The 55,489-nt window shown below is 68.8% G+C and carries 60 protein-coding genes and 4 tRNA genes (2 of these 64 cut by a window edge); 20 read left to right on the top strand and 44 right to left on the bottom strand.

The features are described from left to right. The 7 genes from crtI to BJ972_RS02185 all read left to right on the top strand — a co-directional run. Positions 1-811, top strand: the 3' portion of a protein-coding gene (gene crtI, locus BJ972_RS02215; protein ID WP_129175012.1) for a phytoene desaturase family protein. The gene continues 764 nt to the left of window position 1, outside the view; only the last 811 of its 1,575 coding nucleotides appear in the window; its start codon lies off the left edge, out of view; it ends in the stop codon at positions 809-811. Next, positions 808-1,146, top strand: coding sequence for a lycopene cyclase domain-containing protein (locus BJ972_RS02210; protein ID WP_218850980.1), 339 nt, complete (start codon positions 808-810; stop codon positions 1,144-1,146). The genes crtI and BJ972_RS02210 overlap by 4 nt, the downstream gene beginning before the upstream one ends. Next, positions 1,143-1,454, top strand: coding sequence for a lycopene cyclase domain-containing protein (locus tag BJ972_RS02205; RefSeq protein ID WP_129175010.1), 312 nt, complete (start codon positions 1,143-1,145; stop codon positions 1,452-1,454). Before BJ972_RS02210 ends, BJ972_RS02205 begins: the two co-directional genes overlap by 4 nt. Further along, a complete protein-coding gene (locus tag BJ972_RS02200) occupies positions 1,447-2,322 on the top strand; it encodes a prenyltransferase (protein ID WP_129175008.1) in 876 nt (291 codons plus the stop codon). The genes BJ972_RS02205 and BJ972_RS02200 overlap by 8 nt, the downstream gene beginning before the upstream one ends. Beyond that, positions 2,319-2,699 (top strand): RNA-binding S4 domain-containing protein, encoded by a 381-nt coding sequence (locus BJ972_RS02195; RefSeq protein ID WP_129175006.1) that lies wholly within the window; start codon positions 2,319-2,321, stop codon positions 2,697-2,699. The genes BJ972_RS02200 and BJ972_RS02195 overlap by 4 nt, the downstream gene beginning before the upstream one ends. 37 nt (positions 2,700-2,736) lie before the next feature. After that, on the top strand, positions 2,737-3,021 hold the full coding sequence (locus tag BJ972_RS02190; RefSeq protein ID WP_129175004.1) for a GNAT family N-acetyltransferase: 285 nt from the start codon (positions 2,737-2,739) through the stop codon (positions 3,019-3,021). Positions 3,022-3,128: 107 nt separating this feature from the next. Then, complete coding sequence (locus BJ972_RS02185) at positions 3,129-6,842, top strand: choice-of-anchor I family protein (protein WP_129175002.1); 3,714 nt, start codon at positions 3,129-3,131, stop codon at positions 6,840-6,842. A 51-nt stretch (positions 6,843-6,893) separates the two neighbouring features. Here BJ972_RS02185 and BJ972_RS02180 read toward each other — a convergent pair whose 3' ends face one another. After that, entirely contained in the window at positions 6,894-7,688 is a 795-nt protein-coding gene (locus BJ972_RS02180; protein WP_129175000.1) for an aggregation-promoting factor C-terminal-like domain-containing protein, read from the bottom strand. 147 nt (positions 7,689-7,835) lie between these two features. Here BJ972_RS02180 and BJ972_RS02175 point away from each other — a divergent pair, with 147 nt between their 5' ends. Then, a complete protein-coding gene (locus BJ972_RS02175) occupies positions 7,836-8,216 on the top strand; it encodes a YchJ family protein (protein WP_129174998.1) in 381 nt (126 codons plus the stop codon). A gap of 139 nt (positions 8,217-8,355) precedes the next feature. Next, positions 8,356-9,012, top strand: coding sequence for a GTP pyrophosphokinase (locus BJ972_RS02170; protein WP_129175345.1), 657 nt, complete (start codon positions 8,356-8,358; stop codon positions 9,010-9,012). A gap of 5 nt (positions 9,013-9,017) precedes the next feature. On the opposite strand, the gene BJ972_RS02165 is transcribed toward BJ972_RS02170, so the two are convergent. The 20 genes from BJ972_RS02165 to BJ972_RS02070 all read right to left on the bottom strand — a co-directional run bounded on the left by BJ972_RS02165 (position 9,018) and on the right by BJ972_RS02070 (position 26,367). Beyond that, positions 9,018-9,809: a ferritin-like domain-containing protein gene (locus tag BJ972_RS02165; RefSeq protein WP_129174996.1), complete on the bottom strand. Its 792-nt coding sequence runs from the start codon at positions 9,807-9,809 to the stop codon at positions 9,018-9,020. Between the two features lie 31 nt (positions 9,810-9,840). Further along, entirely contained in the window at positions 9,841-10,623 is a 783-nt protein-coding gene (locus tag BJ972_RS02160; protein WP_129174994.1) for a hypothetical protein, read from the bottom strand. 4 nt (positions 10,624-10,627) lie between these two features. Then, entirely contained in the window at positions 10,628-10,999 is a 372-nt protein-coding gene (locus BJ972_RS02155; RefSeq protein ID WP_129174992.1) for an iron chaperone, read from the bottom strand. Between the two features lie 37 nt (positions 11,000-11,036). Further along, the gene (locus BJ972_RS02150) at positions 11,037-12,071 is read right to left on the bottom strand and encodes a YihY/virulence factor BrkB family protein (protein ID WP_129174990.1); all 1,035 of its coding nucleotides are present in this window, start codon (positions 12,069-12,071) and stop codon (positions 11,037-11,039) included. A gap of 44 nt (positions 12,072-12,115) precedes the next feature. Next, positions 12,116-12,874, bottom strand: a complete 759-nt coding sequence (locus BJ972_RS02145) for a lysophospholipid acyltransferase family protein (protein WP_129174988.1) — start codon at positions 12,872-12,874, stop codon at positions 12,116-12,118. Positions 12,875-12,937: 63 nt separating this feature from the next. Beyond that, positions 12,938-13,429, bottom strand: coding sequence for a nitroreductase family deazaflavin-dependent oxidoreductase (locus BJ972_RS02140; RefSeq protein ID WP_129174985.1), 492 nt, complete (start codon positions 13,427-13,429; stop codon positions 12,938-12,940). Positions 13,430-13,446: 17 nt separating this feature from the next. Then, positions 13,447-14,139 (bottom strand): DsbA family protein, encoded by a 693-nt coding sequence (locus BJ972_RS02135; protein WP_129174984.1) that lies wholly within the window; start codon positions 14,137-14,139, stop codon positions 13,447-13,449. 3 nt (positions 14,140-14,142) lie between these two features. Then, positions 14,143-14,556, bottom strand: coding sequence for a transcription antitermination factor NusB (gene nusB, locus BJ972_RS02130; protein WP_129174982.1), 414 nt, complete (start codon positions 14,554-14,556; stop codon positions 14,143-14,145). Continuing rightward, complete coding sequence (efp, locus tag BJ972_RS02125) at positions 14,556-15,119, bottom strand: elongation factor P (protein WP_129174980.1); 564 nt, start codon at positions 15,117-15,119, stop codon at positions 14,556-14,558. The genes nusB and efp overlap by 1 nt, the downstream gene beginning before the upstream one ends. Positions 15,120-15,171: 52 nt before the next feature. Then, positions 15,172-15,615: a type II 3-dehydroquinate dehydratase gene (gene aroQ, locus BJ972_RS02120; RefSeq protein ID WP_129174978.1), complete on the bottom strand. Its 444-nt coding sequence runs from the start codon at positions 15,613-15,615 to the stop codon at positions 15,172-15,174. A gap of 23 nt (positions 15,616-15,638) precedes the next feature. Further along, a complete protein-coding gene (gene aroB, locus BJ972_RS02115) occupies positions 15,639-16,712 on the bottom strand; it encodes a 3-dehydroquinate synthase (protein ID WP_129174976.1) in 1,074 nt (357 codons plus the stop codon). Continuing rightward, complete coding sequence (locus tag BJ972_RS02110; RefSeq protein WP_179419910.1) at positions 16,709-17,230, bottom strand: shikimate kinase; 522 nt, start codon at positions 17,228-17,230, stop codon at positions 16,709-16,711. Before BJ972_RS02110 ends, aroB begins: the two co-directional genes overlap by 4 nt. After that, positions 17,217-18,422 (bottom strand): chorismate synthase, encoded by a 1,206-nt coding sequence (gene aroC / locus BJ972_RS02105; RefSeq protein ID WP_129174974.1) that lies wholly within the window; start codon positions 18,420-18,422, stop codon positions 17,217-17,219. The genes BJ972_RS02110 and aroC overlap by 14 nt, the downstream gene beginning before the upstream one ends. A 52-nt stretch (positions 18,423-18,474) precedes the next feature. Continuing rightward, entirely contained in the window at positions 18,475-19,311 is an 837-nt protein-coding gene (locus BJ972_RS02100) for a shikimate dehydrogenase (protein ID WP_129174972.1), read from the bottom strand. Next, positions 19,304-20,653, bottom strand: a complete 1,350-nt coding sequence (mltG, locus tag BJ972_RS02095; RefSeq protein ID WP_241830810.1) for an endolytic transglycosylase MltG — start codon at positions 20,651-20,653, stop codon at positions 19,304-19,306. The genes BJ972_RS02100 and mltG overlap by 8 nt, the downstream gene beginning before the upstream one ends. A gap of 3 nt (positions 20,654-20,656) precedes the next feature. Further along, positions 20,657-21,127 (bottom strand): Holliday junction resolvase RuvX, encoded by a 471-nt coding sequence (gene ruvX / locus BJ972_RS02090; protein WP_129174970.1) that lies wholly within the window; start codon positions 21,125-21,127, stop codon positions 20,657-20,659. Beyond that, a complete protein-coding gene (alaS, locus tag BJ972_RS02085) occupies positions 21,127-23,784 on the bottom strand; it encodes an alanine--tRNA ligase (protein ID WP_129174968.1) in 2,658 nt (885 codons plus the stop codon). Before alaS ends, ruvX begins: the two co-directional genes overlap by 1 nt. 40 nt (positions 23,785-23,824) lie before the next feature. Next, on the bottom strand, positions 23,825-24,007 hold the full coding sequence (locus tag BJ972_RS02080; RefSeq protein WP_129174966.1) for a hypothetical protein: 183 nt from the start codon (positions 24,005-24,007) through the stop codon (positions 23,825-23,827). Between the two features lie 114 nt (positions 24,008-24,121). After that, entirely contained in the window at positions 24,122-24,751 is a 630-nt protein-coding gene (gene rpsD, locus BJ972_RS02075) for a 30S ribosomal protein S4 (protein ID WP_129174964.1), read from the bottom strand. A 206-nt stretch (positions 24,752-24,957) separates the two neighbouring features. Continuing rightward, positions 24,958-26,367 (bottom strand): replication-associated recombination protein A, encoded by a 1,410-nt coding sequence (locus BJ972_RS02070; RefSeq protein ID WP_129174962.1) that lies wholly within the window; start codon positions 26,365-26,367, stop codon positions 24,958-24,960. 94 nt (positions 26,368-26,461) lie between these two features. Between BJ972_RS02070 and BJ972_RS02065 the strand changes: the two genes are divergently transcribed. From BJ972_RS02065 to BJ972_RS02055, 3 genes are all read left to right on the top strand, one after another. Next, the gene (locus BJ972_RS02065; RefSeq protein ID WP_129174960.1) at positions 26,462-27,244 is read left to right on the top strand and encodes a peptidylprolyl isomerase; all 783 of its coding nucleotides are present in this window, start codon (positions 26,462-26,464) and stop codon (positions 27,242-27,244) included. Between the two features lie 76 nt (positions 27,245-27,320). Next, complete coding sequence (locus tag BJ972_RS02060) at positions 27,321-28,553, top strand: DUF349 domain-containing protein (protein ID WP_129174958.1); 1,233 nt, start codon at positions 27,321-27,323, stop codon at positions 28,551-28,553. Positions 28,554-28,631: 78 nt separating this feature from the next. Then, positions 28,632-29,210, top strand: a complete 579-nt coding sequence (locus tag BJ972_RS02055; protein WP_129174956.1) for a hypothetical protein — start codon at positions 28,632-28,634, stop codon at positions 29,208-29,210. Here the strand turns inward: BJ972_RS02055 and BJ972_RS02050 are convergent. The 15 genes from BJ972_RS02050 to BJ972_RS01980 form a co-directional block, all read right to left on the bottom strand. Further along, complete coding sequence (locus BJ972_RS02050; RefSeq protein ID WP_129174954.1) at positions 29,189-31,435, bottom strand: RelA/SpoT family protein; 2,247 nt, start codon at positions 31,433-31,435, stop codon at positions 29,189-29,191. The two genes, BJ972_RS02055 and BJ972_RS02050, sit on opposite strands and share 22 nt — an antisense overlap. 19 nt (positions 31,436-31,454) lie before the next feature. Further along, positions 31,455-31,808, bottom strand: a complete 354-nt coding sequence (locus BJ972_RS02045; RefSeq protein ID WP_129174952.1) for a rhodanese-like domain-containing protein — start codon at positions 31,806-31,808, stop codon at positions 31,455-31,457. Further along, complete coding sequence (gene secF / locus BJ972_RS02040; RefSeq protein ID WP_129174950.1) at positions 31,805-32,818, bottom strand: protein translocase subunit SecF; 1,014 nt, start codon at positions 32,816-32,818, stop codon at positions 31,805-31,807. The genes BJ972_RS02045 and secF overlap by 4 nt, the downstream gene beginning before the upstream one ends. Further along, positions 32,818-34,572 carry a protein translocase subunit SecD gene (gene secD, locus BJ972_RS02035; protein ID WP_241830809.1) on the bottom strand — a complete coding sequence of 585 codons (1,755 nt, stop codon included), beginning with the start codon at positions 34,570-34,572 and terminating at the stop codon, positions 32,818-32,820. The genes secF and secD overlap by 1 nt, the downstream gene beginning before the upstream one ends. Before the next feature lie 71 nt (positions 34,573-34,643). Next, a complete protein-coding gene (yajC, locus tag BJ972_RS02030; RefSeq protein ID WP_129174948.1) occupies positions 34,644-35,033 on the bottom strand; it encodes a preprotein translocase subunit YajC in 390 nt (129 codons plus the stop codon). 76 nt (positions 35,034-35,109) lie between these two features. Continuing rightward, on the bottom strand, positions 35,110-36,153 hold the full coding sequence (gene ruvB / locus BJ972_RS02025; protein WP_129174946.1) for a Holliday junction branch migration DNA helicase RuvB: 1,044 nt from the start codon (positions 36,151-36,153) through the stop codon (positions 35,110-35,112). After that, positions 36,150-36,767 (bottom strand): Holliday junction branch migration protein RuvA, encoded by a 618-nt coding sequence (gene ruvA / locus BJ972_RS17065; RefSeq protein WP_129174944.1) that lies wholly within the window; start codon positions 36,765-36,767, stop codon positions 36,150-36,152. Before ruvA ends, ruvB begins: the two co-directional genes overlap by 4 nt. Beyond that, on the bottom strand, positions 36,764-37,348 hold the full coding sequence (gene ruvC / locus BJ972_RS02015) for a crossover junction endodeoxyribonuclease RuvC (RefSeq protein ID WP_179419964.1): 585 nt from the start codon (positions 37,346-37,348) through the stop codon (positions 36,764-36,766). The genes ruvA and ruvC overlap by 4 nt, the downstream gene beginning before the upstream one ends. Before the next feature lie 22 nt (positions 37,349-37,370). Further along, positions 37,371-38,129, bottom strand: a complete 759-nt coding sequence (locus BJ972_RS02010) for a YebC/PmpR family DNA-binding transcriptional regulator (RefSeq protein WP_129174940.1) — start codon at positions 38,127-38,129, stop codon at positions 37,371-37,373. 59 nt (positions 38,130-38,188) lie between these two features. Next, entirely contained in the window at positions 38,189-38,710 is a 522-nt protein-coding gene (locus tag BJ972_RS02005; protein WP_164989933.1) for a DUF1697 domain-containing protein, read from the bottom strand. After that, entirely contained in the window at positions 38,707-39,342 is a 636-nt protein-coding gene (gene pdxT / locus BJ972_RS02000) for a pyridoxal 5'-phosphate synthase glutaminase subunit PdxT (RefSeq protein WP_129174938.1), read from the bottom strand. Before pdxT ends, BJ972_RS02005 begins: the two co-directional genes overlap by 4 nt. Next, positions 39,339-40,241 carry a pyridoxal 5'-phosphate synthase lyase subunit PdxS gene (pdxS, locus tag BJ972_RS01995; protein ID WP_129174936.1) on the bottom strand — a complete coding sequence of 301 codons (903 nt, stop codon included), beginning with the start codon at positions 40,239-40,241 and terminating at the stop codon, positions 39,339-39,341. Before pdxS ends, pdxT begins: the two co-directional genes overlap by 4 nt. 94 nt (positions 40,242-40,335) lie before the next feature. Further along, positions 40,336-40,842: an HIT family protein gene (locus BJ972_RS01990; protein WP_129175336.1), complete on the bottom strand. Its 507-nt coding sequence runs from the start codon at positions 40,840-40,842 to the stop codon at positions 40,336-40,338. 53 nt (positions 40,843-40,895) lie between these two features. Further along, positions 40,896-42,866 carry a threonine--tRNA ligase gene (gene thrS, locus BJ972_RS01985; protein ID WP_129174934.1) on the bottom strand — a complete coding sequence of 657 codons (1,971 nt, stop codon included), beginning with the start codon at positions 42,864-42,866 and terminating at the stop codon, positions 40,896-40,898. 80 nt (positions 42,867-42,946) lie between these two features. Then, positions 42,947-43,771 carry a helix-turn-helix transcriptional regulator gene (locus tag BJ972_RS01980; protein ID WP_241830808.1) on the bottom strand — a complete coding sequence of 275 codons (825 nt, stop codon included), beginning with the start codon at positions 43,769-43,771 and terminating at the stop codon, positions 42,947-42,949. A 101-nt stretch (positions 43,772-43,872) separates the two neighbouring features. On the opposite strand from BJ972_RS01980, the gene hxlB reads away from it, so the two are divergent. Together hxlB and hxlA are read left to right on the top strand one after the other, a co-directional pair. Next, positions 43,873-44,436: a 6-phospho-3-hexuloisomerase gene (gene hxlB / locus BJ972_RS01975; RefSeq protein ID WP_129174932.1), complete on the top strand. Its 564-nt coding sequence runs from the start codon at positions 43,873-43,875 to the stop codon at positions 44,434-44,436. A 23-nt stretch (positions 44,437-44,459) separates the two neighbouring features. After that, complete coding sequence (hxlA, locus tag BJ972_RS01970; RefSeq protein WP_129174930.1) at positions 44,460-45,083, top strand: 3-hexulose-6-phosphate synthase; 624 nt, start codon at positions 44,460-44,462, stop codon at positions 45,081-45,083. Between the two features lie 176 nt (positions 45,084-45,259). Here hxlA and BJ972_RS01965 read toward each other — a convergent pair. From BJ972_RS01965 to BJ972_RS01955, 3 genes are all read right to left on the bottom strand, one after another. Further along, positions 45,260-45,334 (bottom strand) — tRNA-Val (locus BJ972_RS01965). Between the two features lie 23 nt (positions 45,335-45,357). Further along, positions 45,358-45,431: transfer RNA gene (locus tag BJ972_RS01960), tRNA-Cys, on the bottom strand. Between the two features lie 66 nt (positions 45,432-45,497). Then, positions 45,498-45,569 (bottom strand) — tRNA-Gly (locus tag BJ972_RS01955). A 183-nt stretch (positions 45,570-45,752) separates the two neighbouring features. On the opposite strand from BJ972_RS01955, the gene BJ972_RS01950 reads away from it, so the two are divergent. Continuing rightward, a tRNA-Val gene (locus BJ972_RS01950) sits at positions 45,753-45,825 on the top strand. 55 nt (positions 45,826-45,880) lie between these two features. Here BJ972_RS01950 and BJ972_RS01945 read toward each other — a convergent pair. The 4 genes from BJ972_RS01945 to zapE form a co-directional block, all read right to left on the bottom strand. Continuing rightward, positions 45,881-47,101 carry an alpha/beta hydrolase family protein gene (locus BJ972_RS01945; RefSeq protein ID WP_129174928.1) on the bottom strand — a complete coding sequence of 407 codons (1,221 nt, stop codon included), beginning with the start codon at positions 47,099-47,101 and terminating at the stop codon, positions 45,881-45,883. A gap of 47 nt (positions 47,102-47,148) precedes the next feature. Then, complete coding sequence (locus tag BJ972_RS01940; protein ID WP_241830807.1) at positions 47,149-47,646, bottom strand: type II toxin-antitoxin system PemK/MazF family toxin; 498 nt, start codon at positions 47,644-47,646, stop codon at positions 47,149-47,151. 44 nt (positions 47,647-47,690) lie between these two features. Continuing rightward, positions 47,691-48,911: an ammonium transporter gene (locus BJ972_RS01935; protein ID WP_129174926.1), complete on the bottom strand. Its 1,221-nt coding sequence runs from the start codon at positions 48,909-48,911 to the stop codon at positions 47,691-47,693. A 243-nt stretch (positions 48,912-49,154) separates the two neighbouring features. After that, complete coding sequence (zapE, locus tag BJ972_RS01930) at positions 49,155-50,204, bottom strand: cell division protein ZapE (RefSeq protein WP_129174924.1); 1,050 nt, start codon at positions 50,202-50,204, stop codon at positions 49,155-49,157. 130 nt (positions 50,205-50,334) lie between these two features. Here zapE and BJ972_RS01925 point away from each other — a divergent pair, with 130 nt between their 5' ends. Continuing rightward, entirely contained in the window at positions 50,335-51,234 is a 900-nt protein-coding gene (locus BJ972_RS01925) for a sulfurtransferase (RefSeq protein ID WP_129174922.1), read from the top strand. A 37-nt stretch (positions 51,235-51,271) separates the two neighbouring features. Further along, positions 51,272-51,715 carry a SufE family protein gene (locus BJ972_RS01920; protein ID WP_129174920.1) on the top strand — a complete coding sequence of 148 codons (444 nt, stop codon included), beginning with the start codon at positions 51,272-51,274 and terminating at the stop codon, positions 51,713-51,715. Here the strand turns inward: BJ972_RS01920 and BJ972_RS01915 are convergent. Continuing rightward, positions 51,690-52,862 (bottom strand): alpha/beta hydrolase family protein, encoded by a 1,173-nt coding sequence (locus BJ972_RS01915; RefSeq protein ID WP_129174918.1) that lies wholly within the window; start codon positions 52,860-52,862, stop codon positions 51,690-51,692. The genes BJ972_RS01920 and BJ972_RS01915 overlap by 26 nt on opposite strands. A 90-nt stretch (positions 52,863-52,952) precedes the next feature. On the opposite strand from BJ972_RS01915, the gene BJ972_RS01910 reads away from it, so the two are divergent. The 3 genes from BJ972_RS01910 to BJ972_RS01900 form a co-directional block, all read left to right on the top strand. After that, positions 52,953-53,546, top strand: a complete 594-nt coding sequence (locus BJ972_RS01910) for a DUF3000 domain-containing protein (RefSeq protein ID WP_129174916.1) — start codon at positions 52,953-52,955, stop codon at positions 53,544-53,546. Continuing rightward, positions 53,539-54,732, top strand: coding sequence for an HRDC domain-containing protein (locus tag BJ972_RS01905; RefSeq protein WP_129174914.1), 1,194 nt, complete (start codon positions 53,539-53,541; stop codon positions 54,730-54,732). Before BJ972_RS01910 ends, BJ972_RS01905 begins: the two co-directional genes overlap by 8 nt. A 76-nt stretch (positions 54,733-54,808) precedes the next feature. Further along, positions 54,809-55,489: the 5' portion of a thiolase family protein gene (locus BJ972_RS01900; protein WP_129174912.1), read on the top strand. 522 nt of this gene lie beyond the right edge of the window; only the first 681 of its 1,203 coding nucleotides appear in the window; its start codon is at positions 54,809-54,811; the stop codon falls past the right edge of the window.

Here is a 55,489-nt window from a genome sequence, read left to right as displayed (position 1 = left end):
CACCGAACGCACGAGTCGGCGCACGCGTGCCGCCGGCGTCGACTACGTGCAGGACGGAGTCGCCCACCGCATCGACGCGACCCGCGTGGTGTCGGCCGCCGACCTGCACCACACCGAGACCGAGCTCGTGCCGGCGGACCGGCAGACCTACCCCGAATCGTGGTGGCAGAAGCGCGACCCGGGGCCGGGAGCCGTGCTCGCGATGCTCGGAGTCCGCGGCGAGGTCGCGGGGCTCCTCCACCACTCGCTCTTCTTCACCGCCGACTGGCGCGGCGACTTCGAGAAGCTCTTCGGCGACGACCCCACGGTTCCGGAGCCGACCTCGTTCTACGCCTGCATGCCGAGCGCGACCGACGACTCGGTCGCGCCCGCAGGCGACACGAACCTCTTCCTCCTCATCCCCGTGCCCGCCGACACCGGCATCGGTTCGGGCGGCATCGACGGCGCGGGTTCGACGGAGGTCGAGAGCATCGTCGATCGCGCCATCGCCCGGCTCGCGGATGTCGCGGGCGACCCCGATCTCGCCGACCGGATCGTCACCCGGCGTACCGTGGGCCCGGCCGACTTCGAGTCCGACCTCAACTCGTGGCGAGGCGGAGCACTCGGTCCGGCGCACACGCTCCGCCAGAGCGCGTTCTTCCGCGGTCGCAATTCGTCGAAGGTCATCGAGGGCCTCCACTACGCCGGCGGCACGACGATCCCCGGCATCGGGCTGCCGATGTGTCTCATCAGCGCCGAGATCCTCGCGAAGGGCATCCGGGGCGACCGCAGCACGAGTCCGCTGCCCGAGCCGGTACGGTCGGAGGCATGATCGGCTTCGTCTATCTGGGGTGCCTCCTCGTCTCCATCGCCTCGATGGGCCTCATCGACTACCGCTATCGCCTCGTCTTCCGCGCCTCACCGGCACGCGCGGCGATCGTCATCGCGGTCGGAGTCGCATTCTTCGTGGCGTGGGATCTCACGGGCATCGCGACGGGCGTGTTCTACCGGGGTGAGACGTCGTTCATGACGGGAGTCCTCGTCGCGCCCGAGCTTCCGCTCGAAGAGATCGTGTTCCTGACCTTCCTCTGCTATCTGACGCTCATCCTCGCTAACGGCGTACGCGTCATCCTCGATCGGCGCGTCGCGAAGGCGGATGCCGCATGACGTATGCCCTCGTGAGCCTGCCGTTCCTCGCCGTCGCCCTCGTCGTGCTCCTCATCGCCCTCCTCCGTCGCCCGCAGGCGCGCGGCCGTCGGCTCGCCGCCGCGGGGGTCGCCTTCGCCGTGCTCGTCGTCCTCACCGCCGTCTTCGACAACATCATGATCGCGGCCGGTCTCTTCGAGTACTCGAGCGCGCACCGCAGCGGTCTCAGCGTCGGCCTCGCCCCGATCGAGGACTTCCTCTACCCCCTCGCCGGAGTGCTGCTCCTGCCCGCCCTGTGGACGCTGCTCGAGAGGCCGACCCGTGACTGACACCTTCCGCCATGTACTGATCGCGTCCCGGCCGCTCAGCTGGATCAACACCGCGTACCCGTTCGCCGCCGCCTACATCCTCACGACGGGCCGCATCGATGCGCTGCTCGTCGTCGGCACGCTCTTCTTCCTCATCCCGTACAACCTCCTCATGTACGGCATCAACGACGTCTTCGACTACGAGTCCGACCTCCGGAACCCGCGGAAGGGCGGGGCTGAGGGCGCGCTCCTCGCTCCGCGGTACCACCGCATCACCGTCATCGCCGGAATCGTCACCGCAACCCCCCTCGTCGTCGCGATGCTCGTGCTCGGTGGCACGGGGCACCCGGCATCCTGGGTCGTACTCGCCGTGAGCCTCTTCGCCGTCGTCGCGTACTCGATGCCGCCGCTCCGCTTCAAGGAGCGCCCGGTGCTCGACTCGATCACCTCGAGCACCCACTTCGTGACGCCCGCGCTCTACGGGCTCACCGTCGCGGGCGCGGAGTTCACGCTCCCTCTCGTCGCGATCGTCGTCGCGTTCTTCTTCTGGGGTCTCGCGAGCCACGCGTTCGGCGCCGTGCAGGACGTCATCCCCGATCGCGAGGCCGACATCGCCTCGATCGCGACCGTGTTCGGCGCTCGCGCCACGGTGCGCATCGCGATCGTGCTGTGGGCGCTCGCGGGTCTCGGCATGCTCGCGACCGAGTGGCCCGGCCCGCTCGGCGCGATCCTCGCCCTCCCCTACATCGTCGTCGTCTGGCCGTACCGCTCGGTCTCCGATGCCGAGTCGGGGCTCTCCAACCGGGCCTGGCGGCACTTCCTCGCGCTCAACTACATCTCGGGATTCCTCGTCACCCTCCTCCTCATCGTGTGGGTGCTCGCGCGATGAGCGAGGCGGCGAGCGCACGGGTCGATGCGTGGCTCTGGGCGACCCGGTTCTATAAGACGCGGTCGGCCGCGACGGCGGCGTGCCGCGCCGGCCACGTGCGGGTGAACGGCGACCGTGCCAAGGCCGCACAGAACCTGAAGGTCGGCGACGAGGTGCGCGTGCGCATCAGCGGGTTCGACCGCATCGCGATCGTCGAGAAGCTCATCGTCAAGCGCGTGGGCGCGACGATCGCGGCGAGCGCCCTGCGTGACCTCACTCCGCCTCCCCCGCCGCGCACCGAGGTGGCCGCCGTGCCTGTCCGCGACCGCGGTGCGGGGCGCCCGACGAAGCGTGAGCGCCGCGACATCGAGAAGCTCCGGGGCCGCGACCTCGAATGACCGGCGCGCACTCGCGACGCGGTGCGACAATGGAGCGATGAGCAAGCGCTTCGCCCACGAGCCCGATGCTTCTCGCTTCGCCTACTACGACGACGAGACGCTCCTCAGCACGCTCGACTACGTCGAACGCGAGGGTGCGATCTCCCTCACCCGTGCGTTCACGTCGCCTCCGCAGCGCGGGCACGGCTACGCGGGAGACCTCGTGGAGTGGGCCGTCGGGCAGATCGAGTCGTCGAGCTCGCGCCGCATCGTTCCGATGTGCTGGTACGTCGGCGCGTGGTTCGACGATCACCCCGAGAAGACCGCGCTCCTCTCCCGCTGACGGATGGGCATGCGATGACCGCCCGGTGTCCACACGCCATTCACCGTCAGGTCATCCACGGTTCGTAGGAATGAAGGGACCACCGTCCCCGTCCCTGGAGCCTCTCCATGTCTGTGCCTCGATCGAGGACCCGTTCACTCTTCCTTCCCGCCCTCGGCGGGGTCGTCGCGGTCGCGGCGTGCCTCGCTGCACCTCCCGCGCTCGCGGCACCCGCGATTACCGTCGCGGCGTCGACGACCGCCGTCGCCGAGCCGATCCGTCACTCGGCGGATGACGCACGCCTGTCGCTCACTCCGATCGGCACCTACGAGAGCGGGGTGTTCGACGAGTCCGCCGCGGAGATCGTCGCCTATCACGGCGAGCGTCTCTACGTCGTGAACGCCCAGGCCGGCGCCGTCGATGTGCTCGACGTCTCCGACCCCACCACGCCGGTCAAGCTCTACACGCTCACCGGTGACGGCGTCGCGAACTCGGTCGCGATCCGAGCCGACGGCCTCGGTGTCGTCGCCCTCGAGAACCCGGTCAAGACCGACCCGGGCTCCCTCCTCTTCTTCGACGCCGACAGCGACGCCGCTGCCCCGCTCGGCTCGGTGAGTGTGGGCGCACTCCCCGACATGGTGACCCTGTCCGAGGACGGCTCGGTCGCCGTCGTCGCGAACGAGGGCGAGCCGAACGATGACTTCACGATCGACCCCGAGGGCTCGATCGGCGTCGTCTCGCTTCCGTCGACGGTCGCCGCCCCGCAGCAGTCGGATGTCCGCATCGCCGACTTCCACGAGTTCGAGGCAGCCGGTTCGAAGACGCTCCACGAGGACGTCCGCGTCTTCGGTCCGACTCCGCACGGCGACGATCTGCCGGTCTCGCGCAACCTCGAGCCCGAGTACATCGCTATTGACGGTGGAACGGCCTACGCCGCTCTGCAGGAGGCCAATGCGGTCGCCGTCGTCGACCTCGCGACGGCGACCGTCACCGACATCCACCCCCTCGGATTCGCCGACCACGGGCAGGACGGCCACGGCATCGACCCGTCCGACCGCGGCTCCGGCTTCGACATCCGCACCGTCCCGGGTCTTCGCGGCATCCCCATGCCCGATGGCATGCAGGCGTACCGCGCGGGCGACACGACCCACCTCGTGACCGCGAACGAGGGCGACGCGCGCGAGTGGGGCGACTACGTCGAGGGCACCCGTGCGAAGAGCATCGCCCAGAACGGTCGCGGACCGGTGTGCGCCGACAGCCCGCTCGCGGGCCTGCTGGGTGACGCCGACCTCGGTCGCCTCAACGTCACGACCGAGAACGGCTTCGACGAGACACAGGGCTGCTACACCGAGCTCTACGCCTTCGGCACCCGATCGTTCTCGATCTGGACCACGAGCGGCGAGCAGGTCTTCGATTCCGGTGAGGACTTCGAGCGCATCACGAACGCCGCCGCACCCGAGTACTTCAACTCCAACCACTCCGAGTCGAACGTCGAAGGACGAAGCGACGACAAGGGTCCGGAGCCCGAGGGGATCACGATCGGGCAGGTCGGCGACCGCACGTACGCGTTCATCGGTTTCGAGCGCGTCGGCGGCATCGCGGTCTACGACATCACCGACCCGGTCGACTCGACGTTCGTCACCTACGTCAACAACCGCGACTTCACGGCGACCGGCTCGGCCGCGGGCGACCTCGGACCGGAGGGGCTCACCTTCATCCCCTCCGACGTCTCCCCCACGGGTGTGCCGCTCCTCGCGGTCGGCAACGAGGTCTCGGGCACCACGACGCTCTTCGAGATCGAGGACCTCGACGCCCCCGCCACGACGACGATCGACATCCTGACCGTCAACGACTTCCACGGCAGGCTCGAACTCGCGGGCGGCTCCGACCGCATCGCGGGCGCGGCCGTGCTCGCCGGGGCAGTCGACACGCTGCGCGCCGAGAACCCGAACACGATCTTCGCCTCAGCCGGAGACGCGATCGGCGCCTCGACGTTCACGTCGTTCTCGCAGCAGGACAACCCGACGATCGACGCGCTCATCGCCTCGAGCCTCGACGTCGGCGCCGTCGGCAACCACGAGTTCGACGCCGGATGGAGTGATCTCGAGGATCGCGTGATCCCGCGGTACGGCGACTCGCGCTACGCGCTCGGTGCGAACGTCTACGCCGCAGGGACGACGACACCGGTTCTCGACGAGTACTGGATCACCGAGAAGGACGGCGTGAGCGTCGCCTTCATCGGCACGGTCACCCCCGACACGGCGAACATGGTCGATCCGGCCGGAATCGCCGACATCGAGTTCGGCGACCAACTGGAGGCCGCCAACCGCGTCGCCACCCAGTTGAGCGACGGGGACTCTGCGAACGGTGAGGCCGACGTCATCGTGCTCCTCGCCCACGACGGCAACGCGACGACCTCGTGCGACGACCTCGCGGCGTCGACGAGCGACTTCGGCGCCCTCGCGCGCGGTGCATCGCCGTCGATCGACGCGATCGTCTCGGCGCACACGCACCAGGTGTACTCGTGCTCGTTCGCGGTCGACGGCTGGGCCGAGGGCGTCGAGCGTCCCGTCATCCAGGCCGGTAAGTACGGAAGCGACCTCGGTCGCCTGACCCTCGAGGTCGACCCGGCCGACGGCCGCGTGCTCGCGGCAGACGGCGCGATCGTCCCCCTGCACGACGGAACCGCGCCGCTCTTCCCGGAGAACGCCGAGGTCGCGGCGATCGTCGCCGCCGCCGTCGCCGAGGCCGAGACCGTCGGCGCCCGCCCCATCGGCACCATCTCGGCCGACATCCTGCGCGGCGGAACGCCGTCGGGCTCGGATCGCGGTGTCGAGTCGTCGCTCGGCAACCTCGTCGCCGATCAGCAGCTGTGGGCGACGTCGAACGAGTCGTTCGGCGGTACCCCGGCGCAGATCGCCCTCATGAATCCGGGCGGCGTGCGTGCCGACCTGATCTACGGAACCGATGGCGTCGTGACCTACCGCGACGTGGCCGAGACCCAGCCGTTCGGCAACACCCTCGTCACGATGGACCTCACGGGAGCGCAGCTGAAGTCGGTGCTCGAGGAGCAGTGGCAGCCCGACGGCTCGAGCCGCCCGAAGCTCCACCTCGGCGTCTCGGAGGGCTTCAGCTACGTCTACGAGCCCGACGCCGCCCGCGGCGAGCACATCGTCTCGATGTCGTTCGAGGGTGCCGCGATCGAGAGCGACGACGTCTTCCGCGTCGCCGTGAACTCGTTCCTCGCGGGCGGAGGCGACAACTTCTCGACTCTCGCCTCGGGGGCGAACCGCGCCGACACGGGTCAGATCGACCTCGTCGCGGCGGTCTCGTACTTCCAGGAGTTCGAGGGCGTCGACCCCGCACCGCTCGGCCGTGCCGTCGTGGCGGGAACCGACTGGGCGGATGTCGCTCTCGAGGCGGCGACCCTCTCCCCCGGCGACACGCTGAAGGCGACCGTCACCGGTCTCACCGAGGGTCAGCAGATCACGGCGACGCTGTACTCGCAGCCGATCGTCGCCGAGGTGCCCGCGGCCGACGCCACGGGGTCGACGTCGTTCGAGATCGCGATCCCGGCCGACATCGAGCTCGGCGCACACCGACTCGTCATCGACTCGGTCGGCCTCGAGCCGATCGAGGTCGCCGTGACGGTCGTCGCCGCCGAAGGCCCGGGCGGCGGCCCGGGGGCCGGCTCCGGAACGCCGGGCTCCGCGCCGACGCCGGGCGATCTCGCGAGCACGGGCGTGTCGATCGGGGCGGCTCTCGCCGTCGTCGTCGCACTGCTCGCGGGCGGCCTGCTGCTCCTGCAGCGTCGACGCCGCTCGGCCGCGACCGACGTCTAGCAGCGCACGCACGAAGCGAAGGCGGGACCCCAGGGTCCCGCCTTCGTGTCGTCAGTACCAGTTCACCGCTTGCGAATGCGACCAGGCCGAGCACGGCGAACCGTAGGCGCGCGCGATGTAGTCGAGGCCCCAGCGGATCTGCGTCGCGGCGTTCGTCTCCCAGTCCGCTCCGGCGGTCGCCATCTTGCTTCCGGGCAACGACTGGGGAATGCCTGTCGCGCCGCTCGACGCGTTGTACGCCTGGTAGTTCCAGCCCGATTCCTTCTGCCACAGGCTGTTGAGGCAGCTGAACTCGCCGCTGCCCCACCCGTACAGCTCGGAGGCGAGGGCCGCGGCCGTCGCTCGCGCGCCGTCGGGGGTGTTGGCCGCGGCGAGAGCGGCAGCGGCTTCCGCCTCGGCTTGCTCGTAGGCGGCGACGGCCGACTGGGTGGATTCGATCTGCTCGCGGGTCTGTTGGGCGAGGGAGGCGACCGCGCTCGCGTCGAGCGAGGTGTACTCGCCGAGCGAGGCGACGGATGCCGCGAGCGACGACGCGTCGACCTTGCCGTCGGCGGCCGCGAGGGCGTCCTCGGCCATCGCGATGGTCGTCTCAGCTGCCCGATGGGTGCGAGCCTCGCCGATCGCGTCGTACACCTCGAGCTGATCGTGCGAGAAGCCGCCGGCATCCGTGAGCACGCGGGTCGCGGCCTCGGCGGACTGGGTCTGGATGGCGCCGTGGACGGCGACGCCCGACCCGGCGATCGCTCCCAGGGCGACGAGCGAGGCGGCGGCGACCTGGATCCTGCGGCGTCGCGATCGGCTGCGACGAAGGGCGGCACGGGTGGGCACGGGCGGGTTCTCGGGCATGGGGGGCTGCATCGGGGAGGGGTGTCGGCTTCCGGTCGGGGGCAGGGAGGCGACATCCGAGCAGGCGGATGACGCAAAGCCGACAGTCTCACCGACGATTCTGGACGTGCCATGGGGAGAGCCCGGGTGAACCATGAGAATGGAGGGATGGATGACACGCTGCGCTGCCCCTGCCTGAGCGGCCTGACCTGGGGCGAGTGCTGCGGTCCGCTGCACCGCGGAGAGCGCGTAGCACCGACGGCGGTGCAGCTCATGCGATCGAGGTTCAGCGCATTCGCGGTGAGCGACGCCGACTACCTCGTGCGCACCTGGCACCCGTCGACGCGCCCCGAGACGATCGACCTCGACGCCGACATCCGCTGGTACCGGCTCGACATCGAGCGCACCGAGGCGGGCGGACCTCTCGAAACCGCGGGCGTCGTCGCCTTCACGGCCTACTACCGCGGCCCCGATGCGCGGGGCTCTCAGCACGAGACGAGCCGTTTCGTGCGCGAGGACGGCGCGTGGTTCTACCTCGACGGCGAGTGAATCAGGCCAATCGTTCAGGGTCACGTCGTACGGTTGACGTGTGACCTCGATCGACGACGCCGTCCCCAGTTCAGCCGGCCTCCTCACGCTCCGCGCCCGCCGCACCCTCGCTTCGCTCGACGGCGAGACCCTCGACGAGATGCGCGCCCTCCGCGAAGAGACCGAGCGGTTCATGCTGCGCTACAAGTTCGGCATGGACGAGGTCATCACGAAGCTGTCGATCCTCCGCGAGGAGTTCAGCCAGGCGCACGACTACAACCCCATCGAGCACATCTCGAGCCGTCTGAAGACCCTCGAGGGCGTCATCGACAAGGTCTCGCGGAAGGGCATCGAGCCGTCGTTCGAGTCGATCCGCGCGACGATCACCGACATCGCCGGCGTGCGCGTGACCTGCAGCTTCGTCTCCGACGTCTACCGGCTCTTCGAGCTGCTGACGAATCAGGAGGACGTGCGGGTCCTCACCGTCAAGGACTACATCGCCGAGCCGAAGCCGAACGGCTACAAGAGCCTCCACGTCATCGTCGAGGTGCCCGTCTTCCTTTCGACGGGCCCTGAGCCCGTCGCGGTCGAGGTGCAGATCCGCACGATCGCGATGGACTTCTGGGCGAGCCTCGAGCACAAGATCTACTACAAGTACGACAAGCAGGTGCCCGAGTCGCTCCTCGAGCGCCTGACCGATGCGGCCCACACGGCCGCCGAACTCGACGAGCGCATGGAGCGCCTGCACATCGAGGTGCACGGCGACATCGCGGGCACCTCGAAGCGACTGCCCTCGAGCACCACGCGCCTCGCCTGAACCGCTCAGGCGACGCCGAGCGAATCGAGCGCGTCCTGCACGATCGTGAGGCCCTCGAGGCCGGGCATGCCGCTGATCGAGTCGTCGACCTTCTTCGCGGCCTTCCGCCCCTCGGGTCCGCTCATGAGCTGACCCATGACGTGCGACACCTCGACCGGGTCCATGATGCTCGAACCGACGGGCGCCCAGAAGCGGCTGAGTGCAAATCGGGTGATCTTCTGCGCCCGCGGACTCGCCGCGAGACGCACACGCGCCTGTGACGTGTAGAACGCGACGTGGCGGGCCTCCTGCTTCGCGATGCGACGGAGCAGCTCGGCGAGCACCGGGTGCTCCTCGAGTGCGGCCATGCGGTTGTACGCGGTGATCGCCGACCACTCGTTGGCCGCACCCCATGACATGTGCACGGCGATGAAGTCGTCGCCGACGAGTGCGCCGAGCACCGATTGCTTGATGGGGTCGAGGCGGTCCTTCCAACCGAGCTTCAGCCGCCCCGCCTTGATCTCGTCGAAATCGACGGTGATGTCGTGGAGCGCGAGGACCGCGGCGAGGGCCTCGCCGTGCCAGAACTCCTCGCGGTTCCACATCGTCATGAACGCGCTCACGTCGGCCTCGCGGTGCGACGGGGTCGTCAGCAGATCGCGCGTGTAGCAGACCGTGTGGTACTCGACGTCGGTCATGTAGCGGAGGGTGCGGAGCGAGTCGGACGGCAGCGGGTTCGTGCGGAAGGACTCGAAGTCGAGGTCGTCCCACGCGACGGCGACGGATGTCTCGGCGTACCGGTCGATGTCGAAGGCCACGGCGTCCTCCCAGCGGAATCGTGGGGTCAGTCTACGGCGACGGATGACGGAGGAGCCCCGACATCACGCGATCAATCGTCGGCGCATCGACGTGTCCGACGTCACGGAGCTCGGCCTCGAGCAGCGCATCCGCTCCCGACTCGGCGAGTCGGGAACCGAAGAAGCGGCGTTCGTCGTCCGAGAGGTCGGCGGCGCCGAGCGGATAGGTCTCGCGCCGCAGTTCGCGCTGCGCCAGCGACACGGCACGCGCCGAGGCGGCGAGCCGCCGATCGACCTCGGATCTGAAGAAGCGTGCGTGACGTTCGTCGACCGCGCTCAGGCGCGCAGCGACGGCGGCGACCGCCGGTGTGGATGCCGCGAGCGTCGCGTACCCCGCGCGCACGACGGCATCGCTCACGAGGCTCGAGGCGAGATGAGCGGCGATAAGCGTCTCTCCCGAGGCGATCGCGCCCACGGCGCGCGACACCGGCCCGCGCCTCGACCGACCACTCGGCCGCGGTTCGACCGCGCCCGTCGCAGCCGGGACCGCCGCACCGTTCGCGTCGAGCACGAAGCCGAGGGCATCGGCGATCCAGAACTTCTCAAACGCCCACGTCACGAGGAACGCCGTGACCCGCGCGTCCTTGTGCATCGGCGTCACGAGCACGTTCCGGAGGTACGCCATGGTGCCGCCCTCGATGCGGAGGAGGAACGTGATCATCCGGAGATCGCTCGGCGCCACACCGCCGAGCTCCGCCGCGCTCCACTCGTCACGGAGTCGCCCCTGCGCCGTACGCGCGAACTCACGCACGTCGAACGCGTCAGGCGCCGGCACGGGGTCAGTCGTCCGCGGCGTCGCGGCCGCGCCGCGCCTTCTCGATGCCCGCGCCGATCCGCCGGATGAGGTCGAACGGAATGGGTCGCGAGTAGGGGAAGTTGACGGAGTCGGTGCCCGAGCGGAAGGGCGTGACCTCGGATTCGAGCTCGTGGTCGAAGACGGGGATCGGGTAGAGGCCGACGTGTTTCTTCCACGCCGCGAAGTGGACGGCGTAGCGCCCGCCGAGCATGAGCGCCGGCATGCCGTACCGCACCTTTTCGTCGGCATCGGGGATGACCTCGTGCAGGGTCTGTCTGATCTGCGCGAGGATCTGCTGCACGTCGTCGGGGAACCCCGCGATGTACTCGTCGATGGTCGTGGGCGTCGATGCCATGGGTCGATGATAATCCCGGCGGGCGACGCCGCGTCGATCAGGCGCCGCGCTCCTTCGCCTCGGCCTCGCGAGCCTCGGTCAGCTCGCGGGCGGCGTCGGCGGCGCGACGCTCGGCACGGCGCACGCGGCGCACGGCCGGTGTCGGCGAGCCGAAGCGCGCGGCGACCCGGTCGTGCTCCTCGTCGACACCGGTGATGACGTAGGCGGCCGCGATGAGGATGACCTGGCTCGAGAAGTTGAACCAGATGAGCAGCGCGATGATCGACCCGAACGACGCGAGCAGCGGGTTGCTCGACGCACCGCCGACGAAGAGGCTCGAGAGCACCTGGAGCACCGTGAGGCCGGCACCGCCGAGGAGCGCCCCCGTCCAGAGCGATCGCGCTGAGGGCTTGAGCCCCGAGAGCAGCCGCACCATGACGGCGACGACGACCGTGTCGATTGCGAAGATGACGAGGATCGAGACGATGCGCGTGCCGATGCTCGCGACGGGATCGGCCGTGCCGACACCGATCCACCCGAAGACGACGCCGAGGGCGGTCGTGCTGAAGAACGTCACGACGGCCGCCGCGGCGAGGGCGATTCCGAATCCGAGGGCGAGGGCCAGGTCTCGGAGCATGACCCACACGAAGAACGTCGTATCGGCCGGCTTGTCGGCGAGCGAACGGATCGCGGTGCGGAGCGAGGCGATCGCACCGATCGCGGTGCCGATGAGACCGACGAGGGCGATGGCACCCGTGAGACCGAAGGCGAGGGGCTGCACGAGATCGTCGGGGTCGATGAGACCGCCATCGCCGACCAGACCGGGGATCGCCGAGTCGAGGGCCGAGACGAGAGCCGCCATCGCGTCGTCGTTGCCGGCGAGCCAGAGGCCCGCGACGGCGAAGCCCAGGAAGACGCCCGCGAAGACGGAGAAGAGCGCCCGATAGGTGACGCTGTCGGCGAGCATCGCGCCGTGGTGCTCCTGATAGAGCAGGAACGCACGAGCGGGCTTCGTCGCGAGAGCCCAGCGGATGACGCCCTGGACGCGAGTCACGATGGCCGACGGCTTCTTCGCGGGTTCAGAGGTATCCATCGGATCAGGCTAGCGGCGCGGTGCCTCCGCCGTCGGGGGTTGACTCACCCGCGCGCGGCCCGCAGTCGATCGCGCTCGGCATCGGCCTCCGCCGCTTCGTCGGGAGTCGGGGCGCTGCCGCCCAGCGCGCGGGGTTGCCACCACTGGCCCGCGCCGGACACCGGGTAGCGCTCCTGCAGACCCGTCACGAGATCCTGCAGAGTCGTGCGCAGTCGATTCGTGCTCTCTCGGGCATCGGCGTCGCTCGCGACAGTGATCGGCGCGCCGACGGCGAACGAGACGGGAACGCCGAAGCGTTCGAAGAATCCGACCTTCCGCCGCTTCGTCATGAGACGGTGGCCGCCCCACACGGCGACGGGGATGACGGGCACGCCCGCCTCGGCCGCGAGCCGCACGGCACCGGTCTTCAGGTCGCGCACCGTGAAGGACGCACTCACACCGGCCTCGGGGAAGACGCCGATGAGCTCGCCGCGTCGCAGCGCCTCGACGGCCGTCGCGTAGGCCGCGGCACCCGCGGACATGTCGACGCTGATGTGACGCATGCCGCGCATGAGGGCACCGACGACGGGCTTCTCGAAGACGCTCTTCTTCGCCATGAATCGCACGCGTCGGCGGTTGGTGAGCCACGTCACCCACTCGACGAGAGCGAAGTCGAGGTAGCCGAAGTGCGTCATCGCGAGCACCGCTCCCCCGCTCCGGGGCAGGTGCTCGGCTCCCTCGACCGTCGGCTTCAGTCGCCAGAAGCCGAAGAGCCCCCGTCCGGCGATGATCGCTGCACGGTAGACGGGTTCACGGTCGGTCATGCGTCGACCCTACGGCGGGCACCTGAAGGAAGCCCGTGGCACGGCGGGTGCGCGGCAACCTGCTCAGATCACGGACGTCGGAGTCAAACGGAATACCCGCACATCGCGTCCGCTCGAACGCTCATACGCCCGGTACCCCGGCCACTGGCGCTCGATGAGCCGCCAGGCCTCCTCCCGCTCGGCGGGGTCGAGGGAATCCGCTCGAACCGACATCCGTCGACCGCGCACCGAGATCTCCGCCTCGGGATGCGCGAGGAGATTGTAGGTCCAGGCCGGATGCCGCTCGCGAGCGAAACTCGTGCCCGCGACGAGAGCCCGCCCGTGCCCGTCCGCGGTGTACATGAGAGGCGTCTCCCGCGTCGCCCCGGAGCGCGCTCCCCTCGAATACAGCACGAGCGAGGGCACGAGCAACGCACTGAGCTGCACCCGGCCGGCCGAGACGCGCTCGAGCCAGCGCTCGATCGGCGGAAGGACGCGAGGAGCCCAGCGGCGGAAGAGCCGGGTGCGCGTGAACGCGGCGAAGACCGTGCGCACGGAGACGACGACGGATGTCATCGCACCAGTGTGCCCGCTCAGCGACCGTCCGACGCGATGAAGTCGCGGATCTCATCGACGTCGGTGATGTCGCCCTCGTAGGGGCGTCCGCTCACGAGGATCGTCGGTGTGCCCTGGACCTTCTCGATCTCGGCATCGGCGATCGGCCCGGTCAGGGCCGCAGCCGTGCCGGCTTGCGCCCACGCGACGTACGTCTGATCGGCGATGCAGTCGGCAGCGGCCGAGGCTCCGACTCCGTCGGCGAGCTCGGCGAGACCGGCGTCGTCGAGCTGGCTCGACTGGTTCTCGAACACGGCAGCGACGAAGTCGGTGAGGCTCGACGACGCTTCGACGGCGACGCACGTCATCGCGGAAGCGGCTCGCGACGAATACATCGAGTCGGAGTTGCGATCCATGAACGTGAGCGGGTGGATCGAGTACCGGATGTCGCCCGTCGTCGCGAGCTCGGCGAGGGTCTCGCCTGCGGCGTCTTCGAGGCTCGCGCAGTGGGGGCACGCGGGGTCGAGGTACACCGAGACCGGGGTCGAGCCGTTGCCGACCACGAGCGAGAAGGCATCGAAGTCGGCGGCGCCCGACGTGCCCGTCGGGAGCGCGACGGTCGGAGTGGGTGCCGGAGCGGCCCCGCCGAACGGGGAGCACGCAGAGAGGGCGAACGTCGCCGTCAGGGCGAGGGCGAGTACAGCGGTCGTCCGCGTGAGGGGTCGGCGCACGGGTCAGCCTTTCGCGTTGGAGATCGCCGCGAGAAGTCCGTTCACGAAACCCGCGGAGTCATCGGTGGAGAGGACGGTCGCCGCCTCCACCGCTTCGGAGATGGCGACGGCGTCGGGGACGGCGTCGTTGAAGACGATCTCCCACACGCCGATGCGCACGAGTGCACGGTCGACGGCCGGCATGCGATCGAGCGTCCACCCGTGGGAGTGGGTCTCGATGAGCTCATCGATCTCGTAGCGGTGATCGACGATGCCGTCGACGATCTCGCGCGCGTAGAGCCACGAGGCAGCCCGATCGGGCTCGCTGACGGCACGCTCGGCCTCGGCGACGAGGACCTGCTCGACGTCGACCTGCCGCATGTCGGCGGAGTACAGCATGTCCAGGGCGCGCTTGCGCGCCTTCGTGCGCGCCGACACTAGTCGTTCACGCGGCCGAGGTAGTCGCCCGTCCGGGTGTCGACCTTGACCTTGGTGCCCGTCTCGAGGAACAGCGGCACCTGGATCTCGTAGCCCGTCTGAACCGTCGCGGGCTTCGTGCCACCCGTCGAGCGGTCGCCCTGGAGGCCCGGCTCGGTGTAGGTGATCTCGAGGACGACCGACGCGGGGAGCTCGACGTAGAGCGGGTTGCCGTTGTTGAGCGCGACGGTGACCGACTGGTTCTCGAGCATGAAGTTGGCGGCGTCGCCGACGACCGTCGACGAGACCGAGATCTGGTCGTAGTCGGTCGCGTCCATGAAGACGAAGCTGTCGCCGTCGTTGTAGAGGTACGTGTAGTCGCGGCGGTCGACGTTCTCGATATCGATCTTCGCGCCCGCGTTGTACGTACGGTCGACGACCTTGCCGCTCACGACGTTCTTGAGCTTCGTGCGGACGAACGCGCCACCCTTGCCCGGCTTGACGTGCTGGAACTCGATCACGCTCCAGAGCTGTCCGTCGATCGAGAGCACGACGCCGTTCTTGATGTCAGCGGTGGAAGCCATGGTGATCCATTCGATTGGGAAAGTTCGCGGCCCGGAACGGGCCCCGACGAGTTTACCCGACGATCCGCACGACCTGTTCGACGGCGAGTCGGTACGAGTCCGCGCCGAATCCGGCGATCACGCCGGTCGCGACACCGGAGATGACGCTCGTGTGACGGAACGTCTCGCGGCTGTGCGGGTTCGAGAGGTGCACCTCGATGAGAGGGAGGCCGGCACTCGTGACGAGCGCGGCCGCGTCGCGCAACCCGTAGCTGTAGTGGGTGAACGCCGCGGGGTTCAGGACGACGGGCGTCCGAGCGTCGACGGCGGCGTGCAGCCAGCGGATGAGCTCGCCCTCGTCATCCGTCTGCCGGAAGTCGATGTCGACACCGACGGCCTCGGCGGATGACGCGAGGGACGCCTCGAGATCGGCGAGCGTCGCGTGGCCGTAGACCTCGGGCTCACGGGTGCCGAGTCGACCGAGGTTGGGGCCCGAGAGCACGAGGATCGTCGTCATGGAATCAGCCTAGCGAGACGCGCTCACTCGGCCGTCTCCTGGTACGCCGCGAAGAGGAGCGACTGATCGGGAGCGCGGAGCACCGTCGGGCGCGCGAGGTCGTCGAGCACGATGAAGCGCAGAGCGCCCGCGCGTGCCTTCTTGTCGCGCTGCATCGTCGCGAGGAGCGTCGGCCAGCGGCCCGCCGGGTACGAGGTCGGGAGCGTCAACGATTCGAGGATCGAGCGGTGACGGTCGACGACGGCGTCGGGGAGCCGGCCCGCGAGACGGCTGAGCTCGGCGGCGAACACCATGCCGACGGCGACGGCCGCGCCGTGCCGCCAGCGGTAGCGTTCGGCGTGCTCGATCGCGTGACCGAGCGTGTGGCCGTAGTTGAGGATCTCGCGGAGCCCCTTCTCGGTGAAGTCCTCGCTCACGACGCGGGCCTTCATATCGATCGCGAGTTCGACGACTCGACGGAACTCGGGCGTCGACGGATCGGTCGCGACCGCGACATCCGCCTCGATGATGTCGAGGATCTCGGGGTAGTAGATGAAGCCCGCCTTCACGATCTCGGCGAAGCCCGCGAGGATCTCGTTGCGCGGCAAGGTGTCGAGGGTGTCGAAGTCGCAGATGACGGCCGCGGGGGCGTAGAAAGCGCCGACGAGGTTCTTGCCCTCGTTCGTGTTGATGCCCGTCTTGCCGCCGACGGCCGCATCGACCATGCCGGCCACCGACGTCGGAACCTGCACGAGTCGCACTCCGCGCAACCACGTCGCCGCGACGAAGCCGGCGAGATCGGTCACGGCACCGCCGCCGAAGCCGATGACGGCATCCGTGCGCGTGAAGTCGGCCTGCCCCATGACCTGCCAGCAGAACGCCGCCACCTCGACGCGCTTGGCGGCCTCGGCATCGGGGACCTCGGCGAGCAGGGCCTCGAAGCGGTCGCTCAGGGCCTCGCGAAGCGCGGCGGCCTTGGCCCCGAGCGTCGGCGTGTGCACGATGAGCACCTTGCGCGCATCGCCCAGGTGATCGCCGATCGAGTCGAGCACCCCGTGCCCGACGAGCACCGGGTACCCCTCGTCGCCGCCGACGCGGATCTCGGTCGTGTCGCTCATCGTTGCTCCTCCTTGTGCCACGCGACGACGTGGTCGACGAGACGCATCATGGGCGTCCTCGACGAATCGATCGTGAGAGTGGCGAGTCGTTCGTAGATCGGCCGACGGGCCGTGAAGATGCGTTCCCAGGCCGCCACGCCGTCTCCGGCGACGAGGGGCCGGTCGGTGCCCGCGAGCCGCTCGGCCACCGCGGCGGCGCTCACCGTGACGTAGACGACGGATGCGCCGGCGAGCTCGGCCTGCGTATCGACGTCGAGGACGGCACCGCCGCCGAGCGACACGACCGCCTGCTCACGGAGTGCATCGGCGACGACCTCGCGCTCGATCTGGCGGAAGCGCTCCTCGCCGTCGCGGGTGAAGATCTGCTCGATCGGTCCGTGCTGGGCGACGATGCGCTGGTCGGTGTCGATGAAGGGTACGCCGAGGCCGCGTGCGACCCGACGACCGATCTTCGACTTGCCCGCAGCCATCGGTCCGATGAAGACGAGCGGCAGTGCCGCGCGATCACCGAGCGACATCGGCCGCCGTGTGCAGTCCGACGGGGATCGACGCGAGGTACGAGTCGAGGTTGCGGCGCGTCTCGACGATCGAGTCGCCACCGAACTTCTCGAGCACGGCGTTGGCGAGCGTGAGCGCCACCATCGCCTCGGCCACGACGCCCGCGGCCGGGACGGCGCAGACATCGGAACGCTGGTGGTGGGCGGCAGCGGCCTCTCCCGAGGCGACGTCGACGGTGCGCAGCGAGTGCGGAACGGTCGCGATGGGCTTCATGCCCGCGCGCACGCGCAGTACGGTGCCCGTGCTCATGCCGCCCTCGGTTCCGCCGGCACGGTCGCTCGTGCGCGAGATGACGCCGTCGCCCAGCACGAGTTCGTCGTGAGCGGCCGAGCCGCGTCGGGTCGTGGTGAGGAAGCCGTCGCCGACCTCGACCCCCTTGATCGCCTGGATGCCCATGAGCGCGCCGGCGAGCTGGGAATCGAGCCTGCGGTCCCAGTGCACGTGCGAGCCGAGACCCGGGGGCACACCGTAGGCGAGCACCTCGACGACGCCGCCGAGCGTATCGCCGTCCTTGTGCGCACCGTCGACCTCGGTGACCATGAGCGCGCTCGTGGCGGGGTCGAAGCATCGCAGCGGGTCGGCGTCGAGCAGCGCGACGTCGTCGGGCCCCGGAAGGGCGCTGCCCTCGGGCGAGCGCACCGTGCCGACGGCGAGGGTGTGCGAGACGAGACGGATGCCGAGCTCGCCGAGGAACGCGCGCGCGACGGCACCGAGGGCGACACGAGCTGCGGTCTCACGGGCGCTCGCGCGCTCGAGGACGGGCCGCGCGTCGTCGAAGCCGTACTTCTGCATACCGACGAGGTCGGCGTGACCCGGGCGCGGGCGCGTCAGGGGTGCACCGCGGCCCCGGCCGACGCGCTCGGAATCAGCGGGCGGCTCCGGGCTCATGACCTCGGCCCACTTCGGCCACTCGGTGTTGCCGACGCGCAGCGCGATCGGGCTTCCGAGGGTGAGACCGTGACGGACGCCGCCCGAGATCGCGAGCTCGTCCTGCTCGAACTTCATGCGCGCGCCGCGCCCGTAACCGAGCTTCCGACGCGCGAGGTCCTCGCGGACACCGTCGAGACTCACGGGAACTCCGGCGGGGAGCCCTTCGAGAATGGCGACGAGTTCGGGACCATGGGATTCACCCGCAGTGAGCCAACGCAGCATGGTCACCATCCTCCCACAGCGCCGGAGACGGCCCGCCCGTGTTGCGGAGTCGTCAGGAGATCGCGTCGCGCATCGCCTGCAGCACGCGCTCCTCGTCGGCGAGCGGCACGGCGGGGTCGCCCGCGACGAAGATGCGCACCTGGACGAGCGCCTGGTGCAGCAGCATGCCGAGTCCCGAGATGGCGCGGCCGCCGGCATCCGTCCACCGCTCGGCGAGGGAACTCGGCCACGGATCGTAGGCGACGTCGAAGAGGGTCGAGCGTGAGACGAGCGACAGCGGCAGGTCGGCGTCGAGCCGAGCGCCGCCCGGCAGCGTCGCGATGACGAGGTCGGCCTCGTCGGCGACCGCATCGAACGGCACGACGTCGACGGGTATGCCGGCGTCGTAGCCGAGCTTCACGAGCCCGGTCGCCTTCGCGGGTGTGCGCACGGCGATCTGCACCGACACGGCACCGAGGGCGGCGCTCGCGAGCAGAGCGGATGACGCCGTCGCTCCCCCGCCGAGCACGACGACGCGCTCCGCTCGGTCGACACCCGACTCGGCGAGTGCACGAACGATGCCCTCGACGTCGGTGTTGAAGACGACGCGACGTCGCTCGGCGCCGTCGAAAACGAGGGTGTTGGCGGCCTCGCTGAGGGTCGCGAGCCGATCGGACTCGTCGGCGAGCTCCCGCAGGCGTACCTTCAACGGCATCGTGAGCGAGAATCCGCGCCAGGAGTCATCCCGCGAATCGAGGAAGTCGGCGAGACCGCGCTCGTCGACCTCGATGCGCTCGTAGCTCCAGTCGAGTCCGAGCACCCGGTAGGCGGCGGCGTGCAGGGCCGGGCTCTTCGAGTGGGCGATCGGCGAGCCGAGGACGGCGAGCCTCCGGCCCGACGGCTCACTCACACCGGGCCGCGTTCTCGTCGCTCGCGCGGCACCAGTCCTGCAGCTGCTGCACGGCGGCGTCGTGCTGATCGACCGTTTCGGAGAAGACCGTCTCGCCCGTGTCGAGGTTGATCGGCACGAAGAAGAGCCAGGGGCCGTCGGCCGGCGTCTGGGCCGCCGCGATCGCGACGTCGCCCGGGTTGCCGATGGGGCCGACGGGCAGGCCCGGGTTCGCGTACGTGTTGTAGAGGTTCGACGCGTCGGCACGCTCCTCGTCGGTCGTCCACACGGTGTGCGTGTTGCCGGTGCCGTAGGCGACGGTCGCGTCCGACTGCAGGTTCATGCCCTGGTCGAGTCGGTTCTGGAACACGCGCGCGATCTTCGGGAAGTCGTTCTGGTCGGAGCCGGCCTCGCGCTGCACGATCGAGGCGAGGATGATCGTGTTCCAATAGTTCGCCGGGTCGACGCCCGCCGACGTCAGCGCCTGGAACGTGCGATCGACCATCGTCTGGATGACCTGCGTCGCCGTCGCGCCCGGGTCGAAGGTGTACGTCGCGGGGAAGAGGAATCCCTCGACACCCGTCGCCTCGGCGGGAAGCCCGTACGCGCCGTAGTCGGCGGCCGCGGCCTGCAGATCGGCGAGCGGGATGCCGGTGCCCTCCGCCGCACGCTCGAGCGCCTCGGGCGCCGCCGTCCCCTCGGGGATGACGAACGTGCTCTCGAGTCGGTTCGCGGGGTCGAGCAGAGCGTCGAGGGCTGCTCGCGAACTCATCTTCTCGGCCATCGTGTAGGCGCCCGGGTGGAAGACGGGGGCCGGCGAGGTCGCGACGACGAGGTCGTAGAAGGCGTCGAACGACGCGGTGATGCCCTGATCGTGCAGACCCGTCGCGATCGTCGTGCCGGTGTCGCCCTCGGTGATCATGAAGGTCACCTCGCCCGTGCCCGATCCCTCGTAGTCGGCGGCCGGCTGGAATCGCGCCATGAAGTCGTTGAACGGTCCCTGCACGAGGAAGAACGCCGCGACGAGGAGACCGATGACGACGAGGAGGGCGATGAGACAGCCCCACGCACCGCGCTTCGGCTTCGTCTCGACCTCGACGACGCCGAACTCGGCGCGTCGAGCGCTGCGACCACCCTTCACGGGTGCCGCCGTCAGGTGCTCGTCGAGGTCGTGCGTGCGCTGCGCGGCCTGCCGGGCCTCACGTCTGCTCTGGGGCTGCGGTGCCGCGGCCGGCGTCGGAGCTGCGGCGCCCGGCGACGTGTCGGCTCGGGGCTCACCGCCGATCATCGCGTTCCAATCGAGCGAGTGATCGTCTCGCGGCGACGACTCGTCGTTCGGCCCGGAGGACGGCGGCAATGACACGTTTTAGAGTCCTTCGTTCGCGTCGAGGAGCGCGCCCGGAGCGATGCCCGTCGCACGCTCGGCATCGAGGGTGTGCTGCACAATGATAACCGCGGCTACCTGATCGATGACCGAGCGATGGGTCTTGGTCTTACGGCCCGCCGATCGCAGAGCGGCATGGGCGGACACCGTCGAGAGGCGTTCGTCGACCGTCCGCACAGGGGTGTCGATCGCGGTGGCGAGCCGTTCGGCGAACTCGAGCGCGTCCTGCGTCGACGCCGTGTGCGCGCCCGACAGGGCGATCGGAAGGCCGACGATGATCTCGAGCACCTCGAGGTCACGCGCGACCGCCACGATGTGATCGACGTCGGCCGAGCCCTTCAAGTCGCGGGCGACCGTCTCGACGGGCGTCGCGAGCAGGCCGTCACGATCGCTGCGGGCGAGCCCGACGCGAGCGCGACCGACGTCGACACCCAGTCGGACTCCCTGCCGCATCAGCCGGAGACCGCGTTCCGCACGGCATCGAGCGCGGCGGGCAGCGCCGCGACATCCGTTCCACCGCCCTGGGCGAGGTCGTCCTTGCCACCGCCGCCGCCGCCGAGCACGCCGGCCGCGACGCGCACGAGCGCTCCGGCCTTCGCGCCGGCGTCACGAGCACCGGGTGTCGTCGCCGCGATGACGACGGGCTTGCCGCCGACCGACGCCGCGAGCACGATGACGGCCGACTCCGCCTGGAGCCGCTCACGCACGCCCGTGACGAGTGCACGCAGCTCATCGGCGGAGGCGAGTTCGCCGATCGCCTCGGCGACGAGCAGCACGGCTCCCGTGCGCACGGCCTTCTGGGCGAGGGCGGGAACGCGATCGCTCAGCGCGCGCGCCTCGAAAGCCGCGATCTTCTTCTCGGCCGTGCGGAGGCTCGACACGAGGTCGGACACACGATCGATGAGCTGGTCGGGCGGAGTCTTGAGGTTCGACGTCAGCTGCGAGACGAGCGCGCGCTCGGCGGCGAACTGCGAGAACGCCTCACGGCCGACGAGCGACTCGACACGGCGGTTCGTCGAACCGACCGACGATTCGCCGATGATGTTGATCATGCCGATCTCGGCACTCGTCGACACGTGCGTACCCGCACAGAGCTCGCGTGACCACGGACCGCCGATGTCGACGACGCGCACGACGTCGCCGTACTTCTCACCGAAGAGCGCCATCGCACCGAGCGCCTTGGCCTCGTCGAGGGGAAGCTCACGCGTCGTCACGGCGAGGTTGTCGCGCACGGCGTTGTTCGAGATCTCCTCGATCTCGCTCTTCGTCTCGGCCGAGAGCGCCTTGTTCCAGCCGAAGTCGAGGCGCAGGTAGCCGGCACGGTTGAACGAGCCCGACTGGTGAGCGGTCGGGCCGAGCACGTCGCGGAGGGCCGCGTGCACGATGTGCGTGCCCGAGTGCGCCTGCGTGGCACCGCGGCGGTAGTCCTCGTCGACGAGGGTCGTCGCGCGGACGCCGACGCCGACCTCGCCGCTCGTGACCTTCACGGTGTGGCTGATGAGTCCCTTGACGGGCTTCTGCACATCGAGCACCTCGAGCTCGAAGCCGTCTCCGACGATCGTGCCCTTGTCGGCAGCCTGACCGCCCGACTCCGCGTACAACGCGGTCTCGGCGAGGATGACCTCGGCCGTCTGACCGGCGCGCGCAGCAGGGACGGGGAGACCGTCGACGAGGATGCCGAGGACCGACGAGTCGGCTCGGAGCTCGGTGTACCCGTGGAAGATCGTCTCGCCGAGCGCGCGGAACTCGCCGTACACCGAGAGGTCGGCGAGAGCCTTCTTCTTCGACTTCGCATCGGTCTTGGCGCGCGTGCGCTGAGCCGTCATGAGCGAGTCGAACGCTCCGCGGTCGACGGTGAGTCCGGCCTCGTCGGCCATCTCGAGCGTGAGCTCGATCGGGAAGCCGTAGGTGTCGTGCAGGAGGAACGCCGTGTCGCCGGGGATCTGGGCCGCGCCGTCATCCTTCGTCTTCGTCACGGCGAGGTCGAGGATCGTCGTGCCCGCGGCGAGCGTGCGGAGGAAGGTCTCCTCCTCGGCGTGCGCGAGCTGAGCGATGCGCGCGTAATCGGCCTCGACCTCGGGGTACGCCGACTTCATCGCGTCGCGCGACGCGGGGAAGAGCACGGGGAACGTGGCCTCCTCGACGCCGAGGAGGCGCATGGCGCGGACACTCCGACGGAGGAGGCGGCGCAGGATGTAGCCGCGGCCCTCGTTCGACGGGGCGACGCCGTCGCTCATGAGCATGAGCGAGGAGCGCACGTGGTCGGCGACGACGCGCATACGGACGTCGTCCTCGTGGACAGCGCCGTAGCGGCGACCCGAGAGTTCTGCGGCACGGTCGAGCACAGGGCGAACCTGGTCGATCTCGTACATGTTGTCGACGCCCTGCTTGAGGAACGCGACGCGCTCGAGACCCATGCCGGTATCGATGTTCTTCCGCGGCAGTTCGCTGACGATGCGGAAGTCGGTCTTCGAGCGCACGTCGTCGATGAGGTACTGCATGAAGACGAGGTTCCAGATCTCGACGTAGCGATCGTCATCGGTCGCCGGTCCCCCGTCGGCGCCGTAGGCCGGGCCGCGGTCGAAGAAGATCTCGGAGCAGGGGCCGGCCGGGCCGGGCTGGCCGGTCGACCAGTAGTTGGTGTCCTCGTCGAGACGCTGGATGCGCTCGTCAGGAAGACCGGCGATCTTCTTCCAGAGCGCGATGGCCTCGTCGTCGTCCTTGTAGACGGTGACCCACAGGTCCTTCGGGTCGAAGCCGTAACCGCCGTCGGACTCGGACGACGTCAGCAGCTCCCACGCGAAGCCGATCGCGCCTTCCTTGAAGTAGTCGCCGAACGAGAAGTTGCCGTTCATCTGGAAGAACGTGCCGTGGCGCGGCGTGTGGCCGACCTCTTCAATGTCGTTCGTCCTGATGCACTTCTGCACGCTCGTGGCCCGGGGGTACGGAGCAGGCACGACACCCGTCAGGTACGGCACGAAGGGAACCATGCCGGCGACCGTGAAGAGGAGCGTCGGGTCATCGCTGACGAGAGACGCAGAGGGAACGACGGTGTGACCGCGCGTTCCGAAGTAGTCGAGCCAGCGCTGGCGGATGTCGGCAGTCTGCATGTTTCCGTTCGGTTCGATCAGGTGGAGAGCGAGAAGGAGATCAGCGCGCGTCGCGAAGCTCGGCCTCGCGCGCGTGGTAGCCCTCGGAGACGGCCTCGGTGAAATCGCGGGCCTTGCGATCGACGTTCGCGAAGAACCGACGACCTTCGGTGGTCTGGTTCACCTGGTGCGCGATGACGAAACCGGCGACGACGCCGATCGTCAGCCACAGAACGCTCTTCATGTACCGCTCCCTCAGTGCCGGAGGATCGATGCGCGAACACGCACCGCTGACCAGTCTATCGAGCACGAAGAAGGGGCCGCGGCGAACCGCGACCCCTTCTGTCGAACACTCGCTCTATCGAGCGGCGTAGTACTCGACGACGAGCTGGACGTCACACGTGACGGGCACCTCGGCGCGCTTGGGGCGACGCACGAGACGAGCCTGCAGCTTGTCGATCTCGACCTCGAGGTAGCTCGGAACCTTGGGGAGCACGTCGACGTGACCGCCGGCTGCTGCGACCTGGAACGGCTCGGTGCCTTCGCTGCGCTCCTTGACGTGAACGAGCTGACCCGGCTTCACGCGGAACGAGGGGCGGTCGACGAGCTGGCCGTCGACGAGGATGTGACGGTGCACGACGAACTGGCGGGCCTGCGAGATCGTGCGGGCGAAGCCGGCACGGAGCACGAGGGCGTCGAGACGCATCTCGAGCAGCTCGACGAGGTTCTCACCGGTCAGGCCGTCGGTGCGACGGGCCTCGTTGAACGCGATGCGGAGCTGCTTCTCGCGGATGCCGTACTGGGCGCGCAGACGCTGCTTCTCGCGCAGACGGATCGCGTAGTCGGAGTCTGCCTTGCGCTTGGTGCGGCCGTGCTCACCCGGAGCGTAGGGACGCTTCTCGAGGTAACGAGCAGCCTTCGGGGTGAGGGCGATACCGAGCGACCGCGACAGGCGGGTCTTGCTACGGGTACGTGACTTGGTAGACACGGTTTCCTTTCAAAGATGTTCTCGAACGAAGATCATCGGCACGCGCGCGCACCGATGGGAAGTCAGAGGGGTTCGCCGCGGGACAACCGGCTACAGGTCGTTCCCTCCCGCCGTGGTTCCGCGCAGCCGCACGCGTGAATCCGGCTTCAGGCCGAGGAACAGGCTACCACGCACCATCGGGAAATCGTGCGACGCCGAGCGCTCGTTCAGGATTCGCCGCGCACGATACGCCGGATCTTGGCGAGTCGGGCGCTCACGTCGCGCTCGTTGCCGTGTTCGGTGGGGTGGTAGTAGGTCGATCCGCGGAGCTCGTCGGGCAAATACTCCTGCCGCGACACACCGATGGGGTCGTCGTGGGGGTACACGTAGCCCTTGCCGTGGCCGAGCTTCTTGGCGCCGGCGTAGTGCGCGTCGCGCAAGTGCTTCGGCACCCGGCCCGCCTTGCCCGCCCGCACGTCGGCGATGGCCCGGTCGATGCCGAGGTAGGCGGCGTTCGACTTCGGTGCCGTTGCGAGATGGACGACGGCCTGCGCGAGGGGGATGCGCCCCTCGGGCATTCCGATGAGCTGCACGGCATCGGCCGCGGCGACGGCGACCTGCAGCCCCGTCGGGTCGGCCATACCGATGTCTTCCGAGGCGAGCACGATGATCCGTCGAGCGATGAACCGCGCGTCCTCGCCGGCCTCGATCATGCGTGCGAGGTAGTGCAGAGCCGCATCGACGTCGCTTCCGCGCACCGACTTGATGAACGCACTGATGACGTCGTAGTGCTCGTCACCGTTGCGGTCGTAGCGGAGCAGCGCGCGGTCGACGGCCTGCGCGACGATGTCGGCTGTGATGACGGGCTTCGCCTTCGCCGGCGCCTCGACCGCGTCATCCTCGTCGTCCTCGTCGTCGTCCTCATCGCTCTCGGCGCTCGTCGCTGCGGACTCCGCATACGACGACGCCGAGACCGATGCGGCTTCGAGCGCGGTGAGAGCGCGGCGCGCGTCACCGGACGCGAGACGCACGATCGCCTCGCGCGCCTCGGTCTCGAGCTCGAAGCGACCGGCCAGGCCACGCGGATCGACGACCGCGCGATCGACGAGGATCTCGAGATCGTCGTCGCTCAGGAGTTCCAGGGTGAGGAGCAACGAGCGCGACAGGAGCGGGGAGATGACCGAGAACGACGGATTCTCGGTCGTCGCTGCGACGAGGATGACCCATCCGTTCTCGACCCCGGGGAGAAGTGCGTCCTGCTGAGCCTTCGTGAAGCGATGGATCTCGTCGAGGAAGAGGACGGTCGACACACCGTAGAGATCGCGCGAGCTCTGCGCCTCTTCCATCACCTGGCGCACGTCGCGCACGCCGGCCGTGACGGCGGAGAGTTCGACGAACTTGCGACCCGACGAGCGGGCGATGGCTTGCGCGAGAGTCGTCTTGCCCGTGCCGGGCGGACCCCAGAGGATGACGGAGACCGACCCGCTCTCTCCGCTCGCGTCACTCGCGAGAGCCACGAGCGGCGAGCCCGGGGTCAGCAGATGCCGTTGGCCGGCGACCTCGTCGAGGCTCGACGGCCGCATGCGCACTGCGAGGGGCGTCGAACCCTGACGGAGTCCCGTACCGGAATAAGCCATGCTCCCCAGCGTAGATCGCCCCTCCGACACACGGAGCCGCTCGGTCTGCGTACGCCGGTAGAGTTCTTCTCGGCCAGCAGCGACAGGAGTGCACGTGGTAGCCAACGACAAGCAGGACCGTGAAGCGCGAACCCGACTTCGGGCGTATCAAGCACGACAGGCCGCTCACGAGCGCACCGTAAATCGACGCAAGCGCGACAACATCGTCGTCGCCGCCGTCTTCGTGGTCGTGACGGCTCTGCTCATCGCGCTGCAGCTCTCCTACTTCTCGGGCGGACCCGGCACACCGGAACCCGTGCCCTCCCCCACGGCGACGCCGACCCCGACGGCTCCCGCCGAGGGACAGAACTCCGGCGACGTGCCGTCGCCTGACCTCGCCGAGAACCGCACGTGGACGGGAACGCTCACGCTCAACGACATCCCCCTCAGCATCGAGCTCGACGGAGCAGCGGCACCGCAGGCCGTCGCCTCCGAGATCTCGCTCGTGCAGGCCGGCTTCTACGACGACCTGTCGTGCCACCGCCTGACGACCGCCGGCATCTTCGTGCTGCAGTGCGGCGACCCGGCGGGCGACGGCACGGGCGGCCCGGGCTACACCTACGGCCCCGTCGAGAACGCTCCGGCCGACGCCCTCTACCCCGCGGGCACCATCGCGATGGCACGCGCCGCCGACCCGTACAGCCACGGCAGCCAGTTCTTCATCGTCTACGAGGACTCGACCATCGGCACGGCCGACGACGCCTACACGGTCATCGGACGGGTCACGAGCGGACTCGACGAGCTGATCGAGGGCGTCGTGTCCGAGGGAGTCGCCGGCGGGCAGACCGACGGTGCCCCGACGGTGCCCGTCACGATCACCGGGTTCACGATCCAGTAACAGCGCCCGCCGGGTGCAATAGGCTAAGTGCCAGAGTCGCAGCGGACTGCGACGTGGATGCGACAAGGTGAGGCGCGTGGCTTTTTCTGAACAGCACCCCTGGGGTCGAGTCGATGAGACCGGCACCGTCTTCGTACGCGAAGGCGACGGCGAACGCGCCGTAGGGCAGTACCCCGACGGAACGCCCGAAGAGGCCATCGCCTACTTCGAGCGCAAGTACACCGATCTCGCGGGCCAGGTGACCCTGCTCGAGCAGCGGGCCCGGCGTGGCGCCCCGGCGCCCGACATCGCGAAGGCCGTCTCGGCGCTGACCGCGACGGTCGCGACGGCGAACGCCCTCGGCGACCTCGAGGCCCTGCAGACGCGACTCGGCGCGCTCTCCGGCACGGTGAACGAACTCACCGAGCAGCAGAACGCCGAAGACAAGGCAGCCTCCGAGGCCGCCGTCGTCGAGCGGACGGCGATCGTCGAAGCGGCCGAGGCCCTCGCGGCGCAGGATCCCGCGAAGACGCAGTGGAAGCAGACGACGACCGAGCTCGATGCCCTCTTCGCGCGGTGGCAGTCGCACCAGCACGACGGGCCGCGCATCCCGAAGGGTGAGGCCAACGAGCTCTGGAAGCGGTTCCGCGCGGCTCGCACGACTCTCGAGCAGCACCGCAAGGCGTTCTACGCCGAGCTCGATTCGGCTCACCGCGACGTGCGCAACCGCAAGCAGCAGCTCATCGAGCAGGCCGAGGCGCTCGCGCCCCGTGGCGGCGACGGCGTTCCCGCCTACCGCCAGCTGCTCGACGACTGGAAGCGTGCGGGGCGCGCCGGCAAGAAGCAGGATGACGCTCTGTGGGAGCGTTTCAAGGCCGCCGGTGACGTGCTCTACTCCGCCAAGGCCGAGATCGCGGCCGAGGAGAACGCCGAGTACAGCGCGAACCTCGAGCTGAAGCTCGCCGTCCTCGTCGACGCCGAGAAGCTCCTCGCCGAGAAGAACGTCGACAAGGCGCGCACCGCTCTCGCGGGCGTCCAGCGCCGCTGGGACGAGATCGGCAAGGTCCCCCGCGACCAGGTGCGTGTGGTCGAGGACCGCCTCCGCAAGGTCGAGACGCACGTGCGCTCGCTCGAGGATGACCGTTGGGTGCGCGAAGACCCCGAGAAGAAGGCCCGCTCCGAGGGTCTCGCCGGGCAGCTCGAAGACGCCATCGCGAAGCTCCAGGACGACCTCGACGCCGCGAAGAAGCAGGGCGACGCCCGCGCGATCGCCGAGGCCGAGGAAGCCCTCGCCGCACGCAAGGCGTGGCTGAAGGCGATCGCCGGCTAGATCATCCACAGGGTGCGGCTCTCCACAGACCGCGCTTCCGTACGACGCAGACATCCCCCCATCGACAACGATGGGGGGATGTCGCGTCTCCCCGTCATCCTCGACACCGACGATCTTCCCCTCGCCGAACTGCACGCCGCGCGCATCGACGGCGACCTCATAGCGATCGGCCGGGGCTTCGCGCCGTTCGACGCCCACGACGAGCGCTCGCTCCGGGCACGATCGCTCGCACCCGTCGCCCTCAGCTCGGGCCGACTCATCGTCGACCGGCTCTCCGCGGCCTGGGTGCTCGGCGCCTGCGCGGAGCCGCCCACCGTCACCCTGTGCCGACGCGTCGATCAGCGCTCGACGGCGCTCGTGACCTCTGAGGCGAGCGTTCGCGAGGTGATCCTCGCCGACGACGATGCCGTGGTCCTCGGGGGCGTCACCGTGACGACCGCCCCGCGCACCGCGTTCGACCTGTGCCTCGACGGCGGTGTGTCCGATTCGATCGCCGTCGCGGCCCTCGTCGGATTGCGGAGGAACGAACTCATCGACATCGACGACGTCGACGACGCCCTCATCGCCTACGACCGGCTCCCCCACAAGAAGAGGGGGCGCCGACGGCTGAGTGCGGCCCGAATGCTCGTCGCGGCTCAGCCGTCGCTGACGCGGTAGACGTCGTACACCGCGTCGATGCGCCGGACGGCGTTGAGCACGCGATCGAGGTGCGTCGTGTCGCCCATCTCGAAGACGAAGCGGCTGAGTGCGAGGCGATCGTTCGAGGTCGAGACGTTGGCCGAGAGGATGTTGACGTGGTGCTCCGACAGCACGCGGGTCACGTCGGAGAGCAGCCCGGCGCGATCGAGCGCTTCGATCTGGATCTGAACCAGGAAGAGGCTCTTCGAGCTCGGAGCCCACTCGACGTCGATCATCCGCTCGGGCTCGCGCATGAGCGAGGTGACGTTGTGACACGTCGACTGGTGCACCGACACGCCCGAACCGCGCGTGATGAACCCCACGATCTTGTCGCCCGGCACGGGGGTGCAGCAGCGGGCGAGCTTCACGAGGATGTCGGGGGCACCGCGGACGAGCACGCCCGAGTCGCTGTTGCGGCTGATCGACCGGGCGCGCGTCGCGATCTGGACGTCGGCGTCGTCGGTCTCGTCGACCTCGCTCACGAGAGCGACGACCTTCTCGAGCACGGACTGCGTCGACACGTGGCCTTCGCCGACGGCGGCGTAGAGCGACGAGACGTCGTCGTACTTGAGGAGCGAGGCGACCTCGGCGAACGACTCCTGGCTCATGAGCTTCTGGAGCGGGAGGTTCTGCTTGCGCATCGCACGGGCGATGGCGTCGCGGCCCTGTTCGATGGCCTCGTCGCGACGTTCCTTCGTGAACCACTGACGGATCTTGTTGCGCGCGCGGGGGCTCTTGACGAACCCCAGCCAGTCCTGGCTCGGCCCCGAGTCGGGGTTCTTCGAGGTGAACACCTCGACGACGTCGCCCGACTGCAACTCGCTCTCGAGCGGGACGAGCCGGCCGTTGACCTTCGCACCCATGGTGCGGTGGCCGACCTCGGTGTGCACGGCGTAGGCGAAGTCGACGGGCGTCGCACCCGCCGGCAGGCCGATGACGCGGCCCTTCGGGGTGAAGACGTAGACCTCTTTGGCACCGATCTCGAAGCGGAGCGAGTCGAGGAACTCCCCCGGGTCGCTCGTCTCGGCCTGCCAGTCGGAGATGTGGGCGATCCACGCCATGTCGGCGTCGGCCTGTGTGGCGGTCGCCTTGCCGCCATTGACGCGCTCTTTGTACTTCCAGTGCGCGGCGACACCGTACTCGGCACGCTGGTGCATGTCGTGGGTGCGGATCTGGATCTCGACGGCACGTCCCTGCGGGCCGATGACCGTCGTGTGCAGCGACTGGTACAGATTGAACTTCGGCGTCGCGATGTAGTCCTTGAAGCGGCCGGGCAGCGGATTCCATCGCGCGTGGATCGATCCGAGCACCGCGTAGCAATCGCGCACCGAGTTGACGAGCACACGGATGCCGACGAGGTCGTAGATCTCGTCGAACTCGCGACCTCGCACGATCATCTTCTGATAGATCGAGTAGTACTGCTTCGGCCGGCCCATGACCTTGCCGCGGATCTTGGCCGACTTGAGGTCGTCGCCGACCATGTCGATGACGCTCTGCACGAACTCTTCACGCTGCGGCGTGCGCTGGCGCACGAGGCTCTCGATCTCGGCGTAGAGCTTCGGGTGCAGCACGGCGAACGAGAGGTCTTCGAGCTCCCACTTGATCGCCTGGATTCCGAGTCGATGCGCGAGCGGAGCGTAGATCTCGAGGGTCTCGCTCGCCTTGCGAGCAGCGGACTCGGCGGGCACGAACCCCCACGTGCGGGCGTTGTGCAGACGGTCGGCGAGCTTGATGATGAGCACGCGGATGTCCTTCGACATCGCCACGATCATCTTGCGGACGGTCTCGGCCTGGGTCGAGTCGCCGTACTTGACCTTGTCGAGCTTCGTGACGCCGTCGACGAGCATGGCGACTTCATCACCGAAGTCGGCGCGCAGCTGCTCGATCGTGTACTCGGTGTCTTCGACGGTGTCGTGCAGCAGGGCCGCCGCGACCGTTTTCGAACCGATGCCGAGGTCGGCGAGGATCTGAGCGACCGCGATGGGGTGCGTGATGTAGGGCTCGCCGCTGCGTCGGTTCTGACCACGGTGGGCACGCTCGGCGGTCGAATACGCGCGTTCGACGACCGTCAGATCGGCCTTCGGGTGATGCATGCGCACCGTGCGGAGCAGGGTGTCGACCGCACCGGACGGCTGAGCCTTCGAGAAGATGCGCGGCACGAGGCGGCGCAGCGAGGCGGTAGACGCTGACGTCGTCTCAGTCATCGCTCACCACCTCCGTTCGTCAATTATCGACCCTCGCGGAGGTGGTCGGCGCACCAGCGGCCTCCCAGGCGACCATTCCGCCTGCAACGTTCCACGCACGGTACTCGGCGCCGACGAGCGCGTCGACGGCCATGCGCGAACGGCCGCCCACGTGACAGACGACGAAGATGTCGGCGTCGGCGGGAAGCTCGTCCTGACGGGCGCCGAGTGAGCCGAGCGGGATGTGGTGCGCGCCGACGGCGTGCCCCGCATCCCACTCCGACTGCTCGCGCACGTCGAGGAGCCACACCGCGCCCGCCTCGACGGCGGCGTTCGCCTCCGCGACGGAGACATCGGCTCCCGGTTCGGAGAGGGGCGCGGCGTCGTGGGTCATGCGTTCGCCACCGCGGGGGTGTTCGCGGGGCCGGCGAGTTCGCGGTCCTTCAGGACCTTCGCGTCGTGGCGTCGGATCTCGGGCTCGCCCTCGCGCATCTGCGAGTAGAGCGGAGCCGCGACGAACACGGTCGACCACGTTCCGACGAGGATGCCGATGAGGAGGGCGAGCGAGATGTCGCGCAGCGTGTCGGCACCGAGCACGACCGAACCGATCACGAGGATCGCCGCGACCGGCAGGGCTGCCACGACACTCGTGTTGATCGAGCGGACGAGCGTCTGGTTGACCGCGAGGTTCACCGATTCCGCGAAGGTCCGCCTCGACTCCGAGCCGTCCTGTGCCGTGTTCTCACGCACCTTGTCGAAGACCACGACGGTGTCGTACAGCGAGTACGACAGGATCGTCAGGATTCCGATCATTGCAGCGGGAGTGATCTCGAAGCCCGACACTGCGTAGACGCCGGCCGTGACCACGAGGTCGCCGAGCAACGCGATGAGGGCCGCAGCCGACATCTTCCACGTGCGGAAGTAGAGCGCCATACCGATGGCGGCGAGGCCGAGGAAGGCGATGAGGCCGAAGAGCGCCTGGCGTGTGACATCCGCACCCCAGCTCGGGCCGATGAACGACGACGCGATCTCGGTCTCGGGCACGCCGAGCCCCTCCGACAGAGCGGCAGAGACCTCGCGGCTCTCGCTGTCGGCGAGCTGGTCGGTCTGGACGCGGATGCCGCTGGAACCGACGATGGTCGCTCGCACGACGGCGTTCGGCACGACCGTGTGGACGGCCTCGATGGCGGCGTCCTGCGACGGCTCTTCGACGTTCGTGATCTGGAACTGGGATCCGCCGCGGAACTCGATGCCGAAGTTGAACCCGTTGACGAGCGGCACGACGAGCGAGATGCCGGCGAGCACGATCGCGACGGTGTACCAGATACGCCGCTTGCCGACGAACGCGAACGACTTCTTACCGGTGTAGAGGTCGTTACCGAAGGTGGTGAGCCTCGAGGCCATCAGTCTGCCTTCCCTTCGCCGCTACCGGCTTTCGGGGCGGTCGAACCGACTCCCGCGAGTTCTGCCGCCTTGCGTTCGGCGATGGTCTGACGCTTCTGCGCCTCCTTGGCACTCGCGGCGCCCTTCTTGCCCGTGACACCGGTCGGTGCGCGGAACTCCGCTCGGCCGCGATAGACGGCGCCGAGAGCTGTCGGGTCGAGGCCCGAAGCGGAATGACCGCTGGAGAAGAACTTCGTCTGAGCGAGCAGTTGCAGCATCGGGTGCGTGAACATGATGACGATGATGACGTCGATCACGGTCGTGATTCCGAGGGTGAACGCGAAGCCCTTGACGTTTCCGACGGCGAGGATGAAGAGCACGATCGCCGCGAGGAGGTTCGTCGCCTTCGAGGCGAGGATGGTGCGGAGTGCTCGCTTCCAGCCGGCCTCCACGGCACCGGTCAGACTGCGGCCGTCGCGCAACTCGTCTCTCACGCGTTCGAAGTAGACGATGAACGAGTCGGCGGTGAAACCGATGGCCACGATGAGACCCGCGATACCGGCGAGCGACAGACGGTAGCCCTCGCGCCACGACATGATCGTGATCACCAGGTAGGTGATCACCGCCGCCACGACGAGCGATGCGATCGTCACGAGGCCGAGCAATCGGTACTGGAAGAGCGTGTAGATCACGACGAGGATCAGACCGATGAGACCGGCGATGAGACCGCTCTGCAGCTGCGACCCACCGAGCGTCGCCGTGATGGTCTCGTTGCTCTGCACCGTGAAGCTGATCGGCAGAGCACCGAACTTCAGCTGATCGGCGAGGGCCTTCGACGACTCCTGCGTGAAGTTGCCCGAGATCGACGGGCGACCGTCGGTGATGATTCCGTTCATCGACGGCGCGGAGAGCACCTGGCCGTCGAGCACGAAGGCGAACTGGTCGCGCGGCGGTTCGGCCTTCAGACCGAAGAGGCGCGTGCTGACCTTGCCGAAGTCTTCCGTGCCCTTGTCGTCGAAGCGGAGGTTGACGACCCACTGGCCCGTCGAAGCACCGGTCTGCGTCGCACCCATGCCGTTCGTGGCGTCGACGATGTTCTCGCCGCTCACCTCGACCGGTCCGAGGATGTACTTGACCGTACCCGTGTTGTCGCAGGTGACGAGGGGCTCGTCGGCCGGAGCGGCGCTCGTCTCCGCATCGTTCAGCGATGCGCACGAGAACGAGTCGAACTGCTCCTGCACGGCCGGCGTGATCCAGGACGGATCGCTGCCGTCGGTCGGCTCGGCGGTGGGAGTCGTCGAGGGCTCCTCGGCGGCGGGGTCATCGGTCGCAGCGGGATCGGTCGGCGACGCCGAAGCATCGGTCGCGGCGCTCGCGGCGAGCACGGGGCGAAGCTCGAGCTTCGCCGACGACTCGATTCGCTGACGCGTCTCGTCATCGAGAGCGCCGGGGATCGCGACGACGACGTTCTGACCCTGAGTGTTGATCTCGGCCTCGGAGACACCCGACGAGTCGACACGCTGACGGATGATCGACACCGCCTGGTCGAGCTGGTCCTGGGTGACCGTCTGGCCCGATTCGAGCTGGGGAGCGAGGATGATCTGCGTTCCGCCCTCGAGGTCGAGCGCGAGCTTCGGGGTCCATGACCCCCCACCCCAGATGACGCCGGCGGCGTTGATCGCGAATAGTCCGACGATGATGACGCCGAGCCACGAGAGCGAACGCCATGCCTTCCGGACCGTGGTCGGCTGCGAAGACCGCTTCGACTGAGCCACCGATACCAGCTTTCTGTGCGCGGGCGCGCGACGCCACAGGGCGTCGCGCGCAGAGCGGAGAGGGGAGTTGTTTAGTCGTCCGACTTCTTGGACTCGGGGGTCGAGTCGCTGTCAGCGGCAAGCCGCTCACCGAACTCGGGGTCGGAGTCGGTTGCCGCGGTGACGCCGGCAGCCTCTTCGGCTTCCTCGAACTCGGTGGGGGTGACGACGCGCGCAATGGTCTGGCGGTGCACCGTGAGGATCGTACCGGGAACGGTCTCGAGGAGAACCTTGTTCTCTTCGTCGTCGATCGAGAGGATCGTGCCGTAGACGCCGAAGTTCGTCATGACCTCGGCTCCAGCGACGACCTGCGACTGGAGTTCGCGGGCCTGGGCCTGCCGCTTGCGGGAGTTACGGAACATGAAGAAGATCAGGAGCGCCAGAACGGCGAGCATGACGATTTCGAAGGGTCCGAACGGCATGGGAAGGTACCTCTCAAGTGGTGCGGGAGTTCCGCAACCAAGTCAGGTGCGGTTTAGGGCCTCAGGCCCCTGTGGATTATAGGCCATCTAATTGGGCCTCCGCCGAGGGCGAGCTGAGTCCGAAGTGCTCCCAGGCCTCTCTCGTGGCGACGCGACCCCGCGGGGTACGGGTGATCAAGCCGATCCGGACGAGGAACGGTTCGACGACCGCCTCGATGGTCTCTGCCTCTTCTCCGACCGAGACGGCGAGGGTGTTGAGCCCGACGGGCCCCCCGCCGAATCGAGTGAGGATGATCTGCATGACGGCGCGGTCGAGTCGATCGAGACCGAGGGGATCGACGTCGTAGAGCTCGAGCGCCGCCTTCACCGAGCCGAGGTCGGCGTGGGTGCCGTCTCCGCCGCCGTGCACGAGCGCGTAGTCCCGAACGCGTCGGAGGAGCCGATTGGCGATGCGAGGTGTGCCCCGGCAGCGGCCCGCGATCTCGTCGATGGCCTCGGCGTCGACATCGAAGCCCATCATGCGCGCCGCTCGCGTGAGGACCTGCTGCAGCTCGGACTCGGCATAGAACTCGAGGTGGGCGGTGAACCCGAAGCGATCGCGCAGCGGATTCGGAAGGAGGCCCGCTCGCGTCGTCGCCCCCACGAGGGTGAACGGCGACAGGTCGAGCGGTACCGACGTCGCGCCGGCGCCCTTGCCCACCATGATGTCGATGCGGAAGTCCTCCATCGCCAGGTAGAGCATCTCTTCGGCCGATCGAGCCATGCGGTGGATCTCGTCGATGAAGAGCACCTCGCCGGGAACGAGCGAGCTGAGGATGGCGGCGAGGTCGCCCGCGTGCTGGATGGCGGGGCCGCTCGACATACGAAGCGGTCGGCCGCTCTCGTGCGCGACGATCATCGCGAGGGTCGTCTTGCCGAGACCGGGCGGGCCCGCGAGAAGGATGTGGTCGGGCGTGCGCTGCTGCATCGCCGCGGCCGTGAGCAGCAGCTGCATCTGACCGCGGACGCGCGCCTGGCCGACGAACTCGCTGAGCGATCGCGGGCGGAGGGCGCCCTCGAAGGCGAGCTCGGCTTCGGAGGCGAGATCGGGGTTCGTGAGGTCGATGTCGGCGTCGCTCACGAGCGGCCGGTCTTCTGCGCGGGGCCGAGGTGCGCGAGTGCGAGGCGGAGCAGCACCGGCACGCTCGAGAGCTCGGCGTCGCTCGCGACGACGACCGTCTCGTCGACGGCCTGCGCGGCGACGCGCTCGGACCAGCCGAGGCCGACGAGGGCGGCGAGGACGCTGTCGGTCACACTCGTCGCCACGGCCGCCGGGTGCTGCGCCGTCGGCTCGGTGACGATGATCTTGCCGGCGAGCGACAGGGTGATGAGCTTCGCCGTCTTCGGGCCGATGCCGCTCACCTTGCGGAAGGCGGCGTCGTCGTCGGTCGACACGGCGCGAGCGACATCGCTCGGCGAGAGCACGGAGAGGACGCCGAGCGCCGACTTCGGGCCGACACCCGTCACGGCGATCAGGAGCTCGAACACGTCGAGCTCCTCCTGCGTCGCGAAGCCGAAGAGCGACATCGCGTCTTCGCGCACGATGAGGGTCGTGTGCAGGCGCAACTCGTCGCCCACGCGCGTACCGAGAGCGAGAGCCGGGGTCACGGCGACGGAGAACCCGACGCCGCCCACTTCGACGACGACGGTCGTACCGACCGCACTGAGCACGGTGCCACGCAGGGAGGAGATCACCTCTTCAGCCTACGGGCGGCCCCTGACACGGTCGACGCACGCTCGGCGGCGCGCCACGCCTTCTGCGCCGGAGTGAGGCCCGCGTCGTCACCGTCCGGCGAGGTTGCTCCCCCCGAGCGCCAGGCGTGACAGATCGCGAGGGCGAGCGCATCGGCCGCGTCCGCGGGCTTCGGCACGTCGTCGAGACCGAGGATGCGAGCGACCATGGCGCCCACCTGCTTCTTGTCGGCGCGCCCGTAACCCGTGATGGCGGCCTTCACCTCACTCGGCGTGTGGAGGGCGACCGGTAGAGCGCGGCGAGCGGCGAGGAGCATCGCGACACCCGAGATCTGGGCTGTGCCCATGATCGTCGAGACATCGCTCCGCGCGAACACCCGCTCGAGCGCGACGGCCTGCGGACGATGCTCCTCGAGGATCGCCTCGATGCCGTCGGCGATGCGCGCGAGCCGCTTCTCGATCGCGAGGTCGGGAGCCGATCTCAGCACGATGACGTCGACGAGCCGCGCGGTGCGATCGGGCGAGACGTCGACGATGCCGACTCCGCAGCGGGTGAGCCCGGGGTCGATGCCGAGGACCCGCACGACTCCGCGCGGCATCCGCTCGCTACTCTGCTTCGAGCTCGGCCTGCGCCTCGGGCGTCAGATCGAAGTTCGAGTAGATGTTCTGCACGTCGTCGGAGTCTTCGAGCGCTTCGATGAGACGGAGCACCTTGCGGGCGGTCTCGGCGTCGACCTCGATCTTGAGCGACGGCACGAATGCGACATCCGCCGAGTCGTAGTCGATGCCCGCCGCCTGCAGCGCCGTGCGCGCGGGGACGAGATCGGTGGGCTCGGTGAGGATCTCGAACGTCTCGCCCTCGTCGGTGACCTCTTCGGCCCCCGCGTCGAGGACGGCGCCGAGGATGTCGTCCTCCGTGAGACCGTCGGAGTGGCCGACGACGATGAGGCCCTTGCGGGCGAAGTTGTAGGCGACGCTGCCCGGGTCGGCCATCGTTCCGCCGTTGCGCGTCATCGCCGTGCGGACCTCCGCAGCGGCGCGGTTCTTGTTGTCGGTCAGACACTCGATGAGGAGGGCGACACCGTTCGGCGCGTAGCCCTCGTACATGATGGTCGTGTACTCGACCGACTCACCGGTGAGTCCGGCGCCGCGCTTGACGGCACGGTCGATGTTGTCGTTCGGGACCGACGTCTTCTTCGCCTTCTGGATGGCGTCGACGAGGGTCGGATTTCCTGCGAGATCGGCACCGCCCATCTTCGCGGCGACTTCGATGTTCTTGATGAGCTTCGCGAACGACTTGGCACGGCGGCTGTCGATGATCGCCTTCTTGTGCTTCGTCGTCGCCCACTTGGAATGACCTGACATGCCGACGATTCTACCGGGGACGGCTCGCGCATCGATGCACCGGGCCGACGCCTCGCGCGTCAGAGCAGCTTCTGCAGGGTCCGGAGATTGCGGTTCGTCGTCACGGTTCGGAAGCGCGCTTTCGCGACGATCTTCGCGAACGGGCTCGAGATGCCGACGTCGCGGCGGTTGTGCCAGTAGAGCACGTCTCCCCCGCGCGCGATGACGTCGTCGGCCGCATCGAGCTCGCCCGCGCTCGACTGGATATCGTCGAGCGCCGCCTCGTCGGAGGCGAAGAGCACGTACGGATGCCAGCCCTCGCGAGTCGCATCGAAGGGGAAGCCGTCGATGACCTGCACCAACCGCTCGCGATCGACGAGCACGATCCAGGCGTCGTATCCGAAGCGCTCCTCGAGAGCCGCTTCGATCGTTCGCTTGATCGCCGCCGGTCGCCCCTCGGCGGTGAAGACCACGTTGCCGCTCGCGAGGACGGTGCGCACTCCAGTGAAGCCGAGCGCCTCGAAGACGGACTTCAGCTCGGCGGAACGCACGGTGATGCCGCCCACGTTGACCCCGCGCAGCAGGGCGATGTAGTCGGTCATGCGGCGAGTGTAGCGGTCACCTTGTCGAGGAAATAGGAGTGGAATCGGTGCTCGCCGGTGATCTCGGGGTGGAAGCTCGTGCCGAGCAGGTTCCCCTGCTCGACGGCGACCACTCGGCCGTCCTCGAGGCGCGCGAGAGCCGTCGCCGACTCCCCCACCGACTCGACGACCGGGCCGCGGATGAAGACCGCGTGGACCGGCGGCTCACCGAGGACGGGCACGTCGATGTCGGTCTCGAACGACTGGTTCTGCGAGCCGAAGGCGTTCCGTCGCACCGCGACGTCGAGGCCGCCGAGCGACTGCTGGCCCGCGATCCCGTCGAGGACCGTGTCGGCGAGCATGATGAGCCCCGCGCACGTTCCGTAGACGGGCAGGCCACCCGCGATCGCCTCGCGCAGCGGTTCGGCGAGGCCGAACATGCGGGCCAGCTTGTCCATGACGCTCGACTCGCCGCCCGGGATCACGAGACCGTCGACGGCAGCCAGTTCGGCGGGCCGACGGACGAGGTCGACACGCGCTCCGAGCTGCGACAGCACGCGCGCGTGCTCGCGGAAATCACCCTGGAGGGCGAGGATCCCGACGCGCGGGCCTGTTCCTCCCGACGCGGCGGATGCCTCGTGGAGGGTCGTCACCACCCGCGCTCGGCGAGTCGGTGCGGAGCGGGGAGGTCGCCGACGTTGATGCCGACCATGGCCTCTCCGAGACCGCGCGAGACCTCGGCGATGACCTTCGGGTCGTCGTAGAAGGCCACGGCCTTGACGATCGCGGCCGCGCGCTCCTCGGGGTTGCCCGACTTAAAGATGCCCGAGCCGACGAAGACGCCGTCTGCTCCGAGCTGCATCATCATCGCGGCATCCGCGGGGGTGGCGACGCCACCGGCGGTGAAGAGCACGACGGGGAGCTTGCCGGTCTCGGCGACCTCGAGGACGAGCTCGTAGGGAGCCTGCAGGTCCTTCGCGGCGACGTACAGCTCGTCACGCGTGAGCGACTTCAGTCGGTTGATCTCGGCGCTGATCGTGCGGATGTGCTTCGTCGCCTCGGAGACGTCGCCCGTTCCGGCCTCACCCTTCGAGCGGATCATCGCGGCACCCTCGGTGATGCGGCGGAGCGCCTCGCCGAGGTTGGTCGCACCGCAGACGAACGGCACGGTGAAGGGCCACTTGTCGATGTGGTTGACGTAGTCGGCGGGCGAGAGCACCTCGGACTCGTCGATGTAGTCGACGTCGAGCGCCTGGAGGACCTGGGCCTCGACGAAGTGACCGATGCGGGCCTTCGCCATGACGGGGATCGAGACCTCGGCGATGATCGCCTCGATGAGGTCGGGGTCGCTCATGCGAGCGACGCCGCCCTGCGCGCGGATGTCGGCGGGGACTCGCTCGAGAGCCATGACGGCGATCGCACCGGCGTCCTCGGCGATGCGGGCCTGCTCGGGAGTGACGACGTCCATGATGACGCCACCCTTCAGCATCTCAGCGAGACCGCGCTTGACGCGGCTCGAACCGAACTGTTCGCTGGAGTTGCTTTCCGTCATGCCTTTGATCCTATTCCTTGCTGTGTTCGAGGGCGTCTCGCCACGATGTCGCATGCTGCCTGCGGGAGCAGACGTGGTGTCGCGTGAGGGGGGTCTACGCGGGCCAGGCTTCGGCGATCTCCCGCCGCACGTCACCGAGCAGCTGGGGAACGGCCTTGGTCTGCGCGATGATCGGGAAGAAGTTCGAGTCGAGGGCCCACCGCGGAACGATGTGCTGATGCAGGTGCTCGGCGATTCCCGCACCGGCGATGCGCCCCTGGTTCATACCGAGGTTGAAGCCGTCGCACTTCGAGACCGACTTCAGCACGCGCATCGCGGTCTGCGTCAGGCTACCGATCTCGGCGACCTCCTCGACGCTCGCCTCGTCATAGGTCGCAATGTGCCGATAGGGGCACACGAGCAGGTGACCGCTGTTGTAGGGGAAGAGGTTGAGGAGCACGAAGGCGTGCTCGCCGCGCGCGACGATGAGCGACTCGACGTCATCCATCTCGGGTGCACGGCAGAACGGGCACGCGTGCTCCTCGGGCTGCTGCCCCGTCTGGATGTAGACGAGACGGTGCGGGGTCCACAGCCGCTGGAAGGCGTCGGGAACGCCCGCCATCTCACTCGAGAGCTGCGTCGGCACCCCCTCGAACTCGTCCGGCGTCGCGGAGCTCACGCGAAGTCGGCTTCCGAATCCACGAGCACGTGCTCGGCGATCGCCGCTCGGATGCGAGCGATCGCGTCGTCGATGGGGACACCGTTCTGCTGGCTGCCGTCGCGGAAGCGGAAGCTCACGGTTCCGCCGGCGCGGTCCTCTTCACCGGCGATGAGCTGGAAGGGGACCTTCGCCTTCGTGTGATTGCGGATCTTCTTCTGCATGCGGTCGTCGCTCGCGTCGAGCTGAGCGCGCACGCCCTCGGCGCGGAGTCGACCGATGACCTCACCGAGGTAGTCGGCGTAGTCGTTGGCGACGGGGATTCCGACGACCTGCACGGGAGCGAGCCACGCGGGGAACGCCCCGGCGTAGTGCTCGAGCAGGATCGCGAAGAAGCGCTCGACCGAGCCGAGGAGAGCACGGTGGATCATCGCCGGCTGCTTGCGCGTGCCGTCGGACGCCGTGTACTCGAGCTCGAAGAGTTCGGGCTGGTTGAAGTCGAGCTGCACGGTCGAGAGCTGCCAGGTTCGGCCGATCGCGTCGCGCGCCTGAACCGAGATCTTCGGCCCGTAGAAGGCCGCTCCCCCGGGGTCGGCGACGAGTTCGAGGCCCGACTCGACCGCGACCTCGCGCAGCGTGTCGGTCGCGATCTCCCACGCCTCGTCAGAGCCCACGTACTTCTCGGGGTCCTTCGTCGAGAGCTCGAGGTAGAAGTCGTCGAGCCCGTAGCCGCGCAGGGTCTCGAGCACGAACTCGAGCTGACGCGCGACCTCGTCCTTGATCTGCTCGTCGGTGACGTAGATGTGGGCGTCGTCCTGCGTCAGTCCGCGCACGCGGGTGAGGCCCGAGAGGGTTCCGCTCTTCTCGTAGCGGTACACGGTGCCGAACTCCGCGAGGCGGAGCGGCAATTCGCGGTAGCTGCGCCCGCGAGCCCGGAAGATCAGGTTGTGCATCGGGCAGTTCATGGGCTTCAGGTAGTAGTCCTGGCCCTGGCGCGTGACGTTGCCCTCGGCATCCGTCTCTTCATCGAGGTGCATGGGAGGGAACATGCCCTCGCGGTACCAGTTGAGGTGCTGGCTGATCTCGTAGAGGTGCCCCTTCGTGATGTGGGGCGTGTTGACGAGCTCGTAGTCGTTCGCGAGCAGACGCTCGCGCATGTAGTCCTCGATCTCGGCACGGATGATCCCGCCCTTGGGGTGGAAGACCGCGAGGCCCGAACCGATCTCGTCCGGGAAGCTGAAGAGGTCGAGCTCGGCGCCGAGCTTGCGGTGGTCGCGCTTCGCGGCCTCCTCGAGGCGCGTCTGGTACGCGCGCAGCTCGTCCTTCGTCGGCCACGCGGTGCCGTAGATGCGCTGCAGCTGCGGGTTCTTCTCCGAGCCGCGCCAATAGGCTGCGGCGACGCGCATGAGCGACCAGCCGTTGCCGATCATGCGGGTGTTCGGCAGGTGCGGTCCGCGGCAGAGGTCCTTCCAGTAGACCTCTCCCGTCTTGCCGTCGACGTTGTCGTAGATAGTCAGTTCGCCGGCGCCGACCTCGACGGACTCGCCGTCGTTGCCTTCAGCCGCTCCGCCCTTGAGGCCGATGAGTTCGAGCTTGTACGGCTCGTTCGCGAGCTCGGCGCGCGCCTCGTCGTCGGTGACGACGCGGCGGACGAACCGCTGGCCCTGACGGATGATGCGGGCCATCTCTTTGTCGAGGGCCTTGAGGTCTTCCGGCGTGAACGGCTCGGCGACGTCGAAGTCGTAGTAGAAGCCGTCGGTGACGGGAGGACCGATGCCGAGCTTGGCCTCGGGGTTGACCGTCTGCACAGCCTGGGCGAGCACGTGCGCCGCCGAGTGGCGGAGGATGTTCAGCCCGTCGGGCGAATCGATCGTCACGGGCTCGACCGTGTCGTCATCCGTCACCGTAGCGGCGAGGTCTTTCAACTCGCCGTTGACGCTCATTGCGACAACGGATCGGTCGGTGAAGAGCGCGAAGCCGTCGGCCACCTGATCCACTCCTTGACTGAGAACACGAACCCTACAACTGTAGTGCCGCGCGAGAGCCCGCCCGTCGACGCGAGCGGGTCTCAGCGGGCGAGACCGGCGAGCTCGGCCCGATTCCGGGAGCCGGTCTTCCGCAGCAGGTTGGAGACGTGGAACTTGACCGTGTTCACGCTGATGCCGAGCACCCGCGCGATCTCGCCGTTCGGGCGGCCCTCGACGAGGAGACGGAGGACGTCCCGTTCGCGCACGCTCAGCTCGGAGACATCCTCGAGCGGTTCGAGCTGATCGGGCGGGTCGAGCGGCAGCACGATTCCGACGTCGGAGCCCCACCCGGGCGTCGAGGAGACGTCGAGTTCGCCGTCCAGTGCCGCGACGCGTTCGGCGATCGGGCGCAGTGAATCGTCGTGCACGGTCAGCTCGCCCCGCCCGTCGTCGCGGATTCGGATGAGGAGGTTCAGGCCGTCGCAATCCCACTGGATGCGCACGCGTGACGTGTCACCCGAGTCGACGAAGGCGAGCACCGCGGTGCGCACGATGGCGCGCGCGGCATGTGCCACCTCGCCCGGGAGCGCACGACCCGTCGCGGGCGGCTCGACGAACTGCACGTCGAGGCCTCCGAAACGCACGAGGGGCCGGAGATCGGCGCGCAGCCGCTGGAAGGCGCCGACGACCGGTTCGAGCGTCACGCTGCGCTGCTGATCGGTCTCGGTGCGGAGACCGACGAGGGCAGCCGCCGCCACGTCGATCGCCGCGGCACGGGCCGCCTGATCGCCGAGGCGCGTCGAACGCAGGATCGCGAGCAGCGATTCGAGCGTCACCGAGTGCCGGTCGGCGAGTTCGGCGACGAAGCGGGCGTTCTCGGCGATCAGCCGACGTGTCGCGGGCGAGGTCGTCTCGGTCATCGTCATGCATCGAACCTATCCCTCCGTGCCGCACCCATCCCATCGGGTAGTCCGAACGCCCCGAGCGGAGAGCCCGGAATGTGAGCCCACGAGCGAAGTATGGAGTGATGCCCGTTGCAGACCCCTCTGACGCCCTCCGTACCCTCTCTCGCGAACTCCGCGACTCGATCGCCTCCGTCGCCGACGCCGACCTGTCGCCGTTCGCCGAGCGACTGAGGACCGCCGACCGCGTCTTCGTGCACGGCGCGGGCCGCTCCGGCCTCGCCCTGCGGATGACGGCGATGCGCCTCATGCACCTCGGCCTCACGGTCCACGTCGTCGGCGAGGTCACGACCCCGGCGATCCGAGAGGGCGACGTCCTGCTCACGGCGAGCGGATCGGGCACGACCGCGGGAATCGTCTCCGCCGCCGAGACCGCGAAGGAATCGGGAGCGGCCGTCGCCGCGATCACCTCCGTCGCCGACTCCCCCCTCGCCGCACTCGCCGACGACGTGATCGTCGTCCCGGCCGCCACGAAACAGGACCGCTCGGGTACGGCGAGCGATCAGTACGCCGGAAGCCTCTTCGAGCAGACCGTCGTCCTCGTCGGCGACGCGCTCTTCCACGGCCTGTGGAAGGCCTCGGGCGAGACCGCCGATGACTTGTGGCCGCGCCACGCGAACCTCGAATGAACCCCCAAAAGAGAAGGAACACTATGAAACTGCAGTTCGCCATGGACACCCTCACGACCGAAGCAGCCCTCGAGCTCGCTGCGGCCGCGGCTCCCCACGTCGACATCCTCGAGCTCGGCACCCCGCTCATCAAGAGCGAGGGCCTCTCGGCGATCCGCGCGATCAAGGACGCCCACCCCGACAAGATCGTCTTCGCCGACCTGAAGACGATGGATGCCGGCGAGCTCGAAGCCGACATCGCGTTCGGCGCCGGCGCCGATCTCGTCACCGTCCTCGGAACCGCGGGCGACAGCACGATCGTCGGAGCCGTCAAGGCCGCGACCAAGCACGGCAAGGGCATCGTCGTCGACCTCATCGGCGTGAAGGACAAGGCCGCTCGCGCGAAGGAGGTCGTCGAACTCGGCGCCCAGTTCGTCGAGATGCACGCGGGGCTCGACGAGCAGGCCGAGGATGGATTCACGTTCTCGACGCTCCTCGACGACGGCCGCGCCTCAGGCGTCCCCTTCTCGGTCGCGGGAGGCGTGAGCGTCTCGACGATCGAATCGGTGCAGGATGCCGGTGCCGACGTCGCAGTCGCCGGTGGCGCCATCTACGGAGCTCCCGACGTGGGAGCCGCAGCAGCCGCACTCCGCGCCGCGATCAAGTAGTCGGAGCACGACGGGCGGGCGCGGGTAACTCTCCGCGCCCGCCCGTCGTCGGTCGGCGACCGTGCGAGTTGCCACGAATGGCCCGTGCGGGGCGCCTCGCACGGGCCATTCGTGGCAACTCGCAGGGGCGGCAGGGGCCGGACATGAAAAAAGCCCCCGGCGAACCGGGGGCTTGGTGGTGGGCGATACTGGGATCGAACCAGTGACCTCTTCCGTGTCAGGGAAGCGCGCTACCGCTGCGCCAATCGCCCAAGGCTGGAATCGAGTTCCAGCTTGGAGGTGGATACGGGATTCGAACCCGTGTATACGGCTTTGCAGGCCGCTGCCTCGCCTCTCGGCCAATCCACCGTTCCTGCGGTTACCACCAGAGAAAAGAACCGGGTCGTTTCCGAAGAGACGACCCACTTCATTTCGAGCGGATGACGAGATTCGAACTCGCGACCCTCACCTTGGCAAGGTGATGCGCTACCACTGCGCCACATCCGCATTTGCGCCGCATTTCTGCGTGCAGAGAGACTCTAACCCACAGTTCGCGCGAATAACAAACTGAGGCCATCTCACCGTTACCGAGGCGGCACAGACGCCTGTTTCGAGGCCGCCGATGTGCGCCCGGGCCCGCGCGTGGGCTAGTATCGAGTCCGCTGCTTCCGCGAGGATCGCAGTGCATCAGGGCGATTGGCGCAGTTGGTAGCGCGCTTCCTTCACACGGAAGAGGTCATCAGTTCGAGTCTGGTATCGCCCACGAAAGCCCGGGCTCCACCCCGGGCTTTCTTCATGCCCGGATGCCGACGAGAACGTCACCGCGGCTCGCGCGCGAGCTTGTCGTCGAGCCAATCGAACATCCGCTCGGCCGTGAGAGCGCGGGCCATCGGCTGGCAATGGCCGTCGGCCCCCTCCTCCGCGGTGAAGCGGATGACCGTCGAGACCGCACTCGTGAGCGACGCGAGTTCCTCCGCCTGCCCCGGCCAGAACTGCTCGTTCTCGGGCGAGAGGATGAGCAGCGGCGTCTCGATACGCCCCGCGACATCCGCGACCGTGTACGCGCGAACGGCCTGGATCGTCTCGCCGTAGCCCTCGGTGCCGTACGGACGGGCGCGGAACGCCCACGTGCGAGCGGTGTCGGGAGAGAGCTTCAACCCGAGCGCCATCTCTCGGTCGAACTTCTCGACCTCACCGCGATCGAGCGTCGCGAGCAGACTCTTCGGAAGGTGACTCGTCCACGACGTCGACACGTCGACGATGCCCGGGTCGGTGACGGCAGCGGCGAACCGGTGCTCGAAGGCGAGGGCGCGAGCGACGCCGTAACCGCCCTGACTGATGCCGTAGACCGCGATCCGAGACGGGTCGACCCCGTCGAGCCCGAGCGCGGCGTCGAGCACCGGGGTGAGCACTCTCTCGAAGTCCGGCCGGAACGTCGTGTTCCGCACGAAGAGCTCGCTCTGCTGCCCCGGGCCGTCGAAGAGCACGACGTTCCAGCCGCGATCGAGTGCCGGCTGAGCGCACGCCGACCACAGCGCCGCGAGCGAGCCGTCGCTGCCGTTCACGGCGACGAGCGTCGGCGCCCCCGACACCCGCGCACGCGCGTAGAGGCCCGGCAGTGAGGCGCCCTCGTACGGGATGTCGATCGCCGCGACATCCGCCGAGGTGGTGTCGAGGAATCCCTGCCACGCCCTCTGCTGCTCGGCGAACTCGGCTCGCAGCCGTGCGTCGTCGCCCTGCGCGCTGAGGGCGTTGACGGCGACGGCGTGGTAATCCGAGGCACGCAGGTACGCTCCGGCAGCGCTGACCCGGTGTCCGGCGTCCGCCGAGGCCGCAGCGGCAGCGGCGGTGCGTCGAGCGAGGGCGGACCAGGCCGCGTACCAGCCGTCGTGATCGTTCTTCTTCACCGACTCGGTCGCCGCGAGGATCTCGCCCGGGTCGCCTCCCCCGGCGACCGCGCGCCCGAGGGCGGATCGGATCTCGAAGTCGAAGTCGGGGTTGCCGGAGAACGGCGTGATGCGGGACGGCGTACGTCTCATCGTCGAATCCTCACTCTCGTGAGAGGCAGTATGGCGGCGCTCGCCTCTCAGCGCCAGCCGTAACGCTTCGAGAGCGCCGCAGCGACGCGCGTGTACCTCGCGGAATCGAGGGCGCTCGCCTCGCGTCGCACTCCCCCGGCCGACACCCGGAACACGCGACCGAGATCGACCCAGCTCTCCCGCCCCTGCGAATCCCAATCGCCTCGACCGATCGAGAGGTAGTCGGGGTCGCCGGCGCGAGGGTGGCTCGTGAGACGAACCGCGAGGTGACTGCCGTCGGCACCCGCCGCGACGACGACGACCGGGCGGTCCTTGCCGCGGCCGTCGTTCTCCTCGAACGGGACCCACGTCCACACGATCTCGCCCGGATCGGGCTCGCTGTCGCGCTGCGGCGCGTACGAGAGGCGCACGCGACCGAGGCGACGGGGGTCGACCTCGACCGTGGCATCCGTCGACATCGCAGACCCGGCCGAGCCGGCGCGCGTCGGCGCCGCGGGCGTCCGTCGGGCGGGGAGCAGACGACGAAGGGCGGTGAGGAAGCGCACGAGTGCACGCTACCCCACCGCCCTGTCGGCGATGCCGCTGTGTTTTATACGGTCTCGAGCTTGTAGCCCGACTCGCCGTGGACGGTGGTGTCCACTCCGGCGAGCTCGTCTTCGTTCTTGATGCGGAAACCGATCGTCTTCTCGATCGCGAAGCCGATGATGAAGGCCAGGACGAACGAGTAGATGAGGACGGCGAAGGCGGCGATGGCCTGCGTAGCCAGCTGTCCGAGGTCGCCACCGGTGAAGAGACCGGTGTCGATCGCGAAGAAGCCGAGGTACAGGGCACCGATGAGGCCACCGACGAGGTGGATGCCCACGACGTCGAGCGAGTCGTCATAGCCGAGCTTGAACTTCAGCTCGACGGCCAGGGCGCAGACGGCACCGGCGACGATACCGAGGAGGAGCGCCCAGCCCGGCTCGAGGTTGGCGCACGACGGGGTGATGGCGACGAGACCGGCGACGGCACCCGAGGCGGCACCGACGGAGGTCGGCTTGCCGTCCTTGAACTTCTCGACGACGAGCCAACCGATGATGGCCGCAGCGGTCGCACCGATCGTGTTGATGACGATGAGGCCCGTGCCGGCGAGGTCGTTCGCCCACTCGGCACCGGCGTTGAAGCCGAACCAGCCGAACCAGAGGATCGCCGCACCGAGGAGCGTGAGGGGCACATTGTGCGGCTTGTCGAAGCCCTTCTGGAACCCGACGCGCTTGCCGAGGACGAGAGCGAGGGCGAGGGCTGCAGCACCGGCGTTGATGTGCACGACGGTTCCACCGGCGTAGTCGATGACCTCAGGGAGCCCGAGGGTCTCGCCGAGGTTCATGATCCAGCCGCCGCCCCAGACCCATGCGGCCACGGGGAAGTAGACGAGCGTCGCCCAGATACCGGCGAAGATCATCCACGCGCCGAACTTGGCGCGGTCGGCGATGGCACCCGAGATGAGGGCGACGGTGATGATGGCGAAGGTCGAGCCGTACGCCGCACCGAGCAGGTCGGTGTTGGCGGATTCACCCGTCGCGAGCGACCCGAGACCGAAGTCCGAGAACGGGTTTCCGGCGAAGTCCCACACGCCGTCGACCGCGGTCATGCTGTAGCCGTAGAGAATCCACAGCACGGCGATGAGGCCGAGTGCTCCGAAGCTCATCATCATCATGCTGACGACGCTCTTCGCCTTGACGAGACCGCCATAGAAGAATGCGACGCCCGGCGTCATGAAGAGAACGAGCGCCGTGGCCATGATGACCCACGCAATGTTTCCCGTATCCATAGGTTTTCCTCACACCTCTCGATTTTCTGGGGGTGTACCGCGGGGTCCGAGAGTCGAGTGCCGTTCGCGGGTACGGCATTCAGACTGCTGCCGCGACGTTTCGCCCAGGGAACCGATCGTGTTTCGGGTCGGTTACGAACCGAGCGCGAATGTAAAGAGGATGTTTCGGCCAGCACGGAACGCACCGAGAGGTTGCCGAGGTTCCCCCGAACAGGGCACGACGGGCGGAGCGGACGACGTCGCTCAGTCGTGAGGAGGGAGCTCGCCCGTCGTGAGGGCGATGAGGCGCGAGATCGCGCGCAGGTACTTCTTGCGGTAGCCGCCCGACATCATCTCGTCGTCGAAGGCATCGCTGAGGGCGACGCCGCTCGCGACGATGGGGATCTCGGCGTCGTAGACGCGGTCGATGAACGCCACGAGCCGCAGGGCGTCGTTCTGGTTGCTCAGGACGCGGACGCCGCGCAGCGCGATGACGTCGACCCCCGACAGGAGCTTCACGTACTTCGACGGGTGGACGGTCGCGAGGTGGGAGATGAGGGCATCGAAGTCGTCGAGCGCGACGGTGTGGCCGCCGGCCACGAGTGCGTCGACCGTTCGCGTCAGCGCCTCGTCGTCGACGCTCACCGCACCGCCTTCGGTCGCGCGGCGACGGTAGTCGAGCCCGTCGATGCGGAGAGTCTGGAAGTTCGACGAGAGGGCGTGGATCTCGCGCAGGAAGTCGGCGGCGGCGAAGCGCCCCTCACCGAGTGCGTTCGGCGGCGTGTTGGACGTGGCGGCGACCTGAGTGCCCCCCGCCATGAGTTCGCCGAGGAACCGCGTCATGAGCATCGTGTCGCCCGGATCGTCGAGCTCGAACTCGTCGATGCAGATGAGCTTCGCCCCCGAGAGGAGCGCGAGGGCCGGCACGTAGCCGAGGGCCCCGACGAGCGCCGTGTACTCGATGAACGTTCCGAAGTACTTGGGCCCGGGCGCCCCGTGCCAGAGCGCGGCGAGCAGGTGCGTCTTGCCGACGCCGAATCCGCCGTCGAGGTAGATGCCCGGCTTCTCGGCCTTGGGCTTCCGGTTGCGGGAGAAGAATCCGCCGGGGCGCTGCGCACGCCAGACGGCGGCGAACTCGCGAAGGCGCTCCACGGCCTCCTGCTGGGACGGGAAGTCGGGGTCGGTGCGGTACGAGTCGAACGACGCGTGCTCGAACTGCGGGGGCGGCGAGAGCTCTGCGGCGATCTCTGCACCGCTGATCGACGGAACGCGTTCCGTGATCCGCACGAGCGAACCGCTCGACGTCGACACCATGGGAGCCCGCCTCTCGTGTTGCCCCGGATGACACGGGCGCTCGTCGTACGCCCGCCAGCGCGTAGATTCGACGGCAGGGCGGCCTCCAGCCTAGACCTGCCGCCCGCACGATCCCGCCCACGGAGGACTCATGACCGTCGCATTCGATCCCGCTGCCAAGTTCGCCGACTACGCGCACCCCGAACGCCTCGTCTCGACCGCGTGGCTCGACGAGCACCGGGGCGACCCCGGTCTGGTCGTCGTCGAGTCCGACGAAGACGTGCTGCTGTACGAGACGGGTCACATCCCCGGAGCGGTCAAGGTCGACTGGCACACCGAGCTCAACGACCCCGTCGTGCGCGACTACCTCACGGGCGAGCAGTTCGCTGCTCTCTTGTCGTCGAAGGGCATCTCGCGCGACTCGACCGTCGTCATCTACGGCGACAAGAACAACTGGTGGGCGGCCTACGCCCTCTGGGTGTTCAGCCTCTTCGGCCACGAGGACGTGCGGCTGCTCGACGGCGGCCGCGACCTCTGGATCGCCGAGGGCCGCGAACTCACGACCGACCGAGTGACGCCGGCGCCGACCGACTACCCCGTCGTCGAGCGCGACGATTCAGCGATCCGCGCCTTCAAGGACGACGTGCTGGCTCACCTCGGCCACCCGCTCATCGACGTGCGTTCGCCCGAGGAGTACAGCGGCCAGCGCACGAGCGCGCCCGCCTACCCCGAGGAGGGTGCGCTCCGCGCCGGTCACATCCCCACCGCGGCATCCGTGCCCTGGGCGCGCGCCGCCGCACCCGACGCGACGTTCCGCACGCGCGCCGAACTCGACGCCATCTACACCGACGAGGTCGGTCTCTCCGCCGACGAGCCGATCATCGCCTACTGCCGCATCGGTGAGCGCTCGAGCCACACGTGGTTCGTGCTCGAGCACCTGCTGGGTTACGAGAACGTCCGCAACTACGACGGCTCGTGGACCGAGTGGGGCAGCGCGGTCCGTGTTCCGATCGTGTCCGGTCCCGAGCGCGGCGAGGTCCCTGCGCGCTGAGGCCCGGCGTCGGTCCCGCTGCGAGAGAATGGTCGGGATGACCGAATCGACCCTTCCCGCCCAGTTGGCCGAGATCCGCGACGAGTTCCTCGAACTCGAGGTGAGCGACCGGCTCCTGCTCCTGCTCGAGTTCTCGAACGAGCTCCCCGAGCTGCCCGAGCGATTCCGCGACCACCCCGATCTGTTCGAGCGCGTCGTCGAATGCCAGTCGCCCGTCTTCATCGTCACCGAGGTGGATGACGCGGGCGGGGTGCACCTGCACGCGACCGCTCCCGCAGAATCGCCGACGACGCGCGGCTTCGCCTCGATCCTCGCGCAGGGCCTCGACGGGCTCACCGTCGACGAGGTGCTCGCCGTGCCCGACGACTACCCCGACACGCTCGGCCTGACGGTCGCCGTCTCGCCGCTTCGCATCCGCGGCATGGCGGGCCTTCTCGGTCGCACCAAGCGTCAGCTCAGGGAGCGTCGCGCAGCCGGGTGAGCACCGCGGCGACGCCCTGCTCCCAGCGCTCGGCGTCGTCGTTCCAGAGCTTCGTGTGGAGTGCGCCCGTCCACTCGTCGAGGGTGACGATGTCGGGTCGGGCTTCGGCGAGTCGGCGTGAGCCCGTGATCGGCACGTAGCCGTCGTCGACGCTGTGCAGCACGTGGATGGGCACCGTGAACGATCCGGCGGCCTTCACGACGTCGAGTCGGGTGAATCCGATCGGCTCGTCGAGACCGGCGAGGGCAGCGAGACGGTGCGCCGACAACGTGCCGGCGACCGTCACCGAGAGGCCGGCCGGCAGGCCGACGAGCTCCCCCTGGAACGCGAGGATGTCGAGCCAGTCGATCGCCGGCGAGTCGAGCACGACGCCGCGCACGACGTCGGCCTCGGGCGAGCGCAGGAGCGTCTGCAGGGCGATGGCTCCGCCCATCGACCAGCCGAGGAGGACGACGTCGCGGGCGCCGTGCGAGCGCGCGAATCGGATGGCGGCATCGACGTCGGCCCACTCGGTGTCGCCGAGGCCGTAGCGCCCGTCCCCGCTCTCGGGCGCCTCGCCGTCGTTGCGGTAGCTGATGAGCAGGGCCGTGTACCCGGCGTCGTGCACGGCGCGGACGGCGCGAAGACCCTCGTGACGCTGGACAGCCCGGCCGTGCACGAGGATCGCCCAGGGCGCATCGTCGGCCTCGGCGGGGACGAGCCACGCGGGCGCGGGCCCGAGCTCGGTCTCGATCGAGACGTCGTCGTAGGGCAGCCCGAACTCCCAGGGCCCCAGGTAGAGGTAGCCGCTGAATCGGCCGCGCTCCGCGCCGGCGAGATCGCCGAAGTCGACCGAGAGGAGGGAGCGGGTGACGGTGTCCTCATCGCTCGCCAGGATGTCTCCGAGTCGGGCGTGACCCGCGTCGGAGTCGAACCAGAAGCTGTAGCGACCGCTCATGAGCGACTCGGGGTGCGACGCGAGGACGATGATGCCGGCATCCCGGTCGACCGAGACGATCTCGACGTCCTCCTGGCGCTGACGCGGAGGAATGACCACGCGGCGCGCGAAGACGACGGTGACGGCGGCGACCGCCGCAGCACCCACGAACGCGAGCGCGCCCACCGCTCCGATCACGAAGCCCGCGACCCGTCTCGGCGTTCTCGGCATCACGTGCCCCCTTCTCTGGCGTACCCCCAGTGCCGGGCAGGACGGCGCGCCTCCCCTGACCCGATGGACCTGAGACTCTAGTCTGCACTCGTGTCCGATTCCCCGACAGCCGTGCCACCGCCGGAGTTCCAGGCGGCGCTCGAGGCCGTGCGTCGGGCGAATCCGCGCGACGAACTCGTCGTCACCGAGATACCCGCACCCTCGTCGCTCGCCCCCTGGGCGGTCGCCCTCGCGGCCGACGTCTCGCCCTCGCGACACGGGAGCGATTCGGATCTCGGCACCGGCCGGTTCATCCTCCTCCACGATCCCGACGAGCCCGAGGCCTGGGGCGGGAGCTTCCGCGTGGTGTGCTTCGCACAGGCTCCCCTCGAGACCGATATCGGGCTCGACCCGTTCCTCGCCGAGGTCGCGTGGTCGTGGCTCGTCGATGCTCTCGACGCGCGGAACGCCCAGTACACGGCGGCATCGGGCACGGCGACCAAGATCCTCTCGACGGGGTTCGGCGAGCTCGCCCGCCAGGGCGACGGCGCCCAGATCGAGGTACGCGGGTCGTGGACGCCGCTCGAGAACGACATCTCCAGCCACGTCGAAGGCTGGGGCGAACTGCTCTGCATGCTCGCCGGCCTCCCGCCGGCATCCGAGGGAGTGAGCCTCCTCACGAAGAGACGGACCCGACGTGACTGAATTCACCGCTATCGAGACCTACGAGGGTCTCGTCCAGGCCGCGAACGCGCTCCGCGACGGAGACGGCCCCGTTGCCGTCGACGCCGAGCGCGCGAGCGGCTTCCGCTACTCGCAGCGCGCCTACCTCATCCAGGTGTACCGCCGCGGCGCGGGCACGTTCTTGTTCGACCCTCCCCCCATCGGAGACTTCCGCCCCCTTCAGGAGGCGATCGGCGACGTCGAGTGGGTGCTGCACGCGGCGAGTCAGGATCTCGCGTGCCTCCGCGAAGTCGGGCTCGACCCGAGCACGATCTTCGACACCGAGCTCGCCGCACGCCTGCTCGGCCGCGAGAAGGTCGGACTCGGCGCCGTCGTCGAGGACATCCTCGGCATCACTCTCGCGAAGGAGCACTCCGCGGCCGACTGGTCGACGCGGCCCCTCCCGCAGTCGTGGCTGAAGTACGCCGCTCTCGACGTCGATCTCTTGGTCGACGTGCGCGACGCCCTCGCGAACGAACTCGTCGAGGCGGACAAGACCGAGATCGCCCGGCAGGAGTTCGACGCCGTCCTCCACCGCGAGGCGAAGCCCGCTCCGGCCGATCCGTGGCGCCGGCTCTCCGGCATCCACTCGGTTCGTATCCCCCGCAATCTCGCCGTCGCCCGCGAGCTGTGGCGCGCGCGCGACGAGTTCGCGATCGAGACCGACATCGCACCGGGCCGCATCATCCCCGATGCGTCGATCGTCGCGGTCGCTCACGAACTCCCCCGCACTCGACGTGCGCTGTCGGAACTCCGCACCTTCTCGGGGCGTGCGAGTCGCACCGAGCTCGACCGCTGGTGGGCCGCCGTCGAACGCGGACTCGCGACGACCGACCTCCCTCCCGTTCGTCAGCCCGGCGACTCCCTCCCGCCGCCGCGCTCGTGGGCCCAGCGGAAGCCCGAGGCGGATGCCCGCTTGCGCGCCGCTCGGGCCGCGATGATGGCCGTCGCGGAAGAGCACCACATGCCCGTCGAGAACCTGCTCACCCCTGAGCTGCTCCGCCGTGTCGCGTGGACGCCGCCGAACGCCGATGCCGCGAGCATCGGTTCCGCTCTCGCCGACCTCGGTGCACGTCCGTGGCAGATTGAGGCAACCGCACAGATAATCGCGGATGCCTTTGTAGAAGCAAGCCAAAGCTCTGACCCGGCGTCGGAGCAGGTTTCGTAGGAACCGGCAAACGATTCACCGCCCGTCGGACGCCGTTCCTAGGATCGAGTCAGACCCAAGGAAAGGTGGAGGCAACGTGGCCCACAGTGCTGATGTTTTCTTCGTCGACGGTGTTCGGACCCCGTTCGGACGCGCCGGCGAGAAGGGCATGTTCTGGAACACTCGAGCTGACGACCTCGTCGTCAAAGCGATGACCGGACTGCTCGAACGCAACCCCTCGCTCCCTACGGATCGCATCGACGACGTCGCGATCGCCGCCACGACCCAGACGGGCGACCAGGGCCTGACCCTCGGCCGCACGGCCGCCCTGCTCGCGGGGCTGCCGAAGTCGGTGCCCGGCTTCTCGATCGACCGCATGTGCGCGGGTGCGATGACGAGCGTGTCGATGATGGCCGCCTCGATCGGATTCGGCGCCTACGACGTCGCCATCGCCGGCGGTGTCGAGCACATGGGACGCCACCCGATGGGATCGGGCGTCGACCCCAACCCGCGCTTCCTCGCGGAGCATCTCGTCTCGGAGGATGCCCTCGTGATGGGCGCGACCGCCGAACGCATCCACGACCGCTTCCCGCAGCTGACGAAGGAGCGCTCCGACCGCTTCGCCCTCGGCAGCCAGCAGAAGGTCGCCGCGGCCTACGCTGCCGGCAAGATCCAGCAGGACCTCGTCCCCGTCGCGATCCGCAGCGAATCGGGCTGGGGTCTCGCGACCCGCGACGAGGCGCCGCGCCCCGAGACGACGATGGAGGGCCTCGCCGGG

It is taken from the genome of Agromyces atrinae, assembly GCF_013407835.1.
Lineage (GTDB): Bacteria > Actinomycetota > Actinomycetes > Actinomycetales > Microbacteriaceae > Agromyces > Agromyces atrinae.
This window is presented reverse-complemented; position numbering and strand designations above follow the sequence as displayed.

What these genes read in the sequence shown, in the direction of transcription:
- alaS (WP_129174968.1), bottom strand. Translation starts at nt 23,784, where the DNA reads ATGCAGACTGCCGACATCCGCCAGCGCTGGCTCGACTACTTCGGAACG.
- BJ972_RS02205 (WP_129175010.1), top strand. Translation starts at nt 1,143, where the DNA reads ATGACGTATGCCCTCGTGAGCCTGCCGTTCCTCGCCGTCGCCCTCGTC.
- BJ972_RS02010 (WP_129174940.1), bottom strand. Translation starts at nt 38,129, where the DNA reads ATGTCAGGTCATTCCAAGTGGGCGACGACGAAGCACAAGAAGGCGATC.
- secF (WP_129174950.1), bottom strand. Translation starts at nt 32,818, where the DNA reads ATGGCCTCGAGGCTCACCACCTTCGGTAACGACCTCTACACCGGTAAG.
- BJ972_RS02175 (WP_129174998.1), top strand. Translation starts at nt 7,836, where the DNA reads ATGGATGACACGCTGCGCTGCCCCTGCCTGAGCGGCCTGACCTGGGGC.
- BJ972_RS02210 (WP_218850980.1), top strand. Translation starts at nt 808, where the DNA reads ATGATCGGCTTCGTCTATCTGGGGTGCCTCCTCGTCTCCATCGCCTCG.
- BJ972_RS01990 (WP_129175336.1), bottom strand. Translation starts at nt 40,842, where the DNA reads ATGGCGGGCGTTCCCGACGCCTTCCAGCGGCTGTGGACCCCGCACCGT.
- BJ972_RS02190 (WP_129175004.1), top strand. Translation starts at nt 2,737, where the DNA reads ATGAGCAAGCGCTTCGCCCACGAGCCCGATGCTTCTCGCTTCGCCTAC.
- BJ972_RS02150 (WP_129174990.1), bottom strand. Translation starts at nt 12,071, where the DNA reads ATGGATACCTCTGAACCCGCGAAGAAGCCGTCGGCCATCGTGACTCGC.
- BJ972_RS02080 (WP_129174966.1), bottom strand. Translation starts at nt 24,007, where the DNA reads ATGAAGAGCGTTCTGTGGCTGACGATCGGCGTCGTCGCCGGTTTCGTC.
- BJ972_RS02180 (WP_129175000.1), bottom strand. Translation starts at nt 7,688, where the DNA reads ATGCCCGAGAACCCGCCCGTGCCCACCCGTGCCGCCCTTCGTCGCAGC.
- yajC (WP_129174948.1), bottom strand. Translation starts at nt 35,033, where the DNA reads ATGCCGTTCGGACCCTTCGAAATCGTCATGCTCGCCGTTCTGGCGCTC.
- BJ972_RS01935 (WP_129174926.1), bottom strand. Translation starts at nt 48,911, where the DNA reads ATGGATACGGGAAACATTGCGTGGGTCATCATGGCCACGGCGCTCGTT.
- aroC (WP_129174974.1), bottom strand. Translation starts at nt 18,422, where the DNA reads ATGCTGCGTTGGCTCACTGCGGGTGAATCCCATGGTCCCGAACTCGTC.
- efp (WP_129174980.1), bottom strand. Translation starts at nt 15,119, where the DNA reads ATGGCTTCCACCGCTGACATCAAGAACGGCGTCGTGCTCTCGATCGAC.
- BJ972_RS02005 (WP_164989933.1), bottom strand. Translation starts at nt 38,710, where the DNA reads ATGACCGACTACATCGCCCTGCTGCGCGGGGTCAACGTGGGCGGCATC.
- BJ972_RS02185 (WP_129175002.1), top strand. Translation starts at nt 3,129, where the DNA reads ATGTCTGTGCCTCGATCGAGGACCCGTTCACTCTTCCTTCCCGCCCTC.
- BJ972_RS02195 (WP_129175006.1), top strand. Translation starts at nt 2,319, where the DNA reads ATGAGCGAGGCGGCGAGCGCACGGGTCGATGCGTGGCTCTGGGCGACC.
- aroQ (WP_129174978.1), bottom strand. Translation starts at nt 15,615, where the DNA reads ATGACGACGATCCTCGTGCTCTCGGGCCCCAACCTCGGTCGACTCGGC.
- BJ972_RS02140 (WP_129174985.1), bottom strand. Translation starts at nt 13,429, where the DNA reads ATGACATCCGTCGTCGTCTCCGTGCGCACGGTCTTCGCCGCGTTCACG.
- BJ972_RS02155 (WP_129174992.1), bottom strand. Translation starts at nt 10,999, where the DNA reads ATGGCATCGACGCCCACGACCATCGACGAGTACATCGCGGGGTTCCCC.
- ruvX (WP_129174970.1), bottom strand. Translation starts at nt 21,127, where the DNA reads ATGCGGCAGGGAGTCCGACTGGGTGTCGACGTCGGTCGCGCTCGCGTC.
- BJ972_RS01920 (WP_129174920.1), top strand. Translation starts at nt 51,272, where the DNA reads ATGACCGAATCGACCCTTCCCGCCCAGTTGGCCGAGATCCGCGACGAG.
- BJ972_RS01915 (WP_129174918.1), bottom strand. Translation starts at nt 52,862, where the DNA reads ATGCCGAGAACGCCGAGACGGGTCGCGGGCTTCGTGATCGGAGCGGTG.
- BJ972_RS01980 (WP_241830808.1), bottom strand. Translation starts at nt 43,771, where the DNA reads ATGACGATGACCGAGACGACCTCGCCCGCGACACGTCGGCTGATCGCC.
- BJ972_RS02055 (WP_129174956.1), top strand. Translation starts at nt 28,632, where the DNA reads ATGTCGCGTCTCCCCGTCATCCTCGACACCGACGATCTTCCCCTCGCC.
- BJ972_RS01925 (WP_129174922.1), top strand. Translation starts at nt 50,335, where the DNA reads ATGACCGTCGCATTCGATCCCGCTGCCAAGTTCGCCGACTACGCGCAC.
- zapE (WP_129174924.1), bottom strand. Translation starts at nt 50,204, where the DNA reads ATGGTGTCGACGTCGAGCGGTTCGCTCGTGCGGATCACGGAACGCGTT.
- hxlA (WP_129174930.1), top strand. Translation starts at nt 44,460, where the DNA reads ATGAAACTGCAGTTCGCCATGGACACCCTCACGACCGAAGCAGCCCTC.
- BJ972_RS02050 (WP_129174954.1), bottom strand. Translation starts at nt 31,435, where the DNA reads ATGACTGAGACGACGTCAGCGTCTACCGCCTCGCTGCGCCGCCTCGTG.
- hxlB (WP_129174932.1), top strand. Translation starts at nt 43,873, where the DNA reads ATGCCCGTTGCAGACCCCTCTGACGCCCTCCGTACCCTCTCTCGCGAA.
- aroB (WP_129174976.1), bottom strand. Translation starts at nt 16,712, where the DNA reads ATGAGCGACACGACCGAGATCCGCGTCGGCGGCGACGAGGGGTACCCG.
- pdxS (WP_129174936.1), bottom strand. Translation starts at nt 40,241, where the DNA reads ATGACGGAAAGCAACTCCAGCGAACAGTTCGGTTCGAGCCGCGTCAAG.
- BJ972_RS02110 (WP_179419910.1), bottom strand. Translation starts at nt 17,230, where the DNA reads ATGTCGCTCGGTGATCGCGCGGCACTGCCGCTCGTCTTCATCGGACCG.
- BJ972_RS02045 (WP_129174952.1), bottom strand. Translation starts at nt 31,808, where the DNA reads ATGACCCACGACGCCGCGCCCCTCTCCGAACCGGGAGCCGATGTCTCC.
- BJ972_RS01945 (WP_129174928.1), bottom strand. Translation starts at nt 47,101, where the DNA reads ATGAGACGTACGCCGTCCCGCATCACGCCGTTCTCCGGCAACCCCGAC.
- BJ972_RS02070 (WP_129174962.1), bottom strand. Translation starts at nt 26,367, where the DNA reads ATGGCTTATTCCGGTACGGGACTCCGTCAGGGTTCGACGCCCCTCGCA.
- BJ972_RS02145 (WP_129174988.1), bottom strand. Translation starts at nt 12,874, where the DNA reads ATGACCGACCGTGAACCCGTCTACCGTGCAGCGATCATCGCCGGACGG.
- BJ972_RS02170 (WP_129175345.1), top strand. Translation starts at nt 8,356, where the DNA reads ATGCGCGCCCTCCGCGAAGAGACCGAGCGGTTCATGCTGCGCTACAAG.